The following is a 54615-nucleotide window of genomic DNA, read 5'->3' on the forward strand; positions in this document are numbered from 1 at the left end:
CAGGATGCGGCCGGTTTGATCATCGCTCATGGGTTATGTTGTACAACATGAAACAACGCAGATGACAAAAGTATTGGTGAGATAATGAGCTTGACCCTCGCCGCCGATCCTTACGAGGTGGCGATGCAGGTCGGCTCGAACCGTTTCCAGGGCAGGCTAAGCGTCAGCCTCACCTGCTGTTGCGAAACGATCCCGAACAGCTTTGCGCTGACCGCCGCGACCGAGTTCCCGAAAGGAGCGGCGCTCGCCGGCACTCGGGCGGGACAAGCTTGCAAAATCTATATCGGCTCCGATCTGGTCATCACCGGCTGGTGCTGGATCGGGTTGGCGCCCAGCAGATGGCGTCCAGGATCACCAAAAGCTCACCGCCCGGCTCGGCATGGCGCTTCCGCGGTTCCTGTGCTGATCTCTGGGCAACAACAAAGCGGAGAAACCCGACATGGCAACATGCGTCCTGCTGCACGGCGCCTATCAGGGCGGCTGGATCTGGCAGCGCGTGGCGCCGCATCTGCGCGCCGCCGGCCACACCGTGTTCGCCCCCACCCTGGATGGCTGCGCCGAACGCCGCCACGCCCTGCGCCCCGGCATCGACACCGAATCACAGGCCGCCGAGGTGGCTGAGATGCTGTTCTTCCAGGATCTGCACGACGTCGTCCTGGTCGGCACCAGTTGCGGCGGCATGGTCGCCGCCCGCGTCGCCGAAACCGCCCAGCCGCGCATCGGCCGCATCGTGCTGGCCGACGCCCTGGCCCTGTTCGACGGCGAGACCGTCGCCGACCACGTCAAGCGCCCGGCCGCGGTGACCACCGACCTTGCCACCGGCCCATCCCCCGAAGACGCCGCCAACCGCATGTTCGCCTCGCTGGACGAAGCCACCAAGACCTGGGCGCTGGCCCGCTACACCCCCCACCCGATCGCCGCGATGGCGGCCCCGGTGAAGCTCGACAGCTTCTGGCGCCAGCACTGGAACGCCACGGTGATCTGGTGCCGCCAAAGCGCCAACCCGCCGTTGCAGCATCAGCGCCGCGCCGCCGACACCCTGCAAGCGCGATGGCACGAACTGGATACCGGACACTACCCGATGCTGACCGAACCCAAGGCCCTGGCAACCCTGATCATGGCACAATAGCCCGGCAGTCCCTACATAACCGCTCAAAGGAGGATCCATCATGACCGAAGCCTGCATCGTCGGCTGGGCCCATTCCCCATTCGGCAAGCTCGAAGACCCCGATATCGAGGCCCTGATCGGCCGCGTCGCCGGCGCCGCCATCGCCGATGCCGGCATCGCCCCGCACGAGGTCGATTCGACCTTCCTCAGCCTGTTCAACAACGGCTTCTCGGCACAGGACTTCCCCGCCTCGCTGGTGCTGCAGCACGTCCCCGAACTGCGCTTCAAGCCGATCACCCGGTTCGAGAACGCCTGTGCCTCCGGTTCCGCCGCGGTCTACGGCGCGCGTGATTTCCTAGCTGCCGGCCGCGGTCGCTTCGCCCTGGTCATCGGCGTCGAGAAGATGACCGCGACCCCCGGCAAGGAGGTCGGCGACATCCTGCTGAAAGCCAGCTACCAAAAAGAAGAATCCGACATCCCGGCGGGCTTCGCCGGCGTGTTCGGCCGCATTGCAGAGAAATACTTCCAGCGCTACGGCGATCAGTCCGACGCGCTGGCCGCGATTGCTGCGAAAAACCACAAGAACGGCGTGGACAACCCGTTCGCGCAAATGCGCAAGGACCTCGGCTATGACTTCTGCCGCACCGTCAGCGACAAGAACCCATACGTCGCCCCGCCGCTGAAGCGCACCGACTGTTCGCTGGTGTCGGACGGCGCCGTCGCGCTGATCATGGCCGACGAGGAAACCGCCCGCGCCATGGGCAAGGCGGTGCGCTTCAAGGCCGCGGCGCAGGTCAACGACTTCCTGCCGATCAGCCAGCGCGACATCACCGGCTTCGAGGGTGCGGCGCAGGCCTGGGCCCGCGCCCTCGACGCCGCCGACCGCAAGCTGGACGATCTGTCGTTCGTCGAATCGCACGACTGCTTCACCATCGCCGAGCTGCTCGAATACGAAGCCATGGGCCTCACCGCCCCCGGGCAGGGCGCGCGCGCGGTGCTGGAGGGCTGGACCGCGAAGGACGGCCGGCTACCGGTCAACCCGTCGGGCGGGCTGAAGGCGAAAGGCCACCCGATCGGCGCCACCGGCGTGTCGATGCATGTCATCACCGCGATGCAACTGGTCGGAGAAGCGCCCGGCGGCATGCAACTGCCAAAGGCCGATCTCGGCGCGGTGTTCAACATGGGCGGCGCCGCGGTGGCCAACTACGTCTCGATCCTGGAGCCACTCCGCTGAATCCACACGGACCGAATCCATTGGGCGTAAATCCACTGGGCGTAAATCCACTGGGCCTGATCCCCACCGCCAACCTCGCCTCCCTGCTGACCCAGACCGCTCGGCGGTTTCCCGACCGCCCGGCGATCGTCTGGCGCGACACCACCTGGACCTGGACCCACTTCGGCGACCGGGTCCAGGCCGCCGCCGCCGCACTCGCCGCGCGCGGCGTACGCCACGGCGACCGGGTGCTGCTGCACGCCCGCAACGGCAACGCCGTGCTGGAGAGCATGTTCGCCGCCTGGATGATCGGTGCCGTCTGGGTGCCGACCAATTTCCGCCTGACCCCGCCCGAGGTCGCCTACCTGGCACAATCCTCCGGCGCCGCCGCGCACATCTTCGACACTGCCTTCGCCGAACACGCCGCTGCGGCGGCGGCCGAAAATCCAGCCTGCCGGCTGATGCTCTCGATCGGCGGCGAAGGCGCCGACGACTGGGAGGCATTCGCCGGGTTCGCTGCCTCGATCGACCGCCCCGCCGATGTGGATCGGGACCATCCGGCCTGGTTCTTCTACACCTCAGGCACCACCGGGCGCCCGAAGGCCGGCGTGCTGACGCACGGCCAGATGGATTATATCGTTTGCAACCATCTCTGTGACCTGATGCCTGCCACAACCGAGCAGGACGTGTCCCTGGTGGTCGCGCCGCTGTCGCACGGTGCCGGCATCCACGCCCTGCCGCAGGTCGCCCGCGGCGCCGCCAGCATCCTGTTGTCCGGCGAACGGCTGGACTGCGAGCAAGCCTGGCGCCTGGTGCAGCAGCATCGCGTCACCAACATGTTCACCGTGCCGACCATCTTGACCATGCTGACCCGGCACGACTCGGTTGACCATTACGATCACAGTTCGTTGCGCTACGTGATCTACGCCGGCGCGCCGATGTATCGCGCCGATCAGGTGCATGCCCTGCGCAAATTGGGCAAGGTGTTGGTGCAGTATTTCGGCATGGGCGAGGTCACCGGCAACATCACCGTCCTGCCACCGGCGCTGCACAGCGAGAACGACGCCGACATGGCGGTCGGAAGCTGCGGCGTCCCGCGCACCGGCATGGACGTCACCATCCTCGACGAGTCCGGAGCACCAGCCCCGCCCGACACCACCGGAGAGATCTGCGTCCGTGGTCCCGGCGTGTTCGCCGGCTACCACGCCAACCCCGACGCCACCGCCAAGGCCACCGCGCATGGCTGGTTCCACACCGGCGATCTCGGCCATATCGACGCACGCGGTTTCGTCTACATCACCGGGCGCGCCTCCGACATGTACATCTCCGGCGGCTCCAACGTCTATCCGCGCGAAATCGAAGAGGCATTGCTGCTGCACCCGGCGGTGGCCGAGGCCTGCGTCGTCGGCATGCCGAACGACAAATGGGGTGAAACCGGTGTCGCGGTGCTGGTGCTGCAGCCGAACGCGCAGGCGACGGCGGCGGAGCTGCTGTCGCACCTCGATGGCCGATTGGCCAAGTACAAATGGCCGCATCAAGTCGTGTTCTGGCCGGAACTGCCGAAATCCGGCTATGGCAAGGTAACCAAGCGCGACGTCAAACACCTGTTGCAAAGGGACCTGTGATGCCACCCTCACCCGTCGAACCGACCCTGATCAGCGACTACCATATCCATGTCTATTACGATCCCGAAAGCCGAGATCGAGCGGCACTGTTACGGCAATGGATAGAACAGCGCTTCACTGTGCGCATGGGAAGCTGGCACGATGAACCGGTCGGACCGCACGTCACCGGAATGTACCAGGTCCAGTTCCAACCCGAACTGTTCCCGACGCTGGTGCCGTTCGTGATGATGAACCGCATGGGCCTGACCTTGCTGCTGCACCCGCAGTCCGGTCGCCCCCGTGACGACCACACCATCAACGCGACCTGGATGGGCGCCGTGCTGCCGGTGAAGACCGAGGTGCTGCGCGAGGCCGATTGATCCGACCGCAATAGCGGCCGCTGTCAGTCTGGTGCCATGCCTTTGTCCGCAAGCTCCTTGATCGCCCGTGGGTTCTTCGCAAGCTGCGTCAGTCCCATGCCGCGCAACACGTTCGGCGCCTTGCTGAACTGGATGTTGTCGTAGCCGACGATCTCGAAACGGTTGCCCCAAGGGTCGCGAAAATCCAGGAACGGTCCCGCCACCAGCTCGACCCCGGCCTCGGTCAGCGCCTGACGCACCGCCTCCTTGTCATCCACCACCAGACCGAAGTGGCGGCCATCGTCGGCACCCTGTCGGCGTCCCTTCTGCAGCGCCAGGAACTGGTCTCCCAGATCGATGAACGCCATATCCTGGCTTTTGCCACGTAGCGAGAATTCGAAAATCCGAGCGTAGAACGCCAGCGTCTCCTCGATGTCGCCCACCTCGAGCGCAACATGGTTGAAGCCGACGGCACGCGCTTTCCTGGCTAAGGTCATGGCCCCTCACCGTCATGATTGTCGCACTGAAATAGGCACTCCGCCTCAAGATTCCACCGCCGCCATCAATCAAACGGCAGCCCGACATAGTTCTCCGCCAAGGAAACCGCCGACGCACGCGAGGTTCGCACCAGATCGAGATCGGCGAAATGAATCCGCTGCTCGAAATCGCTCTCATTTTCGTTTCTGTGCAGCATCGTTGTCATGTACCAGGAGAACCGCTCCGCCTTCCACACCCGCCGCAGGCACACCGCGCTATACCGCTCCAGCAAATCCACCCGCCCGGCGCGGTATCGCTCCGCCAATGCCCGCGCCAGCACCACCACGTCGGCAACCGCGAGGTTTAGCCCCTTGGCACCGGTCGGCGGCACGATATGGGCGGCATCCCCGGCGATGTACAGCCGGCCGAACTGCATCGGCTCGCAGACGAACGACCGCAGCGGGATGATGCCCTTCTGCACGATCGGTCCCTCGGTCAGCGACCACCCATCATCGGTGCCCAGCCTGGCATGGAACTGCTCCCAGATCCGCCCATCCGACCAGTTGGCGATGTCATCGTTCGGATCGCACTGAATATACATCCGCTGCAGCTCGGGTGAGCGCGTGCTCAGCAGCGCGAACCCGTCCTGCTGATGAGTATAGATCAATTCGTGCCAGGACCGCGGCGCCCGCGCCAGGATACCAAGCCAGCCGAAGGGATAGACCTTGTGGTATTCACTGCGCCGCGCCGCCGGGATCGTCTGTCGCCCCGGTCCGTGGAACCCATCGGCGCCCACCACGTAGTCGCACTCGATGGTCTCCGCCGGCCCATTCCCATCGCGCCGGAAATCGATCGCCGGGTGATCGCCGTCGATCCCCCGGATGCTTGTGCCGCCGACCTCGAAGATGATCTCCCCGCCATGCGCCAGGCGATGCGCGATCAGGTCCTTCAGGACCTCCTGCTGCGGATACACCATGATCCGCTTGCCCCCGGTCAGGCCCGCGATATCCAGATGATGCCGCGCTCGGTTCCATTGCAGGGTAATACCGTCATGGACATGGCCCTCGCGCAGCATGCGCTCGCCTAGCCCAAGCTGCTGCATCAGTTCGACCACCCAATGCTCCAGCACCCCGGCACGCACGGTTTCCTCCACCTCGTGCCGGCTGCGCGATTCCAATACGACAGCGCCGATCCCGGCGCGATGCAGCAGGTGCGCCAGGAACAACCCGGCCGGACCGGCGCCGATGATCCCGACTTGAACACGCACCTGCCCGTCCCCTGCCTTTGCTGGCCTCAGCGGACCCAAGCCCGTCACCTCGCACAGATGTGACACCAAGCTCCGATCCAGACCACGGCTTTCAGGTATCCCCAACCGGCCCGGTCAGCAACATTGCCCATGGTCGCGCCGGATTATCCAAGTGCGACCAAGCCGCGGCGCTCCGCGGCTCGACACCATAGGCTCACCAGACGGCCGCTCAACGGGAGACACGTTCATGCTGCATCGGCGCACCTTGCTAACCACGATCGGGGCCGCGACCCTCGTTCCGGCCGCCCCGGCCATCCTGCGCGCCGCCGAGACCCCAGGCGTGACCGCGACCGAAATCCGCCTCGGCAACACCATGCCCTACAGCGGCCCGGCCTCGGCCTACGGCACCATCGGCAAAGCCATCGCCGCCCGCTTCAAGATGGCCAATGACGAAGGCAGCTTCGCCGGCCGCAAGATCAATTTCATCTCCTACGACGACGGCTACAGCCCGCCCAAGACCGTCGAGCAGACCCGCCGCCTGATCGAGGAAGACGGGGTCGCCGCCCTGTTCGCCGACCTCGGCACCCCGACCAACTCGGCGATCAACCGCTACGTCAACCTGAAGAAGGTGCCGCATCTGTTCCTCGCCACCGGCGCCGACAAATGGGGCGACTACAAGCACTTCCCCTGGACCATAGGCTGGCAGCCCAGCTACGTCACCGAGGCCCAAGTCTATGCCAAATACATCCTGAAGCAGAAACCCGATGCCAAGATCGGCATACTGTTTCAGAACGACGACTTCGGCAAAGACTACCTGACCGGGGTGCGCGACGTGCTGAAGGACAAATACGAAAAGCAGGTCAAAGCCGTCTCTTACGAGGTCACCGACGCCACGATCGACAGCCAGCTCGTCAGCCTGCAATCCGCCGGCATCGACGTGCTGATGACCATCGCCACGCCTAAATTCGCCGCCCAGGCGATCCGCAAGGTTGCCCAGATGAACTGGAAGCCGATGCACGTGCTGACCGGCGTCTCGGTCTCGGTCGGTGCGGTGATGATCCCGGCCGGGCCGCAAAACGGCGTCGGCATCATCAGTTCGGCCTACCTCAAGGATCCCACCGACCCGCGCTGGGACAACGACGCCGGGATGAAGCAATGGCGCACGTTCATGGCAAAATATTATCCCGACGGCGACGTGAAGGACGGCGGCAACGTCTCCGGCTTCGCCCTGACCCACACCATGCTGCACGTGCTGGCCCAGTGCGGCAACGACCTGTCGCGGCAAAACATGATGAAGCAGGCCACCAGCCTGCACGATCTGGAAAATCCGGTGCTGCTACCCGGCATCAAGATCAACACCAGCCCAACCAACTATCATCCGGTGCGCCAGCTTCAGTTGATGCGCTGGACCGGCAAGACCTGGGACCTTTTCGGCGACATCATCGAAGGCGCCTCGACTTAATCCGCCTCAGGCATCATCCCTGACCCGGCGCGGCAAGCCGCCGCGACCGGCGTCACGGATAATCCCGCATCAGCGTCATCCGGCAACCCAGCCATCATCCCGAACAGAAAACGAAACCGCTTCACTTCACCGCCCGAAGGAATCCATCGACCAGCCGGTCCGCCTCCCGGCGGTCCGCCCGCATCTGCACGTTCTGCCGGTTGCGCGCCCCCGACGTCAGGTAAAACCGCTCATACTGCTCGTTGCGGCTGGCCAGCGCGCTGCCGGCGAAGTCCCAGCCCAGGCGGAAGATCCGCGCCCGCTCCGCCGCCGAGGTGTCACCCGCCCCACGCAGATACTTGTCGATCAGCGGACGCAGCCCGGCATCGGCGAACGCGCCCGCCGCCGGAGTCGCCAGCACGTTGTGCGACCCGATCAGCCGGATGATCTCGTTCACCCTGGGGAACCAGTACGGCAGCACGGTCCGCAGCGCATCCATCGGCCGTCCATCCAGGAACCACGCCCCGTTGCCATGATGATACGCCCCCTCCTCGCCCGCGCGCACCGCTGAGCGGGTCAGTTCGGCATAGCTCCAGATCTCCCCCAGCATCTGCAGCGTCGCCGGGTCCGAGGCACCGATCGCCTCCGCCATCCGGCACGCAAGGCCCCAGGCAAACTCCAGCTTGGTCCACGCCCGCACCATCGTCTGATGCATCGCGTTGGCCCGCCAGCTTGCCGACATCACCGAGTTGTAAACCGCCACGTTGCCGTCGATGAACACCCGATCCCTGGGCACCTCAACATCGTCGAAGATGACGAACGCGTCTTGCTCGTCGAACCGGCCCGACAGCGGATGGTCGAACCGGTTGTCCGGCAGCGAAACGCTGTCGCGACAGATGAACTTCAACCCCGGGGTATCCATGCGAATGCAGAACGACAGCGCATGCCGCCGGCTCGCACCCGGCATCGGCTGGCTCGGATAGACCGCGATCTCGTCGGCGAACGGCGCCAATGTCGCCAGCACCCTGGCGCCCCGCACCAGGATCCCGTGCGCGGTCTTTTCCACCGTGTGCAACTGAGTCTCGTCGAACCCAGCCGGCACGTTGCCCTTCGATTTGTCCGACATCGCATGAATCAGCGTGTGAGTCAGACTCAGATCCTGCCGGGCCAACTGTTTCTGGAACGCCACCAGGTTTGCCGCACCCTCCTCGTTGCCGTTGGCGCCCCACTCGTCGCTGCGCCCGGCGAAACCGGCATATGTGACGTTCATGTAGTCCGGCGTACGCCCCATCAGGCCGACCGAATACTCGGCCACCCGGCGCAACGCCGCGTGCCGGCGCAACAGGTCCTGTTTCGAGCGCGGAATCATATGGCTGACCGCGATCGGCTCCCCGGTCTCGGGGTCCGCCATCAGGCAATCGTCGGGATACTGCTGGTGCAGGTCGTAGACCGCGGCGATCGACTGCGCCGCGCCACGCAGCGCCGGATGCTCCATCGGATCGCTGACCCGCTCGCCGCCGACCCACAACGCGCGCCGATCGCGCAGACCGCGAAGAAACTGAGCACCGGACCGAGCTGGCATGGCTAATTCCTCCGTGGTTCGTCGCCTGAATGACGCCTGTCGGCAACACCGCCATTGATAACCCCGTTGCCGGCACCACGCCACGCCCCACACTCCGCCGCGACGGCCGGGCCAATAGACCACGCCACCCCAACCGCACGACCTCGTGACTGCTCAGGCAAGACGGACCCGGGCACACTCCCGCATCGACTCCCTGTCCACCGTGCGGCGGCAACGCCGGCATCCACGGAATGGAGAATCCCGATGCGCGAAGATGACCTCAGAGCCTCGCAGAACGTCGATGACCGCCGCGGCCAAGGCGGTGGCGGCTTCGGCGGCGGCCGCCTGCCAATCGGCCGTGGCGGTCTCGGCATCGGCACCGTCGTCATCCTCGGCCTGCTCGGCTGGGCGCTCGGCATCAATCCCGCCGTGCTGATCAACGGCGCCGAAATGGTCGCCGGCGGCGGCAGCGCTCCGACCGCCCAGCCATCCGCGCGCCACACCGCGCCGAACGACAAAATCGGCGTCTTCGTCGCCCGAATCCTCGGCGAGACCGAGGACGTTTGGTCCAAGGCACTCCCCGCCCAGGCCAACGTCGCCTACCAGAAGCCCACGCTGGTGCTGTTCTCTGGCGCCACCACGTCGGCCTGCGGCACGGCACGCACCGCCACCGGTCCGTTCTATTGCCCGAACGATCGCAGGGTCTATCTCGACGCGCAATTCTTCCAGGACATGAAACGCCGGTTCGGCGCCGACGGCGACTTCGCCGACGCCTACGTCATCGCCCACGAGATCGGCCACCACGTTCAAAACCTGCTCGGACTGCTGTCCAAGGTGCAGGCGGCACAACGCAACGCGCCGAACCAGGCGACTGCAAATGCGCTGTCGGTGCGTAACGAACTGATGGCCGATTGTCTCGCCGGCGTCTGGGCCAACAAGATGAACCAGCGCCACGCCAACATCGATGACGCCGACGTGCGGCAGGCGATCGCCGCGGCAACCGCGATCGGCGATGACAGAATGCAGGAACGAACCCGCGGCGTGGCGGTGCCCGACAGCTTCACCCACGGCACCGCCGCCCAGCGGGTGCGCTGGCTGACCACCGGCCTGCGCACCGGAACTATCAAAAGTTGCGATACCTTTTCCGCGCAGCAGCTCTGACGCGTGGCCAACCTGAAGCATCTCGCCGCGCTGTGCGGCATCGCGGCGCTGATGCCCAGCGGCCGCTGTCAGGCCTCCGAGCGATGGACCCAGGACCACGACACCTGCAACCAGCAGACCACCACCTATGCGATCGCCGAATGCATCGACACCCGTGCGAAACTCTGGGACCAGCGGCTGAACCAGGCCTATCGCGACGAGCTGGGGACGCTGAAGGATGAACCGGCCAGAGCCGCAGCGCTGCGCACCGCGCAGCGATCATGGCTGCGCTATCGCGATGACAACTGCGCGTTCTACGAAACCGCAGCCGGCACCATCCGCGTGATCGAGGTAGCAACCTGCCAGCGCGACATGACCCAGGACCGGGCGATCGAGTTGCAGGGCGACGGGCTGCACTAACCCAACCCAACACCGAAACCGCTATTCCCCCACCAGCGCATCGCCCCGCAACAGCGGTGACCCGGCGAACGCCGCCGCCAGGAAATCGATCATCGCCCGCACCTTGGCGGACACCTGCCGGCGAGACGGATACACCGCATGGATCGGCAGCGCACTCGGCTCGAACGCATCCAGAATGATCTGGACCCGCCCGGAACTAATTTCATCGGTAAACATCCACACCGGGATCACCGCGATGCCGGCGCCGCTGACCACCGCCTCGCGCACCGCCTCTGAATTGTCGGCTCGAAAACGCCCCCGCACATCGACGCTGATCGACCCATCCGGGCCACCGAAATGCCAGCGGTTGCCGGTCGCCAGACGCGTATAGACCACGCATTCGTGCTGCCCCAGGTCGGCCGGCGTCATCGGCCGCCCGCGCCGCCCCAGATACTCGGCCGACGCCACCGTCACCCGCCGAGTGGTGCCGATCCGTCGCGCGATCAGCGAAGGGTCCGCCAACATGCCGACCCGAATCACCAGGTCCAGCCCCTCGCCCACCAGGTCGACGAACGCGTCGTTCATCGCCAGGTCGACCTCAACCTCGGGATAGACCGCCAGGAACGCCGGCATCCGAGGCGCCACGTGCAGCCGCCCGAACGCCACCGGCGCTCCCAGCCGAAGCGACCCGGTCGGCTGGCCGTGCCGACGCCCGACGCAGGCCTCGGCCTCGGTGATCGCCTCCAGCGCCCGCATCGCCTGGACATAGAACGCCCGCCCGTCCTCGGTCAGCGTCACCGCTCGGCTCGACCGGTTCATCAGCCGAACCCCAAGATAGGCCTCCAGCGCCGCCACAGTCCGACTGACCGTCGGCTGGGTGCTGGCCAGCTCCCGCGCCACGCTGCTGAACCCGCCGGTCTCGGCGACACGAACGAATAGCTTCATGCCTGACAACAGGTCCAACAAGCACCTCATTCATACACGGAGCGTATGCTTCCTATCCAACCAAGCGGACTTCCCTTATGCAAGCGCATGCAACACGCTTGTCATCGCGCCGCACCCAGTGCAGCGATCCCGCCGCCACCCCTGAAGGCTAGCCGTGGCGCGCGGGCGCCCGAAACATCTCCAGCCCGCCCGCGAAAGGACCCAACATGATCCGGTTCTACTTTCACCCGACGCCAAACCCCGCCAAAGTCGCCCTGTTTCTCGAGGAAGCCGACCTGCAGTACCAACTCGTTCCGGTCGATACCCGACAGGGCGAGCAGCACGCGGACTCATTTCGCACGATCAATCCGAACGGCAAGCTGCCGGCCATCGTCGACACCGACGGCGGCAAGGAGATCCGGGTATTCGATTCGACCGCCATCCTGATCTACCTGGCGGAAAAGACCGGCCAATTCATCGGGTCCCCGGCAGACCGCGGCGAACTGCTGTCGTGGCTGATGTTCATCGCCTCGGGCATCGGCCCGTACTCCGGCCAGGCGGTACATTTCCAGCGCGCTGCCCCCGAACAACTGCCCTACGCCATCAACCGCTATCGCCGTGAAGCGGAACGCCACTACCAAGTGCTGGACCAACACCTGGCCGGACGCAAATTCATTGTCGGTGACAGCTACACCATCGCCGATATCTCGGCCTGGGGCTGGCTCGACCGGGCCCCTGTCGTGCTTGGCGGCAGCGATCCGCTGGCGCCCTATCCCAACCTCAAGCGCTGGTTCCAGGCGATCGACGCACGTCCCGCCGTGGCGCGCGCCCGCAAGGTCGGCTCGGACCACAGCTTCAAGCAGGAAATGGACGACGACGCCAAACGCGCGATGTTCCCGTCGAACTACCCCAACGCGGCCTGAACCACGCGGCATGGTGGGCGGACCACCATACCGCCCCCCACCACCCGAATGCTTAGCGAACCCGCCGCCCCGCGACGCTCCCGATTAGGCGTCCCGCCGCGGACCGCCTGGACTCGGCTCACATCTCAGGATCCCGTTGATGCGCAACCTGCCTCGCCTGCTGCTGTGGACCGACGCGTCCAACCACTATGCCGATGCCATCGCCGCGGCGGGCCTGTCCGATCGCGTGCTGATCAATCCGCTGTCCCGCGAAGCCATGCCGTCCGACGCGCAGCGGGCGGAAACCAACGTCCTGCTCGCCGCCGGCGTGCCGCCCGGGCTGTTGGCGACCTTGCCGAAGCTGCGCTGGGCGCAGTCGCTCACCGCCGGGGTCGAGGGTTGGCTCAGCCTGCCCGACCTGTCGGCTTGCATCACCCTGACCTGCGCCAGAGGCACCCATCGCCAGTCGATGCCGGAGAACATCCTGGGCGCGCTGTTCCACATCGCCAAGCCCTACGCCGGCATCGCCGAGGATCAGCGCCAAAGCCTCTGGCGCCATCGCGTCGCCACTCCGCTGAACGGCAAGACGCTGGGCATCCTGGGCCTCGGTGCGATCGGTCAGGACGTGGCAAGGCTGGCCAGCGCGCTGGACATGCGGGTGATCGGCACTCGTCGCCGGCCCGCCCCGATCCCCGGAGTGGCCGAGGTGCTGGCGTCCGAACGCACCCCCGAGGTCCTGGCGCAGTCCGACTTCGTCCTGTTGCTGCTGCCCGCCACGCCTGAGACCGAGAATTTCATCGATGCCGAACGACTAGCGCGGATGAAGCCGTCGGCGTGGCTGTTGAACTTCGGCCGCGGCCACCTGATCGACGATCACGCCCTGGTCGCAGCGGTCACCGCCAAACAGATCGCCGGCGCGATCCTGGATGTCTTCCGCCAGGAGCCCCTGCCGAAGCAGCACCCATTCTGGACCACCGAGGGTATCCTCGTGCTGCCCCATATCGGCGGCCCCCACCCCGACCGCGACAGCATCGTCGCCGGCCTGTTTGTCGAGAACCTGCAATGCTCCCTCAACGACCAGCCGCTGACCCGGGTCGTCGACCGCACCGCCTACTACTGACACTCCGCGCCGGTCATCAGTCCCAGGCGCCACCCGCGGCGGCGGGCCGGCGGCCCGCAACGTAGGTGCACAACCGTGGAACCACCGGCACCGCCCCGCGCGGCCGCTCGGAAACGAAGCTGCCCGGGATCAGTCGCCATCGTGACTACTCAACGACGCTCCACGGGCCGAAAAGGTGCTCAAGTCGCCGCCCTCAGCGTCCGACCTCGCCGGCAACGATCGGGTCCGGCGGAGCGTTGGGCGGCGTGCCAGGCGGCCCGGGATCAGGCGGAATGCCGGGTGACGGGATCGGGTCCTCACGCGGGCCACCCGGCGCTTGCTCCGGCGCCGGATCAGGCGGCGGCGATTCCGGAGGCGTATTGGGCGGAATCGGCATCTTCGTCCTCCGAGCTAGTTTTCTGAAGCGCCGAATCGCACCCCTCGGATGCATCTCACGCGTTGGCGTCAGCGCCCACCGGCCTTAGCACACCACGTCGGCCTCCGGCCGGTCGTCACCTTCGGATAACTCCGAATGCCACCCGCCGTCGCCATCCTGGAATTCAATCTGGGTGCTATCGCCAGGAACACGCTGTTCTGCCGCGACCCGCCGCGCCGCCGCAAGCGCCGTCGCCTTATCGGCAAACGGTTCCGAGAACACGTCGCCCAGCCGATACGCCCAGCCACCATCATGCTGAACGACTTTGTAATGCAGCTTTGGCATGGCCCTCTCCTTCCGCGATCACAGCATGATCGCGCTGGGCGGAACCTTCAAGCCAGGTGAATCGTGTGGCAGAACAAACTCTGAACCCGAGACATTAAAACGTCGTCCGGAAAACGTCGTCCGGCTGAAGTCAGCCTGCAGCCTCTGATGGCAACCCTGTCTGCTCGAACGCTCGGCGGTGTTGATGCGCGCCAGCTTGCTCCAGTGGCGCATGAACCAAAAGCTGCTGCCCGCCGGGCGCATCTCGGCGAGAGCGGCATGACCCCCACCTACGGCTCTCAGCGCCGAACGCAATGCCCCACGCGCTACCTTCGGTCCAGGCTGAGCCGCCCGGCACCAAACGCCAAGACCTGCAGAAAACCGCCCGCCATGCAGACGTTCTTCATGAAGTTGATCATCTGTTCACGATTTCCGGGATGGTAATGCGCGACAAACGCCGTGGCGATGCACCACGCAGCCAGGACTAAAGCCGCCGTCCGCACCCGCCAGCCGACCAGGAACAGGATGCCGCCACCGATCTCCACCACCAGCGCCACCGCGTAGGCCGCGCCCGGCACCGGCAATCCGTCCTTGGCGAAATAGGCCATCGTCGCCGCCGGAGCCATCGCCTTGCCGATCCCGGCCCAGATAAAGATCGCGCTCATTAGCACGCGCCCGAGCAAGCCAACCCAATCCATCGATTCGCCCTTCATCCGACGATCTCGGTGGCGGCGAAAAAGAACGCCATCTCGGTCGCGGCGTTCTCCGCGCTGTCCGACCCATGCACCGAGTTCGCCTCGATGTTTTCCGCAAACAGCTTGCGGATGGTTCCCTCGGCGGCGCTTGATGGATTCGTCGCGCCCATCACGTCCCGGTTGCGCGCCACCGCGTTGTCGCCTTCCAGCACCTGCACGACGACGGGGCCGGAAATCATGAAGCTGACCAGATCACGAAAGAACGGCCGGGCGGCGTGCACGCCGTAGAAGCTTTCCGCTTGCGCCTGGGTCATCTGGATGCGCTTCTGCGCCACGATGCGCAGTCCAGCCGCCTCCAGCACCGCATTGATCTTGCCGGTCAGGTTCCGGCGAGTGGCGTCCGGCTTGATGATGGAGAATGTGCGTTCGGTCGCCATCGCGGTCTCCTGGGTTTCAGCTTGGAAGAGTTCAGCTTCGAGGGGTTGCAGCTCGCGCGGCTGAGTAAGGGTTTGCTCCGCCGAGGGCAAGGCGGCACGCGGCCTCGCCGCGCCGGCATTACCCGATAGTGGCGAAACGGCGACCTACTCGCCGCGGCCGAAACCGTCCACCATCGCCCCGATCCGCTCCGGGTCGCCCTGCTCCATCACCCTGCGGGCAAACCGCACACAGGCGTCGATCTGCACCGAACGGATCATCTGCTTCACCTTCGGCACCGCCGAGGCGTTCATGCTCAGCGACCGCACCCCCAGGCCCAGCAGCAGCGGAGTCAATTTCGGCGACGCCGCAAGTTCACCGCAGATCGCCACCGGCATGCGCATGCGCAGCGCCGCCTCGGTGGCGAACTGCACCAGTCGCAGCACGGCGGGATGCATCGGATCATACAGCATGGCGACGACACTCTCGGCGCGATCCACCGCCAGCGTGTAGGCGGTCAGATCATTGGTCCCGATCGAGAAGAAGTCCGCCTCCAGCGCCAGCGCGTCGGCCGATAGGGCCGCCCCCGGCGTCTCGATCATGATGCCTAGCGGCGGCAGCTTTTCCGGGATCCGCTCGCCGCGCCGGCGCAACCGCCGCGCCACCCGCTCATAGATTTCGCGCGTTGCCCGGACCTCGCCCACGGTCGTCACCATCGGCAGCAGCACCCGCACCGGTCCGGCCATCGAGGCCCGCAGGATCGCCGCCAACTGGGTTTCGAGCAACTGCGGCTGGCGCAGCAGCAGCCGGATGCCGCGCAATCCCAGGGCCGGGTTGGTATCGGCGATCTCGGGCACCAAGCCGGCCATATTCAGCGCCTCGATCTCCTTCTCGCCGCCCCAATCCAGCACCCGGATGGTGACCGGATCGCCGTGCATCGCCTCCACGATGGTGCGGTAGCTTTCGGTCTGAGTGGCCTCGTCAGGAATGGTCTCCCGGTTCATGAACAGGAATTCGGTCCGCAGCAGACCGATGCCGACCGCGCCCGCCTGCACGATCAGCGGCAATTCAACCGGCAGCTCCAGATTGGCCTGCAATTCGATCGCCGTGCCATCCAGCGTGATCGCCGGCAGCCGCCGCAGCCGGGCATAGCGCTGGCGTTCCCGCGCGAACGCCGTCACCGCCTTGCGCGCCGTCGTCAGCGTCAGCATTGCGGGATTGAGCACCACCGTGCCGGCAATCCCATCGACCACCGCGATGTCGCCCGGTTCGGCGGCGTGCGCCAAGCCGGCGACGCCCAGCACCGCCGGCACGCCAAGCGCGCGCAACATCACCGCGGTGTGCCCGTCCGCGCCGCCTTCCTCAGTAACCACGGCGGCCAGCCGGGACGGATCCAGCAACGCGGCGTCCGCCGGCCGCAACGCCTCGGCGACAAGGATAGAGCCTTCGGGCAAACCGGCGAAGCTGCGGAACGGCGAACGCGTCAGGTTGCGCACCAGGCGCCGGGCGATCTCTCGGATCTCGTCGGAGCGTCGCCGCAACCCCGCCATATCCTCGACCGACAGGCCAGGTTCGGCCTGCGCCATGATCGCATCGGCGATCGCAGCGGCCTCCTTCATCACCGCGGATTCAGCCGACAGCAAGGTCTCTTGAATCCGCTGTCGCACGCCGCGCACCAGTCGCGACGGTCCCAGCATGCGGATGTAGGCATCGATCAGCGGGGCGATCTCGGCCTGGCTCTCCTCCGGCAGCACCGCCAGCCGAGCGCGCAGTTTCGCCAGTTGCTTGTGCGATTGCGCGATCGCGGCGTCCAAACGAACGCTCTCGGCGCCGGTGTCGGAGGCATGGATCTTCTGGCGAGTGATGATCGCTTCCGGTTCGGTGGTGCCGAAAACCGGCCCGATCGCCACCCCGGCCGACACCGCTATGCCGTGGAACAGCCGCTCAGTACGGATTTCAGGGGCAGCGAGGGCGGAGCGGGCCAGTCGCTGATGCTGTGGCGGTGGCGGGTCAATCCTGTTCATCGAAGCCGGCCTCGACCAGGGCTGCCAAAGCGTCCAACGCTTCCTTGGCATCCCAGCCTCGGGCTCGCAACTCGATATCGCACCCACGTGAGGCGCCCAGCATCATCAGGCCCATGATCGATTGGGCCGAGATTTCCTGACCGTCCTTCACCACATCGATCGAGGCACTAAACTGCTCAGCCACGGTTACGAACCGCGCCGCGGCACGGGCGTGCAGCCCGCGCTTGTTGCAGATCGTGACGACCCGCGACAGCACTGGGGTTCCGGAAACCGGCGCGGCGGTCATTCGCAGCGTCCGCTGGTTCCATTCACCTTGCAGCCGTGCAGTACATGAGACGCAGCGGCAATGTATTTGCGTCCGGCGTCTTCGGCGCAGTTGACGGCGTCAGCCAGCGGCTGTTTCGAGCGGACCTTGGCCAGCTTGACCAGCATCGGCAGATTGACCCCGGCGATCACCTCAACGCCTTTTCGCTCCATCATCGAGATCGCGAGGTTGCAGGGTGTGCCGCCGAACATATCTGTAAGCAACACGACACCGTCCCCTGAGTCGCACCGCTTTATGCAGGCGTCGATCTCTGCTCGACGGTTATCCATGTCGTCCTCGGGTCCGATGCAGACCGTATCAACGTTGTGCTGCGAACCGACCACGTGTTCCATCGCCGAGCGCAGTTCGTCCGCCAGACGACCATGCGTTACAAGGACCATGCCTATCATGATCGGACCGCGATGCCCCCGACCGCACTGTCCCGGATCGCAGAAGGGCAAGCAAATCCGTTAGCGTTCGATGTGCCCATCGTGTTGTATCAGGCCTCCTACGCCTGAACCGCCAAACCCTGTGCTGACTTGTCTAAGTCGGATTCGCCCCGCTGCGCAACAGGGCGATCCATCAGAACGGCGTCCGCCTGCCCATGCCGCGTCAGTTCCCGGTGGGTGATAAACACCCGCCAGCCGAGCGGCTTGGCCTGGTCGGCGGAACAGCTCACGGCACGAAAACTGAGATGATTAGCTAGTTTTTCAATCAGATGAACGGATCGATGACGGCCTCCGGTGCATCCAATTGTGATAGTAGCGTATTTTTTCCCCTCTTGCACGAATCTCGGCAATACGAGGTCAACAAGTTCGGTAATGCAGCCAAAAAACTTCGCGAAGTCGCCGTCGGCCTCGATATACCCGCCGACGTCCGCATCCAGACCTGTCTTGGACCGCAATATGGGATCGTAGTGCGGATTGCGCAGGAAGCGTGCGTCGAATACCAGATCTGCTTCGCGCGGCAGGCCCTTGGGGTAGGCGAAGGAGATCAGCGACACCGCCAACCGGGCCGGGTCGACGCCGGCGCCAAAATGCCGCTCGATCAGGCGGCGCAGGCTGGCGATCGGCAGACCCGAGGTGTCCACTACCAGATCGGCGCGCGCTCGCAGCGGTCCGGTCAGCGCAAGTTCCGCCGCAATGCCGTCGGCGATGACGCCTTGGGGCGCCAATGGATGACGGCGTCGGGTCTCGGTGAAGCGCCGCAGCAGCGTGTTGTCGTCAGCCCAGGCATACACCAAATGAATGCGCCGCTCGGAATTGCTGCCGAGTCGCGCAATGGTATCCAGCACATCCCCGGCGTCGAAGCCGCGGGTGCGCGCGTCGACGCCGACCGCCAGCTTGTGGTCGCTTCTGGCGACCATTTCCTCGAGCATGGTCAGCGGCGGGTTGTCCACCGCTTCGTAACCGACATCCTCCAGCGCGCGCAGGATCGAGGCCTTGCCGCCACCGGACAGGCCGGTGACGATGACCACCGCCATCGCGCTCATGCCGCGTTACTCGATTGGCCACCGGTCACGCGGCAAAGGCCCCAGCGACCTGGCTGACCCGGCCAAGCGCGCAGTCCAGCGCCAGGGCCAGCTTGTCCGAGGCGGACGCGGACGCGGCGTCGAGCCGCAAGACGGGAACGCCGAACACCGGGTGCGACCTGGGAATCGGCAACCGATCGCCGTTGCCATCAAGTTCCACCACGAGCGCCAGCCGAGCCCGGGCGCGGAACGGTAGGCGGACGATCCCCAGACCGCGCACTTCCAGCAAACCCGCCAGCGTGTCGGGGCAGGACGCAACGCCGTCGGCGAAGTCGACCTGATCGTCGGCCACCAGTTCGAAACCACGCGAAAGAAGCCGCAGCACAAGGTCGGATTTGCCGCAGCCCGGCGGACCCAGCAGCAGAATCGCCTGGCCGTCGCGTGAGATACAGCTTCCGTGCAGACGCCGCTGACTACGCATGAGACGGCAGTCTGAACGCATCATCCGACAATTGGAAGCGGCTTGCCGCGGATGTGCGCACGTGACAGCGTCCGACATCATGCCCAACCGAACATTGATTGCCGCCGCCGCGGCGCGAATCGCCCCCTACATCCGGCGAACGCCAGTGCTGCGGGCCGATCTCGGCGGCGATGCGCCGGTGGATCTGAAGCTCGAACTGCTGCAGCACACCGGCAGCTTCAAGCCGCGCGGCGCGTTCAATCGGCTGCTTTCGACGCCCCCTGGCGCTGTCGGCGTGATCGCGGCGTCCGGCGGCAATCACGGTGCCGCGGTCGCCTACGCCGCGCGTAGCCTGGGGTTCACGGCGGAAATTTTCGTCCCCACAACCACCCCCGCGGCCAAGGTCGCGCGCATCGCCAGCTATGGTGCAACGGTCGTGCAGGGCGGCGACAGCTATGCCGACGCGCTGCAGGCGTCGCATCGTCGCCAGGCCGAGACCGGCGCGCTGGAGGTACACGCTTATGACCACGCGGATGTATTGGCAGGACAGGGGACGCTGGGGCGTGAGTTCGAGCAAGCGGCTCCGGACCTGACCCATATCCTGGTCGCGGCCGGCGGCGGTGGCCTGATCGGTGGCATCGCCGCCTGGTACCGCGGCAGCGTCTCGGTGATCAGCGTCGAGCCGGAGGGCTGTCCGGCGCTGCATGATGCGCTGCGCGCAGGTCAACCGGTGAACGCCCCGGCCGGCGGCCTGGCGGCGGATAGTCTTGGCGCCAGGCAGGTCGGCACGCTGATGTTCCCGATCGCCCAGCGCTTCGTCAGCCAGGCCATACTGGTTGCCGACGATGCGATCCTGGCGGCGCAGCGTCTGCTGTGGGACCAATTTCGTCTGGTCGTCGAGCCCGGCGGTGCGACCGCGGCCGCGGGGCTGTTGTCCGGGCAGTTCCGACCGCCGCCCAACGCCAGGGTCGGGATCGTGGTCTGCGGCGCCAACACCGATCCGGCAAAGGTCGTCGGATAGCGCTGCAACCCACCGGCTGTGTGCCGACCTGGCCTACTCCACTTGACCGCAATCGCCGGCGACTCAGTAGCCGCGTGCCCAGTCGATGACGTTGCGCATCGGCCGGCCGCTGAGCCAGGCAAGCAGATTGTCACAGAACAGCTCTATGCCGCCATGCCGGTCCTGATCGCTGGCGCCGGAAATGTGGGGCGTGATCAGCACCCGAGGATCGGCCCAAAGCCGCTCCATCGGCGGCCGCTCGAACTCGCCGACATAGACATCGAGCGCCGCGCCGCGCAGGTGAACGCGATCCAGCGCGTCGGCGAGCGCCGCCTCATCGATGATCTCGCCCCGAGCGACGTTGACCACGATGCCGCCGGGCTTCATCGCGGCAAAACGATCCTGGTTGAACAGCCGATCGGTCTGGGGCGTCCACTGGCAGCAGATCGCGACGACGTCGCTGTCCCGCAGTAACCGGTCAAGATCGCCGGTGCCTCCGATCTCGCTGAAGCCGGCCGGCAGCGCCTGTTCCGGAGCGGCATGGCGGCGGGTGCCAACCACGCGCATTCCCATCGCGGCGCACAGCCGGCCGACCTGCTGGCCGATGCCGCCGGCGCCGACGACGCAGGCGGTCTTGCCATCCAGCAGGATCGGCCGGTAGGCCCGCGCGTCGAACCGGCCCGCCTGTCGATCGACGGCGGCGCGGTTCAGGCCATTGGCCAGATGCAGCATCGCCGCCAGCGCGTATTGCGCGATTGCCAGCGAACTGGCCGACCCGCGTGAGGTGGTGACGATCACGTCGCTGCCCCACAAATCGCCGCGCAGCAGATTGCTCGCCCCGGCCGGCCGCTGATGGAACCATTTCAGCCGCGCTGCCCGGGCCCGCAGATCGAGCGGGAACGGCCAGCCGCCGAGGATGATGTCGGCCTCGGCCAGCAGGCGGTCGCGATCCGCGCGGCTACCCTTTCCGGCGGCATCCGGGGCCAAATAGCGTTGCGCGGTGAAGTCCGGCCACGTGGCGCGATATTCGCCGTCGAACCAGCCGCCGGCGTCGGTCAGCCGGACCGATGCATCGACCGCCTCGATCCGGCTGCGCTGCTGGGCGCCGACTGGCATCAGGGTCAGGATGTTGAGCTCTGGCATCGGCCTCGCCTCGTGCTGCGTTGCGGTCTGGCGCCGGAGCGCCCTTGTCTTCCACCTCAGCTCGGGCACTCTCGACGCGGCCGTCAAGACCGCCCGCCAGGATTGGAGCCCAAATGACCGAACCGCCCGTATTGCTTTCGATCGACCCCCGCGGCGTCGCCACCGCCACGCTGAACCGCCCCGAGGTCGGCAACGCCTACAACGCCGGTTTGCTCGATGCGCTGATCCGCGGCCTGGCCGAGCTCGGCGCCGACCCGGCGGTGCGCTGCCTGGTGATCCGCGGCGCCGGCAGGCACTTCCAGGCCGGCGCGGACATCAACTGGCTGGGCGAGGTCGCCGCCTATCCGCCAGCCGAAAACTACGCCGCCTCGATCGCCACGACACGGGCGATGCAACTGCTGAACGAATTCCCAAAACCCACCATCGCGCTGGTGCACGGTGCCTGCTTCGGCGGCGGCGTCGGTATCGTCTGCTGCGCCGATGTCGCCTTCGCCACGCCGGACGCGCAGTTTGGCATCACCGAGATCCGCGTCGGCGTCGCGCCGACCCCGATCTCCACCCACATGATCAACGCCATCGGGCTGCGCCATACCCGCCGCTACGCGCTGACCGGGGAGCGCTTCGACGCGCGTGAGGCTGAACGCATCGGCCTGATCCACGAAGTCGTGCCCGAGGCCGAGACCGAGGCCAAGCTGGCCCATCTGCTCGACGCCATCCTGCTGGGTGGGCCCAACGCGATCGCCATGACCAAGCGCAGCTTTCTCGGCGCCAACGACTTACTGCTGAATGAGCGCCAGGTCGCCATGCTGGCGCACGAGGGCTGGACCCAGCGCCATTCGCCGGAAGGCCGCGAAGGCACCAGCGCATTCCGCGAGAAACGCAAACCGTCCTGGTACCCGACAACTCACCCCAACGTGTAGTCAGTCCCCTTCGGGCCGGTCTATCTGCAACCCATGCCAGACACTCAACCGACGGCCCCGGCCGGAACCGCACCGGCAGCCCCACCGGCAGCCCCACCGGCAGCCCCACCGGCAGCCGAGCTCATCCACGCCCCGCCGCGTCGGGCGCCCAAGCCGCCCGGCCCCTGCACCATGGTCATCTTCGGCGCCGGCGGTGACCTGACCAAGCGGCTGCTGGTCCCGGCACTGTACAACCTCGCCACCACGGGCCTGCTGCCCGAGCGGTTCGAGTTGATCGGCGTCGATCTCGCTGACCTCGATGCCGGCAAATGGCGCGACAGCCTGCACAAGATGATGCAGGGCTTTGTCGGCAAGGCCGCCAGTGAGAGCCGCATCGACAAGGTGGACGAGGACACATGGCAGCGTCTGACCGGCCGCATCGCCTATATTCGTGGCAACCTGACCGACGAGGCCACCTATAAGAAGTTGAAACAACAGCTTGACCGCTCGTCCGACACCGGCAGCAACTGCATGTTCTACCTGGCGATCGCCGACCGTTTCTTCGGCCCGGTCGTCACCCACCTGGGCAAGGCCGGATTGTTCGAGGAGAACTGGGACCAGGACCGCAAAACATCGGAGCGCTGGCGCCGGGTGGTGATCGAGAAGCCGTTCGGCCACGACCAGGCCTCCGCCCGGTCGCTGAACACCAGCATCCTGCGCTGCGCCGACGAACGCCAGATCTACCGGATCGACCATTTCCTGGGCAAGGAGACGGTGCAGAACATCATGGCGCTACGCTTCGCCAATGGCATGTTCGAACCGCTATGGAACCGCGACCGGATCGACCACGTGCAGATCACGGTGGCGGAAACCGTCGGGGTGGAAACCCGCGGCGGATTCTATGAGAAGACCGGGGCGCTGCGCGACATGGTCCCCAACCATGTCTTCCAATTGCTGGCAATGGTGGCGATGGAACCGCCCGGCGGGTTCGACGCCAACGCGGTACGCAGCCGCAAGGAAGACGTGTTCGCGGCGTTGCGCACGGTGTCGCCGGACGACGCGGTGCGCGGCCAATATGGTCCCGGCCCCGGTGGTGTTGACGGCTACCGCCAGGAAAACGATGTGGCGCCGGACTCCGCCACCGAAACCTATGCCGCGATGCAACTGGCGATCGACAACTGGCGCTGGGCCGGGGTGCCGTTCTATCTGCGCACCGGCAAGCACATGTCCCAGCGGATGTCGGAAATCGCCATCCGCTTCAAGCCGGCGCCGTACGCGCCGTTTGAGGCGACCGACGTCGCCTCGCTGCCCTGCAACTGGCTGTTGCTGAAAATCCAGCCGGACGAGGGGATCGCGCTGCAGTTCGAGGTGAAGCGGCCCGGTCCGGTGGTCGATCTTGCCGCGGTGCGAATGGCGTTCAGCTATGTCGACTGGTTCCCGAAGGAGCCCAACATCGGCTACGAAACGCTGATCTATGATGTCATGACGGGAGACCAAACCCTGTTCAACCGCGCCGACATGGTCGAGGAAACTTGGCGGGTGGTCGGCAACGTGCTCGATAATTGGTCAAGGCAAACGCCGGCAGACTTTCCAAACTACGCGTCCGGCAGCGATGGCCCGACCGAGGCCGACGCTTTGTTGCAGCGCGCCGGCAGAATGTGGCGACCCGTCGACGACAAGGGCACCTCATACCTGAAAGATGCTGGCGCGACCGAGGCCGCTGTACCCCGCCCGGCTGATGTGTAATCGGGCATACTACGTCGCTGAGGTATGGTCCGAGGCCAGTCGACCGGAATATAACGCTCCAGTTTAAACGGATATCAGCGGCTTTCAGTTACGCTACGGCATCATCTTACGCATCCAGTTCCTGGCGCTGCCCACGCCCAACGCCACCCTATCTGAAGGCTGTACGAGCGTAGTTCAGCGCAAGAACGCCACCACCGGTCAAAACGCGCAATGCGGTCCCGAGATGCTCGAGCACGGTGTTCAACCCGCCTCGCTCGCTGATCGCTAGGCGCGTTGCATCGGCGACTACCCGCGTCAGGGTTTTGAGCGCGCTCGCCAAGCATCAACGCACGCCCGAAAATCCGACGTCCTTAAATCGGATGTCCGCCAGCAATCCGCGCACGAGCCTCTCGTGCTCGGATAGCCAGACTAGACCGTCGACGCGGATACGCCAATCCTAGGACTGGCGCGCCCGCGTTATAGCTTCGTCGAACGCCGAGACCACCTGACGATGACTGGAATTATCGTTCATGCTCTCGATGTCGTTGAAGCCGCGGCTCATGGCGACCGAAAGCAGGATGGTGTTGGCCCCCGGCTGCGGTCCGTGCAGGTTCATCAGTCTGGCGGCGCCGCGCAGTGCTCCAACCGCGCAGCGGCGGCCGTCGCGGGTTTCATAGCGCCGCTGAACCCAATCCTTGCGGTCCTCGATCAGTGCCCGGCCGATTGTCAAGACCTGAAGCGTCACGGCATCCGGCTGACCGGGGGGGATCGGCTGGAACGCGTGCAGGGGGATTGACTTCGTGACCGGGGGTGCGCCTAGGGCAAATTGGATTAGGCGCGTCCAAAGCGGGGATTTTGCAGTGGTCGTGGTAGTCGTGGTCGAAACATAACCAAGTCCATCGAACGGCATGGATGCCTCCCCTCGTTGCCGGGTGCATCATATTAAGCACGACTCATGGCGGTATGTTCACACCCCACGATAATTTGGCTGAAAACCATGACGGGGCCGGCCCTGTGCCGATGTCGAACCGTCAAGATCGGCCCGAATCCCGGTTCGGCATCCGCCGCGGCCGCCACAGACGCCGCGACACAGATCGGTCCAGATCGTCCAACTTTTTGATTTTGTTTACGATTTCTCGGCCGACCCGTCTGCCTGGGTCGTCGTCGCCCAAGTCCTGCCAAGCCCCGGCCGCGGCCGTCCCGGGTTGCCGTCCGAAGCCCGCCGGCGAACCGGACCGCCGACAGTCTTGACACCGAACGGCTAAACCTTTGGTAACCTTACGATGAATCGCGCCCCCAGCACGCGGTCCGCATCATCGCGGCGGTTTTCCGCCGAAATCTGGCCGTGCAGCGCCTCGACGATCTGCCGGCTGATCGACAGCCCCAGGCCAGAGTGCTGCCCGAAGCTCTCGCCCTTCGGCCGCTCCGAGTAGAAGCGATCGAAAATGTGCTCCAGGTTGGCGTCGGGGATCCCGGGGCCGTCGTCGTCGACGCACAATTCCATCATGGCGCCGACCTCGCGAACCCGCACCACGATGCGCCCGCGCGGCGGGCTGAACGATTGGGCGTTGCCGATCAGATTGTGCAGCACCTGCACCAGCCGGTCCTCCACCGCCCAAACCTTGGCCCCGTTCGGCGGTGCCACGATCTCCAGCTTCGGGTCGTTGTCCTGATCGCGGGTCGCCTCATCCAGTTCCAGCAATGTACGCAGGATCGGCACCACATCGACCGGCGCGGCGGTCACCCGCGACAGTTCCGCATCCAGCCGAGAGGCGTCCGACACCTCGCTGATCAGCCGGTCAAGCCGCACCACGTCCTGGGCGATGATGGTCAGCAGTTGCCGCTGGCGGCTGGGATCCTCGATCCGGCGCAAGGTCTCGATCGCGCTGCGGATCGAGGACAGCGGGTTCTTGATCTCGTGCGCGACATCGGCGGCAAAGCGTTCCGTGGCATCCATACGCTCCCACAGCGCCGTCGAAGAGGCCGACAGCGCCGAGGCCAGTGCGCCGACCTCGTCACGCCGGCGCAGCAGCGACGGCGGCACGCTGCCCGACCGCCCGAGGCCCTCGCGCATGTCGGAGGCCGCCTCGGCTAGGCGCAGGATCGGGCGGGCGATGGTCAGTGACAGGTACCAAGACAGCAGCACTGTCAGCCCAAGCGCCAGGCCGAACAGCGCCAGGATCGACATGCGGACGGTGAACAGGCTTTCGTCCACCTCGCGCGCCTCCCGCGTCAACGAGATGATGCCGACCGTGTGCTTGTCCCGCTCGACCGGAACCGCGACCGTGACCAGCAGGCGATTGTCCTTGGTGCGGCGGATATAGGGCGCGGTCTCGTTGCTGTTGCCGGCGCTGTTCAGCCGCAATTCCTCCTTGACGTTGGGCTGCCAGTCGGGCCCGCCGGCCGATGGCGTGGTATCCACCAGCGTCGTCGGCGCGGTATGCGGCAGAAATCCCAGCACCCGGTCATAGACCCAGCCGATGATCCGCAGCACCGGCCCGTGATCCAGCGGTGGCGGCAGCGGTTCGGTGCTGAAGGTGCCGTCCGGGCCTTCTCGCCGCCGCGAGTCAGCCAGCACCGTGCCGTCCGGCGCATACAGTCGCGCCTGAGCGTCCGGCGTCGGTTCGGTCAGCCGGCGCAGCAGCGAGCCGGCGACTTCCGGCACCAGCTTGGGATTGTCCGGGTCGGTGGTGCGCACCGCGCTCTCGCCCAGCGCGCCGGCGAACACCCGGGCCTGCTCGCGCAACGCGGTGACCTGCGCCTCCAGCAGCCCATTCTGGTATTGGTCCAGATACAGCAGCGCCACCACCAGCAGCGCCAGCGGCAGCGCGTTGACCAACAGGATGCGGCGCAGCAGCGGCGACACCCAGCGCTGGCGGAACCGCCGTGCCGGGGCGGCCGCCCGGGTCAGCCCGGACAGCAGGCTGCCGTCGGGCAATCACTGCTCCTTGTAGCGGTAGCCGATGCCGTACAACGTCTCGATGTGATTGAACTCCTCGGTCCCGGTGCGAAACTTCTTGCGGATGCGCTTGACATGGCTGTCGATGGTGCGGTCGTCCACGTAGATGTTCTCGCCATAGGCCGCGTCGATCAGTTGGTCGCGGCTCTTGACCATCCCGGGGCGGGCGGCGAGTGCCTTCACCAGCAGGAATTCGGTCACCGTCAACTGGATGTCCTGGCCGCGCCAGGTGCATTGGTGCTTGGTCTCGTCCAGCACGAGGTCGCCCCGCGTCATCACCCCGCTGGGCGCCGCCCCCGACCCCTCGGCCTTGCCGGCCTCATTGCGGCGCAGCAGCGCGCGGATACGCTCCAGCAGCAGCCGCTGGCTGAACGGCTTGGTGATGTAGTCGTCGGCACCCAGCCGCAGACCCATCAGTTCATCGACCTCCTCGTCCTTCGAGGTGAGGAAGATCACCGGCATCGAACTGCGCTGGCGCAGCCGCTGCAACAGTTCCATCCCATCCATGCGCGGCATCTTGATATCGAGTACGGCGAGATCGACCGGACGTGCGGTCAGACCTTGCAGCGCGCTTTCGCCATCGGTGAAGGTGCGGACGGTGAAACCCTCCTGCTCTAGCGTCATCGACACGCTGGTCAGGATGTTGCGGTCATCATCGACCAGGGCGATGGTCTGCTTCATCGTGGGTTCCTCGATCGTGTGTTGGCCCGATCGTGTGCTCGGGACCGGTTCCCTTCCCCGATCATGGTTCCCAAGGCAGGGGATTTGGGGATGCGTTTTGCCGTAATAGCACATTATGGCAAGCGATTGTGGCGGATTGCGGACGAGGGTGAATGACGCATGGCATCTGAACCGGTCGACGAACCCCCGGCCAGCCCGGCCGCAACTCCCGCCTGGCAGGCGCGCTGTCTGCTGCGCGCGGCGCGATGCGGGACGCTGGCGACGACATCCCAGGGCCAGCCGTTCGCCTCGCTGACGACACCGGCCTGCATGCCGGATGGGTCGCTGCTCCTTCTGCTGTCGCGGCTGTCGGAACATACCCGCCACCTGATCGCCGACCCGCGATGCTCCGTCATGGTCACCGGGCCGGCCCCGACCGCCAATCCGCAGACCACGCCACGGGTCAGCATCACCGGTGTGGCCGAGGTGGTGGACGATCCGCCGCTCAAGGCGCGCTATCTGGCGGTGCATCCGTATGCGTCGCTGTATGCCGACTTCACCGATTTCGCCACGTGGCGGATCGTGCCCGCGGCGGGCAGCTTGGTCGGCGGGTTCGCCAGGGCGTTCCGGCTGACAGCGGCGGACCTTGCTCCGGATGCCGAAGCGGTTGCCGCCATTCTTGCATCCGAGCCCGGCATTCTGTCGCACTGCAACCGCGACCACCCCGCCGCGCTGGCCGCCATCGCTGGCGAGACAGGCGATTGGCGGATGGTCACCGCCGACGTGGACGGGTTCGATCTGGCGCTGGCGGAACGTGTGATCCGGATCGCCTGGACCCAGCCGGTCGAGCACGCGAGCGATGTGCGTCGCCAATTGGTCAGCATCACGGAGCAGCGGCGGGGCGGTTAGAACAATCGCCGCAGCGGTCGCAAGCGCCGGCCGATTTCACGGATCGACGTCGATCTCGATCGCCGCCGTACTTGGCGGCGAACGCACGCGGCGGAAAAGCCGGCCACCGAAACCAGGTGACGCTGATCCACAATATGTGTAACCTATTGCAATATTTGGTGTATGACGAGAGAAATGCGAACCAACATCGAAATCGACGACGAGCTGATGGCCGATACGATCCGTGCCATCGGCGCCACAACCAAAAGGGCGGTGGTAGAGAAGGTTTAAGAGTTGTCGATGCTCGAATCGTTGGTGGTCGGCGACCTGGTGATGGCCGAAGTGCTCCAGGGAGCCCGCGACGAACCGCATGCCGCCCGGATCGAACGCAATATGCGGAAGCATATCGGGCGGCCCATCGTCTCGCCCGAAATGGCCATGAGCGCGGCGCGCAACTTCTGCACCATGCGGGCGCGGGGCTTTACAGTGCGCAAAACCATAGATCTGTTGATCGGCACCTTCTGCATCGAGCACGGCTACCGGCTGCTGCATGATGATCGGGACTATGAGGCGATGGAGAAACTGCTGGGCCTGATGGTCGTGCGGTGAGCGATCGCGCCACGGCTTCACCACCGCCCGGCGGTCACCGCCCAGCGAACCCCGTCGCCGCCAGCGCGGTCCGCGCGGCAGCCTGACCGCTGATCCAGGCGCCCCCCAGCGTCCCGGCAAGCCCGACATGGCAAGCCTCGCCGGCAAACATCAGATGGCCGTTCGAAACCGGCTCGCCCAGGACGTCGCGGGCCAATGCCGCCCCCGGAACCGCATAGCAATAGGCCCCACGCACCCAAGGATCGGCGTCCCAATGCGTTACCAGCGTGGCGCCTCCGGCGAACAGCCGATCCACCCGGCTACCGAATGCCTGTCGCAGATAGCCCAGCGCGAAATCGACCGCCGCCGCCTCGCCTTGCTTCGCCAGGTCCCAGGCGGTCGACCCGCCGATCCAGCCCTGCACGTAGTCGCGCCCGAACGGCCAGCACTGGAACGGTATCAGCGGGTCGCCGGCGCGCGTCAGAATCCGATCCACAAAACAATGCCCCGGCAAGCCCAGCCGGTCAGCCCCGGTGGCGCGCAGAACCACCTTCACCACCAGCCCCATCGGCAATTGGCGCACCGCCTCGCTCACCCGGGCCGGCAGGATCGGGTCGAACGGCAGCGTTCCGGACGCCAGCACCCCGGTGGAGACAGTGACGATACAAGCCCCGCCGGTGATCGATCCGCGTTCGGTCTCGACCGTCACCTCGCCACCCGAATTGCCCCAGCAAACCCGCGTTGCCGGGGAGTTCAACCTGATGTCGAGCCCCTGCGTCAGCCGCCGTCGCACGAAGGCACCGATGCCACCGTCCGGCACCAGATTGCTGCCGGCCAGGGCGTTGCGCCGCCAATCCCGAGCACTGAACCGATCGGCATCGACGGCGCAGATCACCGGGCCCTCCCAGGCCTCGATCGTCGCCGCCCACGGATCGCCAGGCAGACGCCGGGTGACCTCGGCCAGCGACACATCTTCCTGCTCCGCCAGGATGGCGTCAGCTGCCGCGACATAGCGCGGTTCGGCGCCGGAATATGCCGCCAATTCGGCTTCGGTGGCCAAGCGGTCGCCGATGAATGTGCGCTCCTGGCGGATCGCATCCGAGCGCAACAGCGTGTCACCGGCAGCACGCGCGATCGGCACCAGCGGATTGTGCTCGGCGTTGTGCAGCCACACCGCGCCCATGTCGAACCACACACCGCCCAGCGCCGCCGGATGATCGGTCCGGGCTCGTCCGCCCGTTCGGCCGGACGCCTCCAGCACCACGGCACGCCCGCCAGCGCCGCGCACCGCTGCCGCCGCACCCAGTCCGGCCAGACCGGCCCCGATGATCACAACGTCGGTTTCGGCCACGCGATACTCCTTCGTGTCGGCGCCAGATGGCTTCTACGGGAACCAGCCTCGGACAGGGCCGGAGTTCGGAGAGCTGTCGAGGGTATATGATACCGCACGCCCCTTGCGGCTTGAAATCGGCACTGACAGTTCAAACGCAACCCATGCCCTCGATCGATCCCTAGTCGGCCGATCTCCCATCAGAAGCTGACCGCGGATGATCTCGCGTGCCCCGCAAGCCACCCCGGCGACCACCGACCATCAGGCGACGATCCGAGCCACCTCCGGCGGCGATTTCAGCACCAGGGCGTCGTAATCCTTCATCAAAGTCTCGGTGACCGCTCCCGGCGTGAACTGACGCGCCCCGATCTCACGCACCGCCGTCACCTCAGCCGCGGTGCCGGCCAGAAACACTTCCGTCGCCCGACCCAATTCGTCCGCCGCGATCTGTCGCTCGACCACCCTCATCTGGTTGCGCCGCGCCAGGCTGATCACCGTGCGCCGGGTGATCCCGTTCAGGAAACAGTCAGGGTCAGGCGTGTGCAGCTCGCCATCGATGACAAAAAAGATGTTCGCCCCGGTGGTCTCCGCCACCAGTCCGCGCCAGTCCAGCATCAACGCATCGGAAAACCCCTGCTGCTCCGCCTTCACCTTGGACAGCGACGCGATCATGTAGAGCCCCGATGCCTTGGCATGCACCGGCGCGGTCTCCGGCGGAGGCCGCCGCCACTCCGCCTCGGCGACGCGAATACCCTGCATCCGTTCTGCACCGAAATAGCTCGGCCACGGCCAGGCGCCGATCGCCAGATGCACCGATGTGCCGGTGGCCGACACCGCCAACTGCTCCGACCCGCGCCAGGCCACCGGGCGCACATAGCCGTCGTCAAGATTGTTGGCCCGCAGCACCGCGGCACAAGCGGCATCGATCGCGTCGGCCGACCAGGGAATTTCGAAGCTCAGGATGCGTCCCGAGTTGATCAGGCGGTTGGTGTGGTCACGCAGCCGAAAAATATTACCGGCATAGGCCCGTTCGCCTTCGAACACCGCGCTGGCATAGTGCAGACCATGCGATAGAACATGCAGCCTGGCGTCCCGCCAGGGCACCAGCGAGCCGTCCAGCCAGATCCAGCCATCGCGATCGTCGAAAGGAAGCAACGTCATGGCCGCCTTCTCCGTAATTTTGTGTCGTACAGTGCCCAGAATTTAACACGAAAAGCAAATTTCAGTCAATACTACTGACCTATTTCGTAATCGGATATCAGCCATGCTCAAAGCCAAATCCCGCGAGTCGAGGTTCGTCGCGCCGCCCAGGCTGCCGCCGCCGACCCAGGTTGTCGATGTCGGCGACGCCGAAATGCGCCTGGCCCAGGATCTACTGTTCTTCGCCTACCGCGACTTCACCAATGTCGCGGACAAGGTGCTGGAGGAACTGGATCTCGGTCGGGCGCACCACCGCGCGCTGCATTTCATCGGCCGCAATCCCGGGATCACCGTCTCCGGCCTGCTGGCAATTCTGCGCATCACCAAGCAGTCGCTCGCCCGCGTGCTGAACGCCCTGGTCGACCAGGGCTATGTCGGCCAGGCGGCGGGATTCGAGGATCGCCGGCTGCGCCTGTTGACCTTGACCGAAAAGGGCCAGGCGCTGGAGCAACGCCTGTTCGAAGCCCAGCGCCAGCGCATCGCCCAGGCCTATCGCGGCGCCGGGCCGCCGGCGGTGCAGGGATTTCGTACCCTGATGCGCGCCATGATGGACCACGGCGCGCGGGCCTATGTCGACGGCACCGGTTCGGCCGAGGATACCTGAGGTCATGCCCGAGGACAGCCATATCCTGGTGGTGGAAGACGACCCCCGGCTGCGCGAACGCCTGGCGCGCTACCTTACCAACGAGGGTTTCCGGGTCACCGCCGCCGGCGACGCCACCGAGGCGCGCACCCAGTTGCGCGCGATCAATCCGGACCTGATGGTGCTGGACGTGATGATGCCGGGCGAGAGCGGCCTTGATCTGACCCAGTCGCTGCGCCGGGAACAGCCGCACGATCTGCCGATCCTGTTGCTGACCGCCCGCGGCGCGCCCGAGGATCGCATCGCCGGCTTCGAGGCCGGCGCCGACGACTACCTCGGCAAACCGTTCGAGCCGCGTGAACTGGTGTTGCGCATCCGAGCCCTGTTGCGCCGCGCCCCGCCGCCGCAAGCCGCCGAGGCGGTCGCCGGACCGGTGCGCATCGGCGAGGCGGAATTCGATGTCGCGCGCGGCGAACTGCGCGACGCCACCGGGCCGATCCGCCTGACCGGCGGCGAAGCCGCGCTGCTGACCGCGCTGGCGCGCAAGGCCAACGAGGTGCTGTCGCGCGAAGAGATCGCCGATGCGCTCGGAATGGACGACTCAGGGGAACGCGCGATCGACGTCCAGGTCGTCCGCCTGCGCCGCAAGATCGAGGCCGACCCGCGTGAGCCGCGCTTCCTGCACACCGTGCGAGGCCGCGGCTACATCCTGAAGCCCGGTAGCTGACATGCGTGCTCGGCTGCCGCTGCCGTTCGTCGCGCAATTGAAGCATCTGATGCCGCGCGGCCTGCTTGGGCGAACCCTGCTGATCATGCTGGTACCGCTGGTGGTGGTGCAGGCGATCGCTTTGCAGATCTTCTACGGCAGCCATCTCAATCTGGTTTCGCGCCGCCTGTCCGGGGCGATCGCCGGGGAAATCTCCTACACCGTCGATATCGTGCAGCGGCTCAAGGATCCGGCGGAACGCGAATGGGCGTTGCAACTGGCACGCAACGAATTTGTTCTCGACATCAAGCTCGAGCCCGGCGCCAAACTGCTGCCACAGAAGCGCATCAACATCCTGGGTCCCGAGGATGATGATCTCGCACAGGCGCTGACCGAGCGGTTTCGGGTGCCGTTCACCATGGACTGGACCTCCGATCCGCAGTCCGTACTGATCCAACTGCAACTGGCCGACGGCGTGCTGGACGTTAAAGCGCCGCGCAAGCGGCTGGCCACCGGCACCATCTTTCTGTTCGTCGGCTGGCTGGTCGGTTCGGCGCTGTTGCTGTTCGCCATCGCCGCCATGTTCATGCGCAACCAGGTGCGCGCCATCCGCCGCCTGGCGCGCTCGGCCGAGGCATTCGGCATGGGCCGCGACGTGCCGCCGATCCGCCCCGAGGGTGCCTCGGAGGTGCGCCAGGCTGCCACCGCCTTCAACCGCATGCAGGACCGCATCCGCCGCTTCCTGGCGCAACGGACCGAGATGCTGGCCGGGGTTTCGCACGACCTGCGCACGCCGCTGACCCGGCTGCGGCTGGCGCTGGCCATGCTGCCGCGCACCGAGGACTTGCGCGACGACGTCACCGAGATGACCGCCGACGTGGAGGAAATGGAACGCATGATTGGCGGCTACCTGGCGTTTGCCCGCGGCGAGGGCATCGAGCAGGCGGAATCGGTTAACCTCGCGCTGATCCTCGACGACGTTGCCGCCGGCGCGCGGCGCGCCGGGACCGAACTCGAAGTCAATGTGCCCGCCGAGTTGACCCTGAAGCTGCGCGCCGACGCAGTGCGGCGTGCGATCACCAACCTGGTCGACAATGCCCGCCGCCACGCCCGTCACGTGGTGTTGGCCGCCGCGGCGCAAGGGCGTTCCGTCCAGGTCACGGTCGATGACGACGGGCCCGGCATTCCGGCCGACAAACGCGAGAGCGTGTTCCGCCCGTTCGAGAGCGGGTCCTCCGGTGGCACCGGCCTGGGCCTGACCATCGCGCGCGACATCGTGCACGCCCATGGCGGCGAGATCGTGCTGGAGGACAGCCCGATGGGCGGCCTGCGCGCGCGCATCCGGCTGCCGGTCTGACCCATGGGCAGCGATCTGCGGACCCAGGCCGACGGGCGCCTTATTGGCCTGGAACTGCTGCGTTTTCTTGCGGCGACTGGCGTACTGGTCTGGCACTACCAGCACTTCCTGTTCGTCGGCCATCACGAAGCCGCCTACCATGTCGGCCGCCTACCGTTCCGTGCCCTGCTGGCGCCGTTCTACCTCTATGGCTACAGCGGCGTGCAACTGTTCTGGTGCATCTCCGGCTTCATCCTGACCTGGAAATACCGCGACTCGATCAGCCAGGCACGTCTGTCGTTCGGGCGGTTCCTGGTGTTGCGCCTGTCGCGGCTCTACCCGCTGCACCTGGCGACGCTGCTGATCGTGGCGGCCTTGCAGGCGCTTTACGCCGCCCGCTTCGGCGAGACATTCGTCTATCTGTTCAACGATGCCTCGCATTTCGTCATGAACCTGTTCTTCGCCAATTGGTGGGGCTGGCAGTCCGGCGAATCGTTCAACGGCCCGTCCTGGAGCGTTTCGGCCGAGCTGCTGATCTACGTTGGGTTTTTCTGGATCACCCGGCGTGCCGGGGCCGGCTGGCGGACCGACGCGCTGGCGATGTTCGGCTTCGCTATCGCGGCCCCGATCGCCAAGGCGGCGTTCGGGATCAAGCCGGCCTTCAGCGGCGCCGGAACGTTCTTCTTCCTGGGCGCGCTGACCTGTCACCTGCACGACTGGATCACGACGCTGGACCGGACATGGCACCGGCGCTGCGCCCTCGGCTGTGCAGCCTTGATCGCGGTCTGCGCCGGCTTGGTGGCAACCCATGTGCTGGCGATCGCCGGCGCCAGCCTGGCGATGTTCCCGGCAGCGATTCTGCTGGCGCAACTCGTCATAAGGCCCCGGAGGCAGCGGACCAGGACGTTGCTGATCGCGCTGGGAAACCTGACCTACGCCAGCTACATGCTGCATTTTCCGATGCAGCTCGCCACCATGCTGCTGCTGAGCCAGTTTGCCATCGCGGTGCCGCCGCTGATCTATCACGACTGGTTCATGCTGGCCTATCTCGGCTCCGTATTCGCCGCGGCGTTCATCGTGTTCCGCTGGGTTGAGCGGCCGGCACAGACCGTACTGCGCCGGATACCGCATGATCGCGCGCGGCGGAACGTTCGAAACGCCTGAGGCAGATGGCGCGTCAGCCACCAGGCTGGACAGTCAGCTTGGCAAAGCTTCGGAACCGTACCGGCCAGCGCCGTCGCGGCGCCTGCATCATCGCTATTCCGGATTTGCCGATCAGCCGCAACGCGGCACCGGCTCGGTAAAATTCCGTTGCGACAGCGTGGAACTTGTTTTGCTTCCGCACGGCGTCATGCTATAGTCGTAATGATGAACGCCGGCCGCGTCTCCAGGCCGCCTGGCGCCATCGGATCGGTGCCCAGGCAAGGAATAAGCGTGGTTGAATGTCGCTTGTCGCGCTCGCGTGCGATTGGTATGGGCGGAACCGCGAAACATTAACGGCGGTGGACGCCCTGCTGGGCGGCAGCCTGTTGACCTGGGGCGTACTGCGACAGCCATTCAGGTTACCCCGGCGCAATCGGCCGCACCGGTCCGACCATCCACCGACCACCACCGAAATGTTCGGCCGGGCAGTCGAACAGATCGGCAGCGCCAAGCTGGCGGTCTGTCTCGGCGGTATCCATACCCTGGACCGGATTGCTGGTGAAAGCCGGCCCGACCAGGCCGCAGTGACCGAAATCCTCGCCGCGTTGATCAGACAACGCGCGCCGTGGCCGGATCCCGCCGCCGCCGATCCGCCAGCGTCAACCCAGGATGCTGTGACGATGCCAGACTCGTATCGTCGGCAACGATCGGCCGACGTTGCCGCCGCCCTGGACGTCATCATCAGACGCCGCGCCACCGATGGCATCGCCCCGGATGCACGCCTGAACCTGACGCGGACCAACCTGGCCAGGGCATCATTGAAGCAGGCGCCGCTCCATGGCGCCGATCTGTTCGCCGCCAACCTGCAACAGGCCGATCTCGCAGGCGCCGATCTGTCGCAGGCCGATCTCCGGCGTGCCTGCTTGCACCGCGCCACCCTGGTCGGAGCGAACCTCGCCGGCGCCAACCTGACCGGATCGAACCTGACCCAGGCCAACGGCCGGGCCGCTGACCTGACCGGGGCCACGATCAGTTGGGCCGATCTCAGCGGGGTGAACCTCTATGCGGCGAACCTCAGCGGCGCCACGATCCTCGAAGCCCGTCTCGGCGGCGCCAACCTGCACCGCGCCGACCTGCGCGGCGCACGACTTGGCGATTGCGATCTCGATGAAGCGCAACTCGGCAGCGCCGACCTAAGCGGTGCTCGGCTTGAACGGGTCAGCCTGCGCGGCGCCAAGCTGGGCCGGTCCAACCTGTCCCAGGCCTTCCTGTATGGCGCCGATCTGGCCGCGGCGGATCTGCAGGCGGCCAATTTGCGACGCGCCGATCTCAGTTGGGCCGATCTCAGTGGCGCCAACCTGACCTGGGCGGACCTCAGCGATGCGATTCTCTATGGTGCCAAGCTGACCGGAGCCAGGCTGACCGGAGCCGATCTGCGGCGGGCCGACATCCGCGCCGCCGATCTGACCGGGGCCTGCATCGACGGTGCGGTTCTGCAAGACGCCATCGTGCTCACCCCGGCCAACGGGGACGCCAAGCCTGGCGCCGCGCCTCGGGCGGCTGAATAGTTTTTTCCGTTCGGTTTGACGCTGTCACGATCGGTGCCCCAAGCCGTGCTTTCAGGCCTGCCGCGTCACGCGGCGCCGCCCGGTCGCGCATCCGCCGACCGGCACGGGCGCCTATGCCAACCAGTGCGGCACCGGCAGCGCTTTCTCTCGCAGGAACGCCGGATTGAACAGTTTCGATTGATACCGCGACCCGCCGTCGCACAGGATGGTCACCACGGTATGACCGGGCCCCATCGCCTTGGCCACCCGGATCGCCGCCGCGATGTTGATTCCGGCAGAGGTGCCCACCGACAGTCCCTCGTGAATCAGAACATCGAAAATCTGCTCCAGCGCTTCGCTGTCCGGGATGCGTTCCGCGTCGTCGATCTGGATTCCGGCAAGGTTCTCGGTCACCCGTGAATTGCCGATGCCTTCGGTGATCGATGAGCCCTCGATCGCCAGATCACCGCTTTTCACCCAGCCATAAAGACCGCTGCCGAACGGATCCGCAAGCACGATGCGGACCGCCGGGTTGCGTTGCTTGAGCGCCAGCGAGACGCCGCCCAGCGTGCCGCCGGTGCCGCACGAGCAGGTAAACGCATCGACCTTGCCGCCGGTCTGGTCCCAGATTTCCACCCCGGTGGTGGCCTGGTGTCCCGCCCGATTGGCGATGTTGTCGAACTGGTTGGCCCAGATCGCGTTGCCGGTCTCGGCCGCGATCTCCTCCGCCAGGCGGCGCGAGGCGTGCACGTAATTGCCCGGATCGCGATACGGCTTGGCCGGCACCAGCCGCAGGTCGGCGCCGATCATTCGCAGGAACTCGATCTTCTCGCGCGATTGGGTTTCCGGCATCACGATCACGCTGCGATAGCCGCGGGCGTTGCCGACCAGGGTCAGGCCGATGCCGGTATTGCCCGCGGTGCCCTCGACGATGGTGCCGCCTGGGCGCAGTGTGCCGCGCTGTTCGGCGTCGGTGACGATCGCCAGCGCCGCGCGGTCCTTGACCGACCCTCCGGGGTTCATGAACTCGGCCTTGCCGAGGATGGTGCAGCCGGTCGCCTGCGAAGCCCGACGCAGTTTGATCAGCGGGGTGCTGCCGATTGCCTGCGCCAGGTCGTCTTGCCAGCTGCTGCCGTGATACAAGGCGGTCATCGGTTCCTCTTTCCTGAGCGGAGTCATCAACATGGTCGAGAATGTCGCGCCAACCCAGACCTGGGAAGCCCTGCAATCGGACGACGACGCGCAGTTGGTCGACGTGCGCACCGACGTGGAGTGGAATTTCGTCGGTGTGCCGGAACTGACCGCCTCGGGCAAGCAGGCCATCCTGATCCCCTGGCAGATGTACCCGACGATGCAGCGCAACGACAGCTTCGAGGACAATTTGAAACAGGCCGGGCTGACGCCGGATCACAAGATCTATTTCATCTGCCGCACCGGCGGGCGCAGCATGGCGGCGGCGCAGGCCGCGCAGGCGGCCGGTTTTGCGCACGCGTTCAACGTCGCCGATGGGTTCGAGGGGCCGCCCGACGCGCTGGGTCATCGCGGCGCCAACGCTGGCTGGAAGGCCGAGGGCCTGCCCTGGCGGCAGAAATAGGCAGGGCCGATGTATATCTTCTATCACGCCCCGGGATCGAGTTCGATGGCCGTCCACATCGCCCTGCACGAGGTCGGGGCGGCGTTTGAGGGTCGTGCGATCCGCTTCGCCCAACGCGACCAGGACCCGCCCGAGTTCCGCGCTCTCAATCCCGAAGGCAAGGTGCCGATACTGGTGATCGACGGCCGCCCGCTGACCGAAGTCGCCGCAATCCTTTACTACCTGGCTCGGCGATACCGCGAGGCGAACCTGCTTCCATCGGGCGACATCGAGGCCGAGGCTCAGGTGATATCATGGATGTCGTTCATTGCATCCAGCCTGCATCCCGCTCGGCGGCAAGGGGTGGATCACGCGCGGGCGATGTATCGCCTGGCTGATCAACGACTGGCTGATCAACCACTGGGCGGTCAAGGATCGAGCGATCACCGTAGGAGCGATCAACCATCGGGCGATCGCGGCTGGGCCGTCCGCGGAGCATATTCGATCGCCGACATCCATCTGTTCCGCCTTTTCTGGCGCTTCCGCGGATCCCTGGGCGCCGATCCGGCGATGTTTCCCAACCTAAGCGCGCACTACGACCGCATGATGGGAAGACCCGCGGTGCGCAAGACATTGGAAGCCGAGTCCGCGCTGGGCTACGACCTGCCGGCTTAACCGCCCAGCCAGCAACCGACCGCCCCACCGGCCGAGCACGCCATTACCCGCCTCTGGCTCCGACCCCAACAGCCCCTTGATCGGCATCCTCCATCGGGTGACGATGACCCCCGAGCCAACGGGGGGAAACGCGGATGCCACGTCTTGACGGAAAAGTCGCCCTCGTCACCGGGGCCGGAACTGGCATCGGCAGGGCCACCGCCAGGCTGTTCGCGCGTGAAGGCGCCAGGGTTGTCGTCGCCGAACTGAACGCGGCGGCGGGGGAACAGACCGCGCAACTCATCACCCGGTCCGGCGGAAAGGCGATCGCCGTCACCACCGACGTCACCGAACCCGATAGCATCCAGGCCACCATCGACACCACGCTGCGGCACTGGGGCGCGCTGCATGTGCTGCACAACAATGCCGGCGGGTCGACGGCGCGCGACAGCGACGTGACCGCGGCGCCGCTGGACGAGTTCTGGCGGGTGATCAAGCTCGACCTGTTCGGCAGCTTCCTCGGCTGCCGGTTCGGGATTCCAGCGATCATCAAATCGGGCGGCGGATCGGTCATCAACATGTCATCGAACGTCGCGCTGATGGGCATCCCAGGGCGCGACTGCTACACCGCAGCGAAGGGCGGCGTCGCGGCCATTACCCGCTCCATGGCGGTCGAATTCGCCCCCAAGGTCCGCGTCAACGCCATCGCCCCGTCCGCCACCATGACCGACCGGGTAAAAACACTCGTCGCCGGCAACGCCGCTTTGGATAAGTTGGCGAAGTCCCACCTTGTGGGGCTCATCGAACCCGAGGACGTCGCCTCCATGGCGCTGTTCCTGGCATCCGACGAAGCCGCCAAGGTCACCGGACACGTCTATCCGGTCGATAGCGGCGTGATCATCTCCTGAACAACGGAACCGCAACGATGAAGATCAAGCGCGTGGAACACATCGCCATTGCTGTCGATTCAATGCAGCAATCGCTCGACCTGATGCGCGATACGTTCGGCCTCGAACTGGAATACCAGGAACAGATCGGCCAGACCCGGCTGGCGATGCTGCCGGTCGGTCAGTCCTACATCGAGCTGCTGGAAGGCCGTGGCCCGGACTCCGGGGTCAGCAAATGGATCGCCGAAAAGGGCACCGGCCTGTTCCATATCTGCTTCGAGGTCGAGGACATCGAAGGCGCCATCGCCGAACTCAAGGCCAAGAACGTCAAGCTGCAAAGCGATACCTGGCGCACCGGCCATGCCGGGTCGAAGATCATATTCCTGGACCCATCGGCGACCGGGAACGTGTTGATCGAACTAGCCGAACTGACAGCGGGGCATTGAGCCATGGCGGATTTTGTTCACCCGGAATTCCTGGTCGAGACCGATTGGCTCGCCCGACATCTCGACCAGGTGGTGGCGCTTGACTGCACCACGCATCTGATCCCCGACCCGAAGGCCACCTATGCCATCAAACCGGGGTGCGAGGACTTCGAAAAGGGCCACATCCCCGGCGCCCGGTTTTGCGATGTCGCGCGGGACGTTTCGGATAGCGCACAGAATTTGAACTTCATGCGTCCGAAACCGGAAGATTTCGCTGCCGCAATGCGTCGTTTCGGTATCAGCAACAGCACAAGGGTGGTGACCTACAGCACCGCCAATCCGTGGTGGGCGACGCGGGTCTGGTGGCTGCTGCGCGAATTTGGCCACGATAACGCCGCGGTGCTGAACGGCGGCTGGCAGAAATGGATCGCCGAACACCGCGCGGTCGAAACCGGCCCCGCCTCCCCCACCACGCCGGGAGATTTCCGCGTCAGCGAGGTGCGCAATCTGATGGTCGGCAAGGACGCGGTCAAAGCCGCGATCGGCGACGCCGGCATCTGCACCCTGAATGCGCTGTTGCCGGCGCAGCACGACGGCAGCGGCGGCAACAGCTATGGCCGTCCCGGCCGCATCGCCGGCAGCGTCAACCTGCCAGCGGCGCACCTGCTCGACCCAGCGACCAATACCTTCCTACCGGCCGACGAACTGCGTCGCCGCATGGCAGAAGTCGGCGCACTGGACCGCCCGGTCATCACCTATTGCGGCGGCGGCATCGCCGCCAGCGCCGATGCGCTGGTCCTGGTCATGCTGGGGCATACCGACGTCCGTATCTACGACGCGTCTTTGTCGGAGTGGGCCAAGGACGCCAGCCTGCCAATGCAGACCGGCTGAAACCCACAGGCTGCAATCAAATGGAGGAAACAACAATGCGGTTAAATAACAAAATCGGCATCGTCACCGCAGCGGCCTCCGGCATGGGCCGCGCCGGGGCGGTTCGGTTCGCAGCCGAGGGCGCCTCGGTCGCCGTCGTCGACCTCGACAACGAGGCAACCGATGCGGTGGTCCGCCAGATCACCGCCGCCGGTGGCAAGGCGATCGGACTGTCGGGCGACCTCACCCGCGACGACTTCGCCCGCGACATCGTGCGCCAGACGGTCAGCCAGTTCGGCGGCCTCGATTTCGTCTGGAACCACGTCGGCACCCCCGGCCCGGCCTCGATCGAAGGTCTCGACTGGAAGGATTTCGACTTCGCGATGAACCTGAACGTCCGCAGCGTCCTGGTCAGCACCGAAGCCGCGCTGCCGCACCTGCGCGCCCGAGGCGGCGGATCGCTGCTGTTCACCGCCTCCACCTCGGGGCTGCAAGGCTCGCCCTACAGTCCGATCTACAACGCCGCGAAATTCGGGGTTGTCGGCTTGGTCAAAGGTCTGGCAAAACGTTACGGACACGAGAATATCCGGGTCAACGCGGTATGCCCCGGAACCACCGACACGCCGATGCTGCGCGTGTTCGTCGCCCGCCCGGATAGCCAGATGCCGGCCGGTGAAACGCCGGAGACCCTGATCGGCAAGCGCGGCGGCCTGAACCCGATGCGCCGTGTCGCCCAGCCCGAGGAAATCGCCAACGCCGCCCTGTTCCTGCTGTCGGATGAAGCGTCGTACGTGAACGGCGTGGCGCTTCCAGTGGATGGCGGCGCCACGGCTTGAATCCGCCGGGCGATCGCGCCGACTACTTGCAGGCGGTGATCATGATCTCCACCAGCACATCGGGGGCCGCCATCTCTGCCTGCACGCAAGCCCGCGCCGGGGCGCCCTCCCTCGGCAGCCACGGCGACCAGACCTCGTTCATCAACACCCGATCCTTGATGTGCTTCACCCAGATCTGCGCCTGCAGCAGGCGTGTCTTGTCGGTGCCGTGATGCTCCAGCATGGCGTCGATCTGGGCCAGCACGTCGGCGGTCTGGCCCTTGATGTCCTGCTTGGTGTCGCGCGCGGTGATGCCGGGCAGGTAGACGAACCCGTGGTATTCCACCGCCTTCGACAGGATCGGGCCGGGCTCCGTGCGGGTGATCTTGGTCATGCGACTGCTCCAGGTTGAAACCGATCGCAGCCTTCTAAGCCATCGAACCGCGCCCGACCAGGGCACGCCAACTTGACCATCGTGCCATTCCCGGCGTCCGATGACCAGCATGAGAATCTGCATCTTCGGCGCCGGCGCCATCGGCGGACACCTCGCCGCCCGCCTGCATCTCGCCGGAGCCCGCGTCTCTGTGATCGCCCGCGGCGCCCATCTCGCCGCCATCCGGGCGAACGGCCTGACAGTGCACGCGATCGACGGCACGCACCGCGCCACGGTCGCCGCCTCGGCCGATCCGTCCGAACTCGGACCGCAGGACGCTGTTTTCGTGACCGTGAAGGCACCCGCACTTCCCACCGTCGCCGCTCGGATCGCACCGCTGCTGGGTCCGGGCACCCCGGTCGCATTCGTAATGAACGGCATACCCTGGTGGTATTTCGACCATCCGGCGGGTCCGCATCAGGGCAAATCGTTGCCTCGGATCGACCCCGGCGATGCGCTGCGCCAGGCGCTGGGTCCCGGCCGCACGCTTGGCGGCGTGGTCTATTCCGCCAGCGCGGTGACCGCACCCGGCGTCATCGAGGTCGAGCAGCCGAAAAGCCGCGTCATCCTGGGCGAACCGGACGGGACCATGTCCGATCGCGTGCGCGCGCTGTCCGATCTGATCACCAAAGGCGGCATCAGCGGCGAAGCGACGCCGGCGATCCGCACCGAGATCTGGAACAAGCTGATCAGCAACCTCGCCGGCGGCACCCTGGCGGTGCTGACCAATGGCGCGCCCAAGGGCGCCTACATCGAGCCGGCAGTGCAACAAGCGGGGTTCCGCATGATGCAGGAAGCTACCGCCATCGCCCTGGCACTGGGCGCCGATCCGACCACCGATCACGCGCGCCGCATCACCGGCCAGCGCTCGATGGACCACAAGCCCAGCATCCTGCAGGACCTGGAACTTGGCCGGCCGATGGAAATCGACGCCATGTTCGATGCCCCGCTGGTGCTGGCGCACATGGCCGGCGTTGCCGTCCCGACACTGGAATTACTGGTCGCACTGTGCAAGCTGCGCGCCCGAACCGCGGGCTTGTACACCTGACACGTCACACCTGACCCGCCGCAATCAATCCCCGTCGCAATCAATCCCCGTCGCAATCAATCAAGGACATTACGCTGATGGAAACCCGCATCTTTGGCCGCTCCGGCCTGCGCCTTTCAATCCTCGGCTTCGGCTGCGGCGCCGTCGGCGGCCTGATGGTCCGCGGTTCCGACGCCGATCAGGACAAAGCCGTCGGCCTCGCGCTGGACGCCGGCATCAGCTACTTCGACACCGCGGTGCAGTACGGCAACGGCGCCTCCGAAACGAATCTGGGCCGCGTGATGGCGACCCGCAGGCCGGAAGGCGTCGCGGTGGGAACCAAGGTTCGCGTGCCGCCGGAAAATTTCGCTGCCATCGGCAAGACCATCGCCGATTCGATGGACGGCAGCCTTAAACGGCTGCGGATGGACCATGTCGATATCTTCCACCTGCACAACCCGATCAGCCTGCAAGGCGGCGGCGAAAGCCTCAGCGTTTCCCAACTACAAAACGAAGTCGTTCCGGCCTTCGAAGCACTGCGCAAAGCCGGCAAGACCCGCTTCCTGGGCATCACCGCGATCGGCGATACCGCGGCGCTGCACCAGGTCATCGATGCGGAACTGATCGACAGTGCCCAGGTCAGCTACAACGTGCTGAACGCCTCGGCCGCCACCGCGCTGCCGCCGAACTACCCGGCGCAGGATTACGGCCGGCTGTTCGACCACACCCAGAAAGCCGGCGTCGGCGTGGTCGGGATCCGCGTGCTGGCCGCCGGCGCGCTCTCCGGCAGCGCCGAACGCCACCCCACCGCCAGCCCGCCGCCCGCGCCGATCGGCTCTGCCCACAGCTACCAGATCGACCTGGAACGCGCCCGCCGGTTGATGCCGCTGGTCACCGAGGGCTTCGCCGCCAGCTTGGCCGAAGTGGCGATTCGTTTCGCTATTACGAATAAGGCGATGGGCACCATCCTGGTCGGCATGGCAACCGTGGCGGAGTTCCAGGGCAGCCTGGCCGCGGTGCAAAAAGGCCCCCTGCCGCAGCCCGCCCTGGACCGGCTCGCCGCGCTGACCGCCAACTTTTCTGGCGAACGGCGCTGAATCCCAGAGCCTGAATCGTCCGACACAATACAAACACCGCGCCCAAGGCCGTATCGGGCGCGGACAGGTTTCCGTGGTCGAAGGCCGCCGCATGGTGTAGCAATGATTGTGCACCCGCGAAGCCACAGGAGTCTGATGGATGCCGCAGATCATACCCGTCGCAACCTTCGACTGCGTCGTGTTCGGCGCCACCGGCGACCTGACGCTGCGAAAACTGCTGCCGGCGCTGTACTACCGCTTTCGTGACGGCCAGATGCCGGCAAAATCGCGCGTCATCGGTGCCGCCCGCTCAAAGCTGTCGGACGACGATTTTCGCGGCAGAGCCACCAAGGCGTTGGAAAAACATGTGCCCGCGCAGGATCGCGAAGCCGAAACGGTGCGGCGCTTCCTCGCGCAACTGCACTACGTCTCGATCGACGCCACCGCGAATGACGCCGACTGGTCCCGTTTCAAGGATTTGCTGGACCCCGACCGCATCCGGGTATTCTACCTGGCCACCTCACCCGACCTCTACGGCCCGACCTGCAAGGCCCTTGGCACCAATGGCTTGGTCACCGACAAATCCCGCGTCGTGCTGGAAAAACCGATTGGCCACGATGCCGCCTCGGCCCACGGCATCATCGAAAGCGTCGGGCGGGTGTTCACTGAGGCGCAGACCTTCCGCATCGACCACTACCTGGGCAAGGAGACGGTTCAGAACCTGATGGCGCTTCGTTTCGCCAATACAATTTTCGAGCGGCTGTGGACCGCCGACGTGATCGACCACGTGCAGATTACCGTGGCCGAGACCGTCGGACTGGAAGGCCGCGGCGGCTACTACGACAAATCTGGCGCGCTGCGCGACATGTTGCAGAACCACATGCTGCAACTGCTTTGCCTGATCGCGATGGACCCGCCGGTTTCGCTCAACGCCGACCGGGTGCGCGACGAAAAGCTGAAAGTATTGCGCGCGCTGAAGCCGATGGAACAGCACGAGGTCGCCGGCCTGACCGTGCGCGGCCAGTACGCGCATGGGGCGATCGACGGCAAGCCGGTGCCCAGCTATCTGGCCGATCTAGGGTCCGACGAACCTTCCGCCACCGAAAGTTTCGTCGCCCTCAAGGCCGAGGTGCGCACCTGGCGCTGGGCCGGGGTGCCGTTCTACCTGCGAACCGGCAAGCGGCTGCCGTCGAAAGTTTCGGAAATCGTCATCCAGTTCCGCAAGCCGCCATTCTCAATCTTCCCGCCCGAGGCAGCCGAGTGGCGGCCCAACACCCTGATCATCCGCCTGCAGCCCGAGGAAGGCATGCGGCTGGAGATGATGACCAAGGACCCCGGTCCGGGCGGGTTGCGGCTGTCCCCCACCGGTCTCGACATCAGTTTCGAAAAGACCTTCGGCAAGCGCTTCCCCGACGCCTACGAGCGGCTGCTGATGGACACCGTGCGCGGCAACCCTACCCTGTTCATGCGCCACGACGAGGTCGAGGCCGCCTGGGCCTGGGTCGAGCCGATCCTGGAAGCCTGGGCTGCGCGGCCCGACCACCCACGGCCCTATCCGGCCGGAAGCTGGGGCCCGACCGCGGCGATCGCGCTGATCGAGCGCGACGGCCGGACCTGGAACGAACAGATGGAGTAGCACCAACCGAAACCGGATCGTTCCATCAGGCGCGCGCCGCTCCAGGATCTATTTCGGGATCACCGACGGATTGCCTCCCGGCGATCCGGGCGGGCGGATCACCGGCGTCCTCGTCCCCGCCCCAGTGCTCGGCGGCTTTACTGTCAACCCGGGATCCACGTTTGGCGGCGTGATCGTGCCCTTCTGCCGCGACAGCCGATTGCTCAGGTTGCCGCCCGACGGATTTGGGTCCGCCGGGGCGATTTTCTCCGGCGGCGGCGACGGCGCGCTTGGCGGCGCCATCGGCACAGTCGGGTTGGCCGGGGACGCCTGTTGAGGGTTCTGCGCCAGCGCCGGAGTGGCAACCAGAAGCAAGGCGCTCAGGGAAACCGTTCGCATCATGATGGTGGTTCCGTCTCCGTTGGAAGACGTTCCTCTGTTGTCGTTGAGAAGGCGTTTGTCCGCGGCCATGCAACGCCGAAGCGGGCTATCATCAGCCGGCCCTGTCTTGCCCTGGGGCCGCGGCCTCGGATCGCGAAGCCCTCTGATCCGGCGCAACAACACTGACCGATCCAACGATCAGCGCCGGAACCTGACGAATGCTCTTAACGCAAGAAACGTCCGGGCGTTCCGGACAGGGCCGATCGGCACCACCGGTTCGCGCCCCGTTTTGACGCCATCGTGAGCGACCCGCGAATTACCGCGATGCACGGGGGCCTGTCGCGAGGCAGCGAAACATTGTTGACGCACCGTTTCCAGCAGCCTAAACGCCGGCCCGGGCCACGTCCCCCCAACGGGACGCTTTTCTTCTGAAAGGGAGAACCGCAATGCCAAGCGCCGCGACGCCGCACGCGCGTCCGAACAATCGCAATTTTTCCTCCGGCCCTTGCGCCAAACGCCCCGGCTTCACCGTCGACGCCCTCGCCGGCGCCTTGCTGGGCCGCAGCCACCGCGCCGCGCAACCGAAAGCCCGCCTGGCCGAGGTCATCACCCGATCCCGCGCGATCCTCGGCATGCCGGCGGACTGGCGCCTGGGGATCGTCCCCGGCTCCGACACCGGCGCGGTCGAGATGGCGCTGTGGTCCCTGCTCGGTGCCCGCGGCGTCGATATCGTCACGTTCGACAGTTTCGGCGAAACCTGGGCTACGGACATCGTCAAGCACCTGAAGCTGAAAGACGCGCACGTGCTGTCGGCGCCATACGGCAAGCTGCCCGACCTGGGCTCGATCGATCCCGCCCATGACGTGGTGTTTCCGTGGAACGGCACGACCTCGGGCGTGCGGGTGGCCAACGCCGACTGGCTCGCCGCCGACCGCCACGGCCTGGTGATCTGCGATGCCACCTCGGCCGCATTCGCCATGGCGCTGCCCTGGGACCGGCTGGATGTGGTGACCTGGTCCTGGCAGAAAGTGCTGGGCGGCGAGGCCGCGCACGGCATGCTGGCCCTCTCGCCGCGCGCCGTGCAACGGCTGGAAAGCTACACCCCGGCCTGGCCGCTGCCCAAACTGTTCCGCCTGACCTCGAAGGGCAAGATCGCGGAAGGCGTATTCAAGGCCGAGACCATCAACACCCCGTCGATGCTTTGCGTCGAGGACGCACTCGATGGCCTGCGCTGGGCCGAACGCATCGGCGGCCTGCCAGCGCTGATTGCGCGCTCTGAGGCGAACCTGGCCGCCGTCGCCGCCTGGGTCGGCCGAAGCGACTGGGCCGCCTTCCTGGCCGAGGACCCGGCGACGCGGTCCTGCACCTCGATCTGCCTGAAGATCACAGCCCGCTGGTTCGCCGCACTGCCGCCCGACGGCCAGGCCAAGGCGGCCAGGCTGCTGGCCTCGCTGCTGGAACAGCACGAAGTGGCCTACGATATCGGCGCCTACCGCGACGCCCCGCCTGGCTTGCGCATCTGGGCCGGAGCCACCATCGAAACCGCCGACATCGAGGCGCTGTTGCCGTGGCTCGACTGGGCCGCCGCTGAAGTCGCCGGCAACTTCGCCGCCGCGCAATAAACGACAGGATACAGCCAATGCCCAAGGTATTGATCAGCGACAAGCTGTCGCCGGCCGCTGTCGAGATTTTCCGCAACCGCGGCATCGAGGTCGATCTGAAGCCCGGCCTGTCGCCCGCCGAACTGCGCGCCGTGATCGGCGGCTATGATGGATTGGCGATCCGCTCCGCCACCAAGGTGACCAGGGAACTGCTCGACGTCGCCCCCCGGCTGAAAGTGGTCGGTCGCGCCGGCATCGGCGTGGACAACGTCGATATTCGCTCGGCCACCTCGCGCGGCGTCGTGGTGATGAACACGCCGCACGGCAACACCATCACCACCGCCGAACATGCCATCGCCATGATGTTCGCCCTGGCGCGCCAGATCCCCGAGGCCTCGGTATCGACCAAGGCCGGCAACTGGGAAAAGAACCGTTTCATGGGCGTCGAACTGACCGCCAAGACGCTGGGCCTGATCGGCTGCGGCAATATCGGCTCGATCGTTGCCGACCGCGCGGTCGGGTTGAGAATGCGTGTGCTGGCCTATGATCCCTACCTGTCGGAGAAGAAGGCGCTCGACCTCGGCGTCGAGAAAACCGACCTCGACACGCTGCTGGCCCGAGCCGATTTCATCACCCTGCACACGCCGCTAACCGACGCCACCCGCAACATCCTGTCGCAACAGGCGCTGGCAGCCACCAAGCCCGGAGTCCGCATCATCAACTGTGCCCGCGGCGGCCTGCTGGATGAGGGCGCCCTGGCCGACGCCATCCGGTCCGGCCACGTCGCCGGCGCCGCGCTCGACGTGTTCGAGACCGAGCCGGCGACCGCCTCGCCATTGTTCGGCCTGGAAAACGTCGTCTGCACCCCCCATCTCGGCGCCGCCACCGCCGAGGCGCAGGAAAACGTGGCGCTTCAGGTCGCCGAACAAATCAGCGACTTCCTGCTCACGGGGGCCGTCACCAACGCGATCAACATGGCCTCGGTGTCCGCCGAGGACGCACCGCGGCTGAAGCCATACCTGGAACTCTGCCGCTTGCTGGGCGCCTTCGCCGGCCAACTGACCCAGGCGAGCGAAGGCGCCATCCACAAGGTCAGCATCGAGTACGAAGGCCAGGCCGCCGCACTGAACCACCGGCCACTGACCGCCGCTGCGCTGTCGGGGCTGATGTCGCCGCTGATGGAGGGCGTCAACATGGTCAACGCCTCGGTCGCCGCGCGCGATCACGGCATCGACGTCGCCGAAACCGCGCATGACCGCCCGACCGAATATCTGACCCTGGTTCGGGTCAGCGTCGAAACCGGCACCCTGTCGCGTTCGGTGTCGGGCACGCTGTTCGCCGGATCGCGTCCGCGCATCGTCGAAATCAAGGGCATCAAGGTCGAGGCCGACTTCGCGCCGCACATGCTTTACGTCACCAACCAGGACAAGCCCGGCTTCATCGGCCGCTTCGGCGCCACCCTGGCCGGCGCCGGGCTGAACATCGCCACCTTCCATCTGGGTCGAGCCAATCAGGGCGGTGACGCGATCTGCCTGGTTTCACTGGACGAAAGCGTGCCCGAAGACGTGCTGGCGATGGTCCGCACCCTGCCGCTGGTGGTGCAGGCAACCGGATTGGCATTTTAAGGCGGCCCTGGGCGGACCCCTCCGCACGCCTAACGCAGCCGGCCCATGGCCCCGGCGAGCAGGTCGATCTGGCGGGAAATCCGCGTCAGCGCGTCATGCGCCTCGCCATCCGGTCGGGGCGGCAGGTCGGTGCCCCCGGACGCCAGCATCCGCATCGCCGCGCTGATCCAGTCCCGCCAAGTTCGTAACATCCGCGCCGCGCCGGTGGCCGCCAGTGCCGGGTCGTGCTGCAGCGTCGCCAGCCGCCCGGCACACCGACGCAGCGCCGCATCGACCACCATCGCCGCTTCCAACGCATCGCGCCGCTTCTTGCCCGGCTCCAGCAGTGCGCGGGTGATCAGCGCCTCCAGCGAATTGGTGCTGACACCGGCGACGCGCCGAGCCTGATCCAATGCCGTTTGGCTGGTCTCGCCCAGCAGCAGGGAGACGCCGGCCTCGGCATAGCCGGCATGGGCCGCGATCGCCCGCTTTACCTCCGGCGCCACAAGATCCGGCTCGCGGCTCGGCCACAGCAGGAAGTTCGCGGCGACCGCCAGCACACCGCCGATGGTGGTGAACGCCGCGCGGAAACCGGCGATCGTCCACTCGCCGGCGCCCGGCGAGCCGGTTTCCACCAGCAGCACGACCAGCGGCGTCAGCGCCATCATGAACAGTCCGAAACTCACCGTCCGCACCGCGAATGCCAGCATCGCCAGCGGAAACATCGCCGCCGCGATCGACAGCGGAGACGTGCAGACCAGGCCGACGCCGGCGGCGACCAGCCCGCCCACAGCGGTGCCTAGAACCCGCTCTATCGCCCGTGTGTAGGTCAGCGAGAAGAATGGCTGCATCGTCGCGACCACGGTGATGGTCAGCCAGTGATCGTACGGATTGAACCACACCATGGTAAACGCCAGCGGCCCCGCCGCGGTAACGGCGGTGCGCAGCGCGTGGCGCAGGGCCGGGGACTTCCAGTCCAGATTGGCGGCCAGCGGGCGGATCACCCGCTGCCGCAACGGGATCGACCGTCCGGCGGCGTCGGTGCCGGGCGCCAGGTTGGCCGGCACCGCCAGGGTATGAGCGATGCGCAGCCGGTCGGTAATCCGGCTGGTGACAGCCCGCAGCGGCGTCTTCACCGGGAGCTCCCGCAGATCAGCCTCGATCGCATCGATCGCCCGGTTGGCGCGGCCGGCCACGTCCGGGTCGTCGGTGATCATGCCACGGGCCAGGATCAGCAGCACCGGGCGCATCCGGCGCAGCACCCGTTCGGCGATCCGCCGCTCGGGCGGTGACACCTGCTCCAGCAGGTCGCTCAGCGCAATCAGGCCGCCGAAGATCTGCTCCGCGGTCTCGATCCGGATCACCGCCTGGGCGCCGCGGTTGCTGGCGGCACCGCGCGAGCGCAGCGTGTCCATCACCATGGTCTGCGCCGCCTCGATCGCATCGCGGGCGGCGCGGCGGTGGATGCGGGCGTGGGCTGCCCAATCGGCGTCGCTGGCGGCGCGCGCGCGCACCAGGACGTGAAGATCGCGCACCAGTTCAGACAACCGCCGATAGGTCTCGGCCACCGCGCGCCTGGCCGGCAGGAACGGATAGACCCGCCAGATCACCATGGTCAGCAGGATCGCCCACACCGCGCCGCCGATGAAGGCCGCGGCCAGAATGGCGGCCTGCGTCAGGCTGGGATCGCCGCGATCGAGCGACAGGATCTGCACCGTGCTGAGCAAAGCGCCGACCTGCAGCGGGGCCTGGCCGTAAATGCGCACGAACGACGAACAGAACAGTCCGAACACGCCCAGCGGCAACGCCACCACCGGCCCAAGCTCGCGCAAAAGACCATAGACGGCGGTAACCGCCGCGCCAATCAGGGCGAAGCTGGCCAACACCGGAACCCGCCGGCGGATCGGACCGCCGGGATCGCATAGGCAGGTCAGCAGTGCCGCCAGCGCAGCCTCACGCAGCGCCGGCAAAGCCAGATACTGGCTGAGCGCGATGATGACGGCGACCGAAAGCCCGGCGCGGACCGCCTCGGCCAGGCTGATCGCACGCGGATTGACCACGATCGGCAGGCGCGCGAGGTCGGGGGCGGCTAACCGGGACGCGGACCGCATCGTGGGTTAGTATCCCATCGCACAGATGGATGAGACGCGAAGCGTCAAAGATCTGACGCGCGCGAACCGGATACTCAGACAAAAAGCGACGTATCGCGCTTCACCGATGCGCATACTGGAACATGATCGCGCTGGGCGGAACGTTCAAGGCGCGTCAATAATGCGACAATACAAAGACCTAGACGATCTTCAGCATGCAAAGTCATGCTGAAGATCGTCTAGCGCCGCTTGGCCCGGAAAAAGTCGCGCAACAATGCCGCCGCCTCGGTTTCGCGGATGCCGCCAATGATGTCGGGGTGGTGATGGCATGACGCCGCGTCGAACACCCGAACGCCGTGCTCGACCCCGCCGCCTTTGGGGTCATAGGCGCCGAATACCAGCCGCCGGATGCGGAACAGGCTGATCGCATGGGCACACATCGGGCAGGGTTCCAGGGTCACGAATAGCTCGCAGTCCGGCAGGCGGGGGTTGCCGAGGCGCACGGCGGCGGCGCGCAGGGCGAGTATTTCGGCATGCGCGGTGGGGTCCCTGTCGACCTCGGTGCGGTTGGCGGCCTGGGCGACGACGTCGCCATTCGGCCCGACCACCACAGCGCCGATCGGGACTTCTCCGCGTTCGGCGGCGCCGCGGGCTTGGTCCAGCGCTTGTAGCATCGGGTCCGGCGTCATCTTCGGGATCATAGTCGGTTGCTTGCGCGATGGGGGAACTGTATAGCCAGCGGCGCGCGTTGCCGGCGTAGCTCAGGGGTAGAGCAACTGATTCGTAATCAGTAGGTCCACAGTTCGATTCTGTGCGCCGGCACCAGTTTTCCTTTTTGGGGGTCCAATGGGGGTCCAAACTGAAGCGACTGGGGTTGGTTCGCCCTAAGCTGGGGTCTTCGAAAATGGCCGGATCCCTCGATGCCAGCTACCTCGCCAACTCCCGATACGCTGCAACATGATTGGAAAATGCTCTAGCAGCCGATACATCAGGACCGCCCGGTGCAGCGCCTCTTTCAATCGGCCCTAGCGCTGCGCGGTTTCCAGCAACAACAGCAGGTCGGCCGCTGTCACGAACCGCGTCTTGATCCCGGCCCGTGTCGCAAGATACCCCAGGCTGATGGCGATATGGGTCTTTCCCACACCCGACGGCCCCAGCAGGATCACGTTCTCCGCGCGCTCGATGAAGCTCAGCCCGGCGAGCTACTGGACCTGCTGTTTCGGCGCGCCGACTGCGAACGCGAAGTCGAACTGGTCCAACGTCTTGATTGCCGGGAAGCCTGCCACACGCGACAGCATCGTACGAGCCCGCGCGCGCCTCGTATCCAATTCACTGCGCAGCACCGTCTCCAGGAAGTCCGTGAAAGTCGCCTCGCTCTTGGCGGCTTTCTCCGCAGCAGCCGGATAGTCCGCTGCTGCACCGCTCAGTCGAAGCTCCAGGCAGAGATGCGATAGCCGCTCATGTTGCAGGTTCATTGCATCGCCTGCGGCACCAGCAAGCTCTTGTAGACGCTCAATGGGTGCTGGATGGTCGGCACAACCGGATGCGGCTTGAGCATGTTGACGTTAGACGCAACAAGCTGCACCTGGCCTTGCCAGATATCCGCCAACGGCAAAAACCCGCGCTGGTAACGCGCTCCGTTGTGCCATGTAGCCGCGCATTGGCCGAGGCGCGCAGCCATTTGCGCGCTTCCACATTCGCCGTCGCCACATCCACCTTGAGACCAAGCGGACGCAACCGGCTGTCCAACGGCACCCAGAACTATGGCGCAGATAATGAACGAAGCGTTCGACCTTGCCTTTGGTCTGCGCCCGGTAGGGACGGCACAGCCGCGGGATGAAGCCATGGTGGTGGGCGAAGTCGCGGAGCCCAGGCTGAAGCCGATCCTGGCCCGGACCGTAGGTCTCCCGCCCAATCACCACGGAGGTTTGCAAGACCGCCTCAGCTCACCTAGTCAAGGAAAAAACGCGGGTGGAGCCCCCGACGAAATCGCAGGCCTCGCCCGCAACGCATAACGAAATTGCTGCGACATGGCGATCATGCCCACGGACCGTCAGGCTGTCGCGGGTCAGCTGCAGGTCGATCGACTGTCCGCGGTAGCGGATGCGCATGTCCAGGTTTTCCATTTCGGGCGGCAATTCCGGATTAAGTCTCAGAACGCCGCCCTTCGCTTCAATGCCAGTGGAGACTCGTTGTATCAGGTCGACGGTGCCTGCCATCGCCCCAAGGTGAACACCCTCCGCAGTTGTGCCCTGCTGGATATCCATTACATCGCTTTGCAACGCATCAGTAAAGAATGTCATCGAACGCGGACGG

58 protein-coding genes, 1 tRNA gene and 3 pseudogenes (2 of these 62 only partly in view) are annotated in these 54615 nt (G+C 66.1%); 33 read left to right on the plus strand and 29 right to left on the minus strand.

The window, feature by feature from the left end; translation table 11 throughout:
* Nucleotides 1–30: the 5' portion of a hypothetical protein gene (locus ACQY4Y_RS02650; protein WP_428489012.1), read on the minus strand. The gene continues 447 nt to the left of window position 1, outside the view; the window shows 30 of its 477 coding nt (coding positions 1–30); it begins with the start codon at nucleotides 28–30; the stop codon falls past the left edge of the window.
* Nucleotides 31–123: 93 nt separating this feature from the next.
* Here ACQY4Y_RS02650 and ACQY4Y_RS02655 point away from each other — a divergent pair.
* From ACQY4Y_RS02655 to ACQY4Y_RS02675, 5 genes and pseudogenes are all read left to right on the plus strand, one after another.
* A pseudogene (locus ACQY4Y_RS02655) lies at nucleotides 124–300 on the plus strand (hypothetical protein); the annotation flags it as partial.
* Between the two features lie 139 nt (nucleotides 301–439).
* On the plus strand, nucleotides 440–1129 hold the full coding sequence (locus ACQY4Y_RS02660) for an alpha/beta fold hydrolase (protein WP_428489013.1): 690 nt from the start codon (nucleotides 440–442) through the stop codon (nucleotides 1127–1129).
* A 40-nt stretch (nucleotides 1130–1169) separates the two neighbouring features.
* Complete coding sequence (locus ACQY4Y_RS02665; protein ID WP_428489014.1) at nucleotides 1170–2342, plus strand: acetyl-CoA acetyltransferase; 1173 nt, start codon at nucleotides 1170–1172, stop codon at nucleotides 2340–2342.
* 20 nt (nucleotides 2343–2362) lie between these two features.
* Complete coding sequence (locus ACQY4Y_RS02670; protein WP_428489015.1) at nucleotides 2363–3946, plus strand: acyl-CoA synthetase; 1584 nt, start codon at nucleotides 2363–2365, stop codon at nucleotides 3944–3946.
* Nucleotides 3946–4305 (plus strand): DOPA 4,5-dioxygenase family protein, encoded by a 360-nt coding sequence (locus tag ACQY4Y_RS02675; RefSeq protein ID WP_428489016.1) that lies wholly within the window; start codon nucleotides 3946–3948, stop codon nucleotides 4303–4305. Before ACQY4Y_RS02670 ends, ACQY4Y_RS02675 begins: the two co-directional genes overlap by 1 nt.
* A gap of 23 nt (nucleotides 4306–4328) precedes the next feature.
* On the opposite strand, the gene ACQY4Y_RS02680 is transcribed toward ACQY4Y_RS02675, so the two are convergent.
* The gene (locus tag ACQY4Y_RS02680) at nucleotides 4329–4781 is read right to left on the minus strand and encodes a VOC family protein (protein WP_428489017.1); all 453 of its coding nucleotides are present in this window, start codon (nucleotides 4779–4781) and stop codon (nucleotides 4329–4331) included.
* 65 nt (nucleotides 4782–4846) lie between these two features.
* Nucleotides 4847–6028: a 4-hydroxybenzoate 3-monooxygenase gene (locus tag ACQY4Y_RS02685; RefSeq protein WP_428489018.1), complete on the minus strand. Its 1182-nt coding sequence runs from the start codon at nucleotides 6026–6028 to the stop codon at nucleotides 4847–4849.
* Between the two features lie 226 nt (nucleotides 6029–6254).
* Here ACQY4Y_RS02685 and ACQY4Y_RS02690 point away from each other — a divergent pair, with 226 nt between their 5' ends.
* A complete protein-coding gene (locus tag ACQY4Y_RS02690) occupies nucleotides 6255–7469 on the plus strand; it encodes an ABC transporter substrate-binding protein (protein ID WP_428489019.1) in 1215 nt (404 codons plus the stop codon).
* Nucleotides 7470–7590: 121 nt separating this feature from the next.
* Here ACQY4Y_RS02690 and ACQY4Y_RS02695 read toward each other — a convergent pair whose 3' ends face one another.
* Nucleotides 7591–9030 carry a 4-hydroxyphenylacetate 3-hydroxylase family protein gene (locus ACQY4Y_RS02695; RefSeq protein WP_428489020.1) on the minus strand — a complete coding sequence of 480 codons (1440 nt, stop codon included), beginning with the start codon at nucleotides 9028–9030 and terminating at the stop codon, nucleotides 7591–7593.
* Between the two features lie 243 nt (nucleotides 9031–9273).
* Between ACQY4Y_RS02695 and ypfJ the strand changes: the two genes are divergently transcribed.
* Complete coding sequence (gene ypfJ / locus ACQY4Y_RS02700) at nucleotides 9274–10170, plus strand: KPN_02809 family neutral zinc metallopeptidase (RefSeq protein WP_428489021.1); 897 nt, start codon at nucleotides 9274–9276, stop codon at nucleotides 10168–10170.
* A gap of 3 nt (nucleotides 10171–10173) precedes the next feature.
* Nucleotides 10174–10569, plus strand: a complete 396-nt coding sequence (locus ACQY4Y_RS02705) for a lysozyme inhibitor LprI family protein (RefSeq protein ID WP_428489022.1) — start codon at nucleotides 10174–10176, stop codon at nucleotides 10567–10569.
* A gap of 21 nt (nucleotides 10570–10590) precedes the next feature.
* Here the strand turns inward: ACQY4Y_RS02705 and ACQY4Y_RS02710 are convergent, their stop codons facing one another.
* The gene (locus tag ACQY4Y_RS02710; RefSeq protein ID WP_428489023.1) at nucleotides 10591–11493 is read right to left on the minus strand and encodes a LysR family transcriptional regulator; all 903 of its coding nucleotides are present in this window, start codon (nucleotides 11491–11493) and stop codon (nucleotides 10591–10593) included.
* 206 nt (nucleotides 11494–11699) lie between these two features.
* Between ACQY4Y_RS02710 and ACQY4Y_RS02715 the strand changes: the two genes are divergently transcribed.
* Both ACQY4Y_RS02715 and ACQY4Y_RS02720 read left to right on the plus strand, forming a co-directional pair.
* Complete coding sequence (locus tag ACQY4Y_RS02715; protein ID WP_428489024.1) at nucleotides 11700–12395, plus strand: glutathione S-transferase family protein; 696 nt, start codon at nucleotides 11700–11702, stop codon at nucleotides 12393–12395.
* A gap of 139 nt (nucleotides 12396–12534) precedes the next feature.
* On the plus strand, nucleotides 12535–13494 hold the full coding sequence (locus ACQY4Y_RS02720) for a D-2-hydroxyacid dehydrogenase (RefSeq protein WP_428489025.1): 960 nt from the start codon (nucleotides 12535–12537) through the stop codon (nucleotides 13492–13494).
* A 193-nt stretch (nucleotides 13495–13687) separates the two neighbouring features.
* Here the strand turns inward: ACQY4Y_RS02720 and ACQY4Y_RS02725 are convergent, their stop codons facing one another.
* The 9 genes from ACQY4Y_RS02725 to ACQY4Y_RS02765 form a co-directional block, all read right to left on the minus strand.
* Nucleotides 13688–13870: a hypothetical protein gene (locus tag ACQY4Y_RS02725; RefSeq protein ID WP_428489026.1), complete on the minus strand. Its 183-nt coding sequence runs from the start codon at nucleotides 13868–13870 to the stop codon at nucleotides 13688–13690.
* Between the two features lie 84 nt (nucleotides 13871–13954).
* A complete protein-coding gene (locus ACQY4Y_RS02730; protein WP_428489027.1) occupies nucleotides 13955–14194 on the minus strand; it encodes a DUF2188 domain-containing protein in 240 nt (79 codons plus the stop codon).
* A gap of 305 nt (nucleotides 14195–14499) precedes the next feature.
* The gene (locus ACQY4Y_RS02735) at nucleotides 14500–14886 is read right to left on the minus strand and encodes a DoxX family protein (protein ID WP_428489028.1); all 387 of its coding nucleotides are present in this window, start codon (nucleotides 14884–14886) and stop codon (nucleotides 14500–14502) included.
* A complete protein-coding gene (gene ndk / locus ACQY4Y_RS02740) occupies nucleotides 14883–15305 on the minus strand; it encodes a nucleoside-diphosphate kinase (protein WP_428489029.1) in 423 nt (140 codons plus the stop codon). Before ndk ends, ACQY4Y_RS02735 begins: the two co-directional genes overlap by 4 nt.
* A gap of 144 nt (nucleotides 15306–15449) precedes the next feature.
* On the minus strand, nucleotides 15450–17306 hold the full coding sequence (gene ptsP / locus ACQY4Y_RS02745; protein WP_428489030.1) for a phosphoenolpyruvate--protein phosphotransferase: 1857 nt from the start codon (nucleotides 17304–17306) through the stop codon (nucleotides 15450–15452).
* Nucleotides 17293–17592 carry an HPr family phosphocarrier protein gene (locus tag ACQY4Y_RS02750; RefSeq protein ID WP_428489031.1) on the minus strand — a complete coding sequence of 100 codons (300 nt, stop codon included), beginning with the start codon at nucleotides 17590–17592 and terminating at the stop codon, nucleotides 17293–17295. Before ACQY4Y_RS02750 ends, ptsP begins: the two co-directional genes overlap by 14 nt.
* Nucleotides 17589–18020 carry a PTS sugar transporter subunit IIA gene (locus ACQY4Y_RS02755; protein WP_428490723.1) on the minus strand — a complete coding sequence of 144 codons (432 nt, stop codon included), beginning with the start codon at nucleotides 18018–18020 and terminating at the stop codon, nucleotides 17589–17591. Before ACQY4Y_RS02755 ends, ACQY4Y_RS02750 begins: the two co-directional genes overlap by 4 nt.
* Nucleotides 18021–18118: 98 nt before the next feature.
* Complete coding sequence (rapZ, locus tag ACQY4Y_RS02760; RefSeq protein WP_428489032.1) at nucleotides 18119–19102, minus strand: RNase adapter RapZ; 984 nt, start codon at nucleotides 19100–19102, stop codon at nucleotides 18119–18121.
* Nucleotides 19103–19127: 25 nt separating this feature from the next.
* Nucleotides 19128–19562, minus strand: coding sequence for an HPr kinase/phosphorylase (locus tag ACQY4Y_RS02765; protein WP_428489033.1), 435 nt, complete (start codon nucleotides 19560–19562; stop codon nucleotides 19128–19130).
* Nucleotides 19563–19623: 61 nt separating this feature from the next.
* Here ACQY4Y_RS02765 and ACQY4Y_RS02770 point away from each other — a divergent pair, with 61 nt between their 5' ends.
* On the plus strand, nucleotides 19624–20562 hold the full coding sequence (locus tag ACQY4Y_RS02770) for a threonine/serine dehydratase (RefSeq protein WP_428489034.1): 939 nt from the start codon (nucleotides 19624–19626) through the stop codon (nucleotides 20560–20562).
* A gap of 63 nt (nucleotides 20563–20625) precedes the next feature.
* Here ACQY4Y_RS02770 and ACQY4Y_RS02775 read toward each other — a convergent pair whose 3' ends face one another.
* Entirely contained in the window at nucleotides 20626–21684 is a 1059-nt protein-coding gene (locus ACQY4Y_RS02775; protein ID WP_428489035.1) for a D-2-hydroxyacid dehydrogenase, read from the minus strand.
* A 113-nt stretch (nucleotides 21685–21797) separates the two neighbouring features.
* Between ACQY4Y_RS02775 and ACQY4Y_RS02780 the strand changes: the two genes are divergently transcribed.
* The gene (locus ACQY4Y_RS02780; RefSeq protein WP_428489036.1) at nucleotides 21798–22604 is read left to right on the plus strand and encodes an enoyl-CoA hydratase-related protein; all 807 of its coding nucleotides are present in this window, start codon (nucleotides 21798–21800) and stop codon (nucleotides 22602–22604) included.
* Nucleotides 22605–22775: 171 nt separating this feature from the next.
* On the plus strand, nucleotides 22776–24329 hold the full coding sequence (zwf, locus tag ACQY4Y_RS02785) for a glucose-6-phosphate dehydrogenase (RefSeq protein WP_428489037.1): 1554 nt from the start codon (nucleotides 22776–22778) through the stop codon (nucleotides 24327–24329).
* A gap of 436 nt (nucleotides 24330–24765) precedes the next feature.
* Here the strand turns inward: zwf (ACQY4Y_RS02785) and ACQY4Y_RS02790 are convergent, their stop codons facing one another.
* The 3 genes from ACQY4Y_RS02790 to ACQY4Y_RS02800 all read right to left on the minus strand — a co-directional run bounded on the left by ACQY4Y_RS02790 (nucleotide 24766) and on the right by ACQY4Y_RS02800 (nucleotide 27948).
* Nucleotides 24766–25053, minus strand: coding sequence for a DUF6197 family protein (locus ACQY4Y_RS02790; RefSeq protein ID WP_428489038.1), 288 nt, complete (start codon nucleotides 25051–25053; stop codon nucleotides 24766–24768).
* Between the two features lie 516 nt (nucleotides 25054–25569).
* Entirely contained in the window at nucleotides 25570–27246 is a 1677-nt protein-coding gene (locus tag ACQY4Y_RS02795) for a stimulus-sensing domain-containing protein (protein ID WP_428489039.1), read from the minus strand.
* A complete protein-coding gene (locus ACQY4Y_RS02800) occupies nucleotides 27247–27948 on the minus strand; it encodes a response regulator transcription factor (RefSeq protein WP_428489040.1) in 702 nt (233 codons plus the stop codon). It abuts the gene before it with no gap.
* A gap of 159 nt (nucleotides 27949–28107) precedes the next feature.
* Between ACQY4Y_RS02800 and ACQY4Y_RS02805 the strand changes: the two genes are divergently transcribed.
* The 3 genes from ACQY4Y_RS02805 to vapC all read left to right on the plus strand — a co-directional run bounded on the left by ACQY4Y_RS02805 (nucleotide 28108) and on the right by vapC (nucleotide 29424).
* Complete coding sequence (locus ACQY4Y_RS02805) at nucleotides 28108–28836, plus strand: HugZ family protein (RefSeq protein ID WP_428489041.1); 729 nt, start codon at nucleotides 28108–28110, stop codon at nucleotides 28834–28836.
* A gap of 174 nt (nucleotides 28837–29010) precedes the next feature.
* Nucleotides 29011–29106: a type II toxin-antitoxin system VapB family antitoxin gene (locus tag ACQY4Y_RS02810; RefSeq protein ID WP_428489042.1), complete on the plus strand. Its 96-nt coding sequence runs from the start codon at nucleotides 29011–29013 to the stop codon at nucleotides 29104–29106.
* A gap of 9 nt (nucleotides 29107–29115) precedes the next feature.
* Nucleotides 29116–29424, plus strand: coding sequence for a type II toxin-antitoxin system VapC family toxin (gene vapC, locus ACQY4Y_RS02815; protein WP_428489043.1), 309 nt, complete (start codon nucleotides 29116–29118; stop codon nucleotides 29422–29424).
* A gap of 34 nt (nucleotides 29425–29458) precedes the next feature.
* On the opposite strand, the gene ACQY4Y_RS02820 is transcribed toward vapC, so the two are convergent.
* Together ACQY4Y_RS02820 and ACQY4Y_RS02825 are read right to left on the minus strand one after the other, a co-directional pair.
* Nucleotides 29459–30754 carry a flavin monoamine oxidase family protein gene (locus tag ACQY4Y_RS02820; RefSeq protein ID WP_428489044.1) on the minus strand — a complete coding sequence of 432 codons (1296 nt, stop codon included), beginning with the start codon at nucleotides 30752–30754 and terminating at the stop codon, nucleotides 29459–29461.
* Between the two features lie 240 nt (nucleotides 30755–30994).
* Complete coding sequence (locus tag ACQY4Y_RS02825) at nucleotides 30995–31894, minus strand: branched-chain amino acid aminotransferase (protein ID WP_428489045.1); 900 nt, start codon at nucleotides 31892–31894, stop codon at nucleotides 30995–30997.
* Between the two features lie 103 nt (nucleotides 31895–31997).
* Here ACQY4Y_RS02825 and ACQY4Y_RS02830 point away from each other — a divergent pair, with 103 nt between their 5' ends.
* The 5 genes from ACQY4Y_RS02830 to ACQY4Y_RS02850 all read left to right on the plus strand — a co-directional run bounded on the left by ACQY4Y_RS02830 (nucleotide 31998) and on the right by ACQY4Y_RS02850 (nucleotide 37269).
* Nucleotides 31998–32537 carry a MarR family winged helix-turn-helix transcriptional regulator gene (locus ACQY4Y_RS02830; RefSeq protein ID WP_428489046.1) on the plus strand — a complete coding sequence of 180 codons (540 nt, stop codon included), beginning with the start codon at nucleotides 31998–32000 and terminating at the stop codon, nucleotides 32535–32537.
* 4 nt (nucleotides 32538–32541) lie between these two features.
* Entirely contained in the window at nucleotides 32542–33243 is a 702-nt protein-coding gene (locus ACQY4Y_RS02835) for a response regulator (protein WP_428489047.1), read from the plus strand.
* A gap of 1 nt (nucleotide 33244) precedes the next feature.
* The gene (locus tag ACQY4Y_RS02840) at nucleotides 33245–34579 is read left to right on the plus strand and encodes an ATP-binding protein (RefSeq protein ID WP_428489048.1); all 1335 of its coding nucleotides are present in this window, start codon (nucleotides 33245–33247) and stop codon (nucleotides 34577–34579) included.
* Nucleotides 34580–34582: 3 nt separating this feature from the next.
* Nucleotides 34583–35722, plus strand: coding sequence for an acyltransferase family protein (locus ACQY4Y_RS02845; RefSeq protein WP_428489049.1), 1140 nt, complete (start codon nucleotides 34583–34585; stop codon nucleotides 35720–35722).
* A gap of 278 nt (nucleotides 35723–36000) precedes the next feature.
* Nucleotides 36001–37269 carry a pentapeptide repeat-containing protein gene (locus ACQY4Y_RS02850; protein ID WP_428489050.1) on the plus strand — a complete coding sequence of 423 codons (1269 nt, stop codon included), beginning with the start codon at nucleotides 36001–36003 and terminating at the stop codon, nucleotides 37267–37269.
* A gap of 111 nt (nucleotides 37270–37380) precedes the next feature.
* Here ACQY4Y_RS02850 and ACQY4Y_RS02855 read toward each other — a convergent pair whose 3' ends face one another.
* On the minus strand, nucleotides 37381–38400 hold the full coding sequence (locus ACQY4Y_RS02855; RefSeq protein ID WP_428489051.1) for a cysteine synthase A: 1020 nt from the start codon (nucleotides 38398–38400) through the stop codon (nucleotides 37381–37383).
* Between the two features lie 31 nt (nucleotides 38401–38431).
* Between ACQY4Y_RS02855 and ACQY4Y_RS02860 the strand changes: the two genes are divergently transcribed.
* The 6 genes from ACQY4Y_RS02860 (at nucleotide 38432) to ACQY4Y_RS02885 (ending at nucleotide 42493) form a co-directional block, all read left to right on the plus strand.
* The gene (locus tag ACQY4Y_RS02860) at nucleotides 38432–38842 is read left to right on the plus strand and encodes a rhodanese-like domain-containing protein (protein WP_428489052.1); all 411 of its coding nucleotides are present in this window, start codon (nucleotides 38432–38434) and stop codon (nucleotides 38840–38842) included.
* 9 nt (nucleotides 38843–38851) lie between these two features.
* A complete protein-coding gene (locus ACQY4Y_RS02865; protein WP_428489053.1) occupies nucleotides 38852–39496 on the plus strand; it encodes a glutathione S-transferase family protein in 645 nt (214 codons plus the stop codon).
* A 134-nt stretch (nucleotides 39497–39630) separates the two neighbouring features.
* The gene (locus ACQY4Y_RS02870; RefSeq protein ID WP_428489054.1) at nucleotides 39631–40383 is read left to right on the plus strand and encodes an SDR family NAD(P)-dependent oxidoreductase; all 753 of its coding nucleotides are present in this window, start codon (nucleotides 39631–39633) and stop codon (nucleotides 40381–40383) included.
* A gap of 17 nt (nucleotides 40384–40400) precedes the next feature.
* Complete coding sequence (locus ACQY4Y_RS02875) at nucleotides 40401–40808, plus strand: VOC family protein (protein WP_428489055.1); 408 nt, start codon at nucleotides 40401–40403, stop codon at nucleotides 40806–40808.
* A 3-nt stretch (nucleotides 40809–40811) separates the two neighbouring features.
* On the plus strand, nucleotides 40812–41678 hold the full coding sequence (locus tag ACQY4Y_RS02880) for a sulfurtransferase (protein WP_428489056.1): 867 nt from the start codon (nucleotides 40812–40814) through the stop codon (nucleotides 41676–41678).
* A gap of 35 nt (nucleotides 41679–41713) precedes the next feature.
* Nucleotides 41714–42493 (plus strand): SDR family NAD(P)-dependent oxidoreductase, encoded by a 780-nt coding sequence (locus ACQY4Y_RS02885; protein WP_428489057.1) that lies wholly within the window; start codon nucleotides 41714–41716, stop codon nucleotides 42491–42493.
* Nucleotides 42494–42515: 22 nt separating this feature from the next.
* Here the strand turns inward: ACQY4Y_RS02885 and ACQY4Y_RS02890 are convergent, their stop codons facing one another.
* Entirely contained in the window at nucleotides 42516–42866 is a 351-nt protein-coding gene (locus ACQY4Y_RS02890; RefSeq protein ID WP_428489058.1) for a RidA family protein, read from the minus strand.
* 109 nt (nucleotides 42867–42975) lie between these two features.
* Between ACQY4Y_RS02890 and ACQY4Y_RS02895 the strand changes: the two genes are divergently transcribed.
* The 3 genes from ACQY4Y_RS02895 (at nucleotide 42976) to zwf (ACQY4Y_RS02905) (ending at nucleotide 46644) form a co-directional block, all read left to right on the plus strand.
* On the plus strand, nucleotides 42976–43953 hold the full coding sequence (locus ACQY4Y_RS02895; protein ID WP_428489059.1) for a ketopantoate reductase family protein: 978 nt from the start codon (nucleotides 42976–42978) through the stop codon (nucleotides 43951–43953).
* Between the two features lie 77 nt (nucleotides 43954–44030).
* Nucleotides 44031–45029 carry an aldo/keto reductase gene (locus ACQY4Y_RS02900; RefSeq protein WP_428489060.1) on the plus strand — a complete coding sequence of 333 codons (999 nt, stop codon included), beginning with the start codon at nucleotides 44031–44033 and terminating at the stop codon, nucleotides 45027–45029.
* Nucleotides 45030–45168: 139 nt separating this feature from the next.
* Complete coding sequence (zwf, locus tag ACQY4Y_RS02905; RefSeq protein ID WP_428489061.1) at nucleotides 45169–46644, plus strand: glucose-6-phosphate dehydrogenase; 1476 nt, start codon at nucleotides 45169–45171, stop codon at nucleotides 46642–46644.
* 48 nt (nucleotides 46645–46692) lie between these two features.
* On the opposite strand, the gene ACQY4Y_RS02910 is transcribed toward zwf (ACQY4Y_RS02905), so the two are convergent.
* The gene (locus tag ACQY4Y_RS02910; RefSeq protein WP_428489062.1) at nucleotides 46693–47025 is read right to left on the minus strand and encodes a hypothetical protein; all 333 of its coding nucleotides are present in this window, start codon (nucleotides 47023–47025) and stop codon (nucleotides 46693–46695) included.
* Nucleotides 47026–47450: 425 nt separating this feature from the next.
* Between ACQY4Y_RS02910 and ACQY4Y_RS02915 the strand changes: the two genes are divergently transcribed.
* Nucleotides 47451–48626, plus strand: a complete 1176-nt coding sequence (locus ACQY4Y_RS02915; RefSeq protein ID WP_428489063.1) for a phosphoserine transaminase — start codon at nucleotides 47451–47453, stop codon at nucleotides 48624–48626.
* 17 nt (nucleotides 48627–48643) lie between these two features.
* Nucleotides 48644–50230, plus strand: a complete 1587-nt coding sequence (gene serA, locus ACQY4Y_RS02920; RefSeq protein ID WP_428489064.1) for a phosphoglycerate dehydrogenase — start codon at nucleotides 48644–48646, stop codon at nucleotides 50228–50230.
* A 29-nt stretch (nucleotides 50231–50259) separates the two neighbouring features.
* Here serA and ACQY4Y_RS02925 read toward each other — a convergent pair whose 3' ends face one another.
* Nucleotides 50260–52320, minus strand: coding sequence for an FUSC family protein (locus tag ACQY4Y_RS02925; protein WP_428489065.1), 2061 nt, complete (start codon nucleotides 52318–52320; stop codon nucleotides 50260–50262).
* Nucleotides 52321–52538: 218 nt separating this feature from the next.
* Nucleotides 52539–53000 (minus strand): nucleoside deaminase, encoded by a 462-nt coding sequence (locus tag ACQY4Y_RS02930; RefSeq protein ID WP_428489066.1) that lies wholly within the window; start codon nucleotides 52998–53000, stop codon nucleotides 52539–52541.
* 49 nt (nucleotides 53001–53049) lie between these two features.
* Between ACQY4Y_RS02930 and ACQY4Y_RS02935 the strand changes: the two genes are divergently transcribed.
* Nucleotides 53050–53124: transfer RNA gene (locus ACQY4Y_RS02935), tRNA-Thr, on the plus strand.
* 200 nt (nucleotides 53125–53324) lie between these two features.
* Here the strand turns inward: ACQY4Y_RS02935 and ACQY4Y_RS02940 are convergent.
* From ACQY4Y_RS02940 to ACQY4Y_RS02955, 4 genes and pseudogenes are all read right to left on the minus strand, one after another.
* Nucleotides 53325–53774: pseudogene (locus ACQY4Y_RS02940) on the minus strand (ATP-binding protein).
* On the minus strand, nucleotides 53771–53980 hold the full coding sequence (locus ACQY4Y_RS02945; RefSeq protein WP_428490777.1) for a hypothetical protein: 210 nt from the start codon (nucleotides 53978–53980) through the stop codon (nucleotides 53771–53773). Before ACQY4Y_RS02945 ends, ACQY4Y_RS02940 begins: the two are co-directional and overlap by 4 nt.
* Nucleotides 53938–54224, minus strand: a pseudogene (locus tag ACQY4Y_RS02950) (IS21 family transposase); the annotation flags it as partial. The pseudogene ACQY4Y_RS02950 and the gene ACQY4Y_RS02945, both read right to left, overlap by 43 nt.
* Before the next feature lie 21 nt (nucleotides 54225–54245).
* Nucleotides 54246–54615 carry the end of a glycoside hydrolase family 65 protein gene (locus ACQY4Y_RS02955; protein ID WP_428489067.1) on the minus strand. Its footprint extends 2072 nt past the window's final position, so the window shows 370 of its 2442 coding nt (coding positions 2073–2442); its start codon lies beyond the right edge, outside the window; the stop codon is at nucleotides 54246–54248.

Source organism: Rhodopila sp., from assembly GCF_965277165.1.
In the GTDB taxonomy this organism is placed as follows: Bacteria; Pseudomonadota; Alphaproteobacteria; order Acetobacterales; family Acetobacteraceae; genus Rhodopila.

Bases quoted from the DNA above. Each gene is read 5' to 3' on its own strand.
- ACQY4Y_RS02915 (WP_428489063.1), top strand. From the start codon at position 47,451: ATGCCAAGCGCCGCGACGCCGCACGCGCGTCCGAACAATCGCAATTTT.
- ypfJ (WP_428489021.1), top strand. From the start codon at position 9,274: ATGCGCGAAGATGACCTCAGAGCCTCGCAGAACGTCGATGACCGCCGC.
- ACQY4Y_RS02900 (WP_428489060.1), top strand. From the start codon at position 44,031: ATGGAAACCCGCATCTTTGGCCGCTCCGGCCTGCGCCTTTCAATCCTC.
- ACQY4Y_RS02730 (WP_428489027.1), bottom strand. From the start codon at position 14,194: ATGCCAAAGCTGCATTACAAAGTCGTTCAGCATGATGGTGGCTGGGCG.
- ACQY4Y_RS02660 (WP_428489013.1), top strand. From the start codon at position 440: ATGGCAACATGCGTCCTGCTGCACGGCGCCTATCAGGGCGGCTGGATC.
- ACQY4Y_RS02675 (WP_428489016.1), top strand. From the start codon at position 3,946: ATGCCACCCTCACCCGTCGAACCGACCCTGATCAGCGACTACCATATC.
- ndk (WP_428489029.1), bottom strand. From the start codon at position 15,305: ATGGCGACCGAACGCACATTCTCCATCATCAAGCCGGACGCCACTCGC.
- ptsP (WP_428489030.1), bottom strand. From the start codon at position 17,306: ATGAACAGGATTGACCCGCCACCGCCACAGCATCAGCGACTGGCCCGC.
- ACQY4Y_RS02695 (WP_428489020.1), bottom strand. From the start codon at position 9,030: ATGCCAGCTCGGTCCGGTGCTCAGTTTCTTCGCGGTCTGCGCGATCGG.
- ACQY4Y_RS02810 (WP_428489042.1), top strand. From the start codon at position 29,011: ATGCGAACCAACATCGAAATCGACGACGAGCTGATGGCCGATACGATC.
- ACQY4Y_RS02755 (WP_428490723.1), bottom strand. From the start codon at position 18,020: ATGATAGGCATGGTCCTTGTAACGCATGGTCGTCTGGCGGACGAACTG.
- ACQY4Y_RS02680 (WP_428489017.1), bottom strand. From the start codon at position 4,781: ATGACCTTAGCCAGGAAAGCGCGTGCCGTCGGCTTCAACCATGTTGCG.
- ACQY4Y_RS02845 (WP_428489049.1), top strand. From the start codon at position 34,583: ATGGGCAGCGATCTGCGGACCCAGGCCGACGGGCGCCTTATTGGCCTG.
- ACQY4Y_RS02945 (WP_428490777.1), bottom strand. From the start codon at position 53,980: ATGGCTGCGCGCCTCGGCCAATGCGCGGCTACATGGCACAACGGAGCG.
- ACQY4Y_RS02800 (WP_428489040.1), bottom strand. From the start codon at position 27,948: ATGAAGCAGACCATCGCCCTGGTCGATGATGACCGCAACATCCTGACC.
- ACQY4Y_RS02720 (WP_428489025.1), top strand. From the start codon at position 12,535: ATGCGCAACCTGCCTCGCCTGCTGCTGTGGACCGACGCGTCCAACCAC.
- zwf (WP_428489037.1), top strand. From the start codon at position 22,776: ATGGTCATCTTCGGCGCCGGCGGTGACCTGACCAAGCGGCTGCTGGTC.
- ACQY4Y_RS02865 (WP_428489053.1), top strand. From the start codon at position 38,852: ATGTATATCTTCTATCACGCCCCGGGATCGAGTTCGATGGCCGTCCAC.
- ACQY4Y_RS02890 (WP_428489058.1), bottom strand. From the start codon at position 42,866: ATGACCAAGATCACCCGCACGGAGCCCGGCCCGATCCTGTCGAAGGCG.
- ACQY4Y_RS02910 (WP_428489062.1), bottom strand. From the start codon at position 47,025: ATGATGCGAACGGTTTCCCTGAGCGCCTTGCTTCTGGTTGCCACTCCG.
- ACQY4Y_RS02715 (WP_428489024.1), top strand. From the start codon at position 11,700: ATGATCCGGTTCTACTTTCACCCGACGCCAAACCCCGCCAAAGTCGCC.
- ACQY4Y_RS02855 (WP_428489051.1), bottom strand. From the start codon at position 38,400: ATGACCGCCTTGTATCACGGCAGCAGCTGGCAAGACGACCTGGCGCAG.
- ACQY4Y_RS02885 (WP_428489057.1), top strand. From the start codon at position 41,714: ATGCGGTTAAATAACAAAATCGGCATCGTCACCGCAGCGGCCTCCGGC.
- ACQY4Y_RS02725 (WP_428489026.1), bottom strand. From the start codon at position 13,870: ATGCCGATTCCGCCCAATACGCCTCCGGAATCGCCGCCGCCTGATCCG.
- ACQY4Y_RS02840 (WP_428489048.1), top strand. From the start codon at position 33,245: ATGCGTGCTCGGCTGCCGCTGCCGTTCGTCGCGCAATTGAAGCATCTG.
- ACQY4Y_RS02850 (WP_428489050.1), top strand. From the start codon at position 36,001: ATGTCGCTTGTCGCGCTCGCGTGCGATTGGTATGGGCGGAACCGCGAA.
- ACQY4Y_RS02830 (WP_428489046.1), top strand. From the start codon at position 31,998: ATGCTCAAAGCCAAATCCCGCGAGTCGAGGTTCGTCGCGCCGCCCAGG.
- ACQY4Y_RS02835 (WP_428489047.1), top strand. From the start codon at position 32,542: ATGCCCGAGGACAGCCATATCCTGGTGGTGGAAGACGACCCCCGGCTG.
- ACQY4Y_RS02750 (WP_428489031.1), bottom strand. From the start codon at position 17,592: ATGACCGCCGCGCCGGTTTCCGGAACCCCAGTGCTGTCGCGGGTCGTC.
- ACQY4Y_RS02930 (WP_428489066.1), bottom strand. From the start codon at position 53,000: ATGATCCCGAAGATGACGCCGGACCCGATGCTACAAGCGCTGGACCAA.
- ACQY4Y_RS02895 (WP_428489059.1), top strand. From the start codon at position 42,976: ATGAGAATCTGCATCTTCGGCGCCGGCGCCATCGGCGGACACCTCGCC.
- ACQY4Y_RS02690 (WP_428489019.1), top strand. From the start codon at position 6,255: ATGCTGCATCGGCGCACCTTGCTAACCACGATCGGGGCCGCGACCCTC.
- ACQY4Y_RS02925 (WP_428489065.1), bottom strand. From the start codon at position 52,320: ATGCGGTCCGCGTCCCGGTTAGCCGCCCCCGACCTCGCGCGCCTGCCG.
- serA (WP_428489064.1), top strand. From the start codon at position 48,644: ATGCCCAAGGTATTGATCAGCGACAAGCTGTCGCCGGCCGCTGTCGAG.
- ACQY4Y_RS02825 (WP_428489045.1), bottom strand. From the start codon at position 31,894: ATGACGTTGCTTCCTTTCGACGATCGCGATGGCTGGATCTGGCTGGAC.
- ACQY4Y_RS02710 (WP_428489023.1), bottom strand. From the start codon at position 11,493: ATGAAGCTATTCGTTCGTGTCGCCGAGACCGGCGGGTTCAGCAGCGTG.
- ACQY4Y_RS02875 (WP_428489055.1), top strand. From the start codon at position 40,401: ATGAAGATCAAGCGCGTGGAACACATCGCCATTGCTGTCGATTCAATG.
- zwf (WP_428489061.1), top strand. From the start codon at position 45,169: ATGCCGCAGATCATACCCGTCGCAACCTTCGACTGCGTCGTGTTCGGC.
- ACQY4Y_RS02860 (WP_428489052.1), top strand. From the start codon at position 38,432: ATGGTCGAGAATGTCGCGCCAACCCAGACCTGGGAAGCCCTGCAATCG.
- vapC (WP_428489043.1), top strand. From the start codon at position 29,116: ATGCTCGAATCGTTGGTGGTCGGCGACCTGGTGATGGCCGAAGTGCTC.
- ACQY4Y_RS02805 (WP_428489041.1), top strand. From the start codon at position 28,108: ATGGCATCTGAACCGGTCGACGAACCCCCGGCCAGCCCGGCCGCAACT.
- ACQY4Y_RS02665 (WP_428489014.1), top strand. From the start codon at position 1,170: ATGACCGAAGCCTGCATCGTCGGCTGGGCCCATTCCCCATTCGGCAAG.
- ACQY4Y_RS02735 (WP_428489028.1), bottom strand. From the start codon at position 14,886: ATGAAGGGCGAATCGATGGATTGGGTTGGCTTGCTCGGGCGCGTGCTA.
- ACQY4Y_RS02765 (WP_428489033.1), bottom strand. From the start codon at position 19,562: ATGCGTAGTCAGCGGCGTCTGCACGGAAGCTGTATCTCACGCGACGGC.
- ACQY4Y_RS02870 (WP_428489054.1), top strand. From the start codon at position 39,631: ATGCCACGTCTTGACGGAAAAGTCGCCCTCGTCACCGGGGCCGGAACT.
- rapZ (WP_428489032.1), bottom strand. From the start codon at position 19,102: ATGAGCGCGATGGCGGTGGTCATCGTCACCGGCCTGTCCGGTGGCGGC.
- ACQY4Y_RS02880 (WP_428489056.1), top strand. From the start codon at position 40,812: ATGGCGGATTTTGTTCACCCGGAATTCCTGGTCGAGACCGATTGGCTC.
- ACQY4Y_RS02775 (WP_428489035.1), bottom strand. From the start codon at position 21,684: ATGCCAGAGCTCAACATCCTGACCCTGATGCCAGTCGGCGCCCAGCAG.
- ACQY4Y_RS02780 (WP_428489036.1), top strand. From the start codon at position 21,798: ATGACCGAACCGCCCGTATTGCTTTCGATCGACCCCCGCGGCGTCGCC.